This window comes from Streptomyces aculeolatus, from assembly GCF_020400605.1.
GTDB lineage: Bacteria > Actinomycetota > Actinomycetes > Streptomycetales > Streptomycetaceae > Streptomyces > Streptomyces aculeolatus.
In genome coordinates this window covers 169,926-226,888 of record NZ_JAINRD010000012.1, presented here as the reverse complement: position 1 = coordinate 226,888, position 56,963 = coordinate 169,926, and the positions used below count along the sequence as shown (strand labels likewise).

The window sequence follows — 56,963 nt, the reverse complement described above, 5'->3', positions numbered from 1 at the left end:
AAGGGCTGTTCCGTAACCCGCGGCGGGCTCACGACGCCTGGCACGGCACCTTGCCGCGTTGTCGGGATCGACCGAATACGGCCCGGTATGCGGTCGACCCTCCGCCCTGCGATGCACCGCACCAGACGCCGCTCGCTGATCCACCGCGGGTGACGGGACAGCCCTTAGGCGCCTGACGTCCGCCGGGCGGGTCAGCCGGCGGCCGGCGGGGCCGGTGCGGCCGGCCCACCGGGCGCCACGTGCACCTTCGGGCCCGGGCCCGCGCCTTCGGGGCGCTCGCCCGACAGGACTGCCGCCACCCCGTCCAGGCCGATCGTCGCCGCGATCAGCGGGCGCGGGTCGACCGCCCCCTCCGCGTACGCGCTGATCGTCGCCGCCAGACCGGGCGACGCGCTCAGGATGCCCCTGGCCGTGGCGTCCTTGAGCGCCAGCGCGCGGGTGTCCAGCAGGCTCGGGGTGCCCGCGAGGCCGATGAAGACCACCCGGCCGCCCGGCTCCACCCACTCCACCGCCCGGGCCGGGAGCGACTCCGCGTTGGAGGCGTCGATCACGGCCTCGTACGGGAGCCGCGGCAGCGACTCCGCCGTCCAGCAGCGGTCGAAGCCCAGGGACGCCGCGAACTCCAGGGTCTCGGGGTCGCGGCCCAGGAGGTGGACCTCCGCGCCCGCCCGACGCGCGAACATCGCGGCCAGCAGGCCGATCGTGCCCGGGCCCGTGACCAGCACCCGGTCGCCCGGTGCGAGCCCCGCCGCGCGCACCGCGCGCAGCGCGTTGCCGCCCGGCTCCACCAGGGCGCCCAGCGCGTCGTCGACCGTGTCGGGCAGGGCGTGCAACGACCACGCCGGGACGGCCAGTCGCGCCGCCAGCGCGCCGGCGCGGCCCAGGATGCCCACCTCCTGGCGGTCCTCGCACAGGTGCTGCCGCCCGCCCCGGCAGCGGCGGCAGGCGCGGCAGCCCAGCATCGTGTCACCCGTCACCCGGCGCCCCGCCCAGCCGGGGTCCACGCCCGCGCCGACCGCCGTGACCCGGCCCGACCACTCGTGCCCGGGGCGTACGGGGAACCGCGAGCGGCCGTCGCGGAGGTACTGCAACTCGCCCGAGTACAGCTCCACGTCCGTCCCGCACACCCCCACGCGCGCGACGTCCACGACCACCTCGCCCGGCCCCGCCGCCGGCGGCTCGACGTCCTCGACCCCGGCCCGGCCGGCGCCGTGCAGCACGAACGCCCTCAACGCCGGCCCTCAGTGCGACTCACGGCTCACCTCGGCGCCCGACGCACCCACCAGGAAGTCCAGGTCCGCCCCGGTGTCCGCGCCCAGCACGTGGTCCACGTACAGCCGCTCCCAGCCGCGGCGCGGCGCCGCGTAGCCCGCGACCGTCGCCTCGCTGGGCGTACGGGCCGCCAGCTCCGCGTCGGGGACCTCCAGCGTGAGGCTGCGGCCCTCGACGTCGAGGGCGATGACGTCCCCGGTGCGGACGAGCGCCAGCGGGCCGCCCGCCGCCGCCTCCGGCGCGACGTGCAGCACCACCGTCCCGTACGCCGTGCCGCTCATCCGGCCGTCGCAGACCCGCACCATGTCGCGCACGCCCCGCTCCAGCAGCTTGCGCGGCAGCGGCATGTTCGACACCTCCGGCATGCCGGGGTAGCCGCGCGGGCCGCAGCCGCGCAGGACGAGCACCGAGTCGGCGTCGACGTCCAGGTCCGGGTCGTCGATACGGGCGTGGAAGTCCTCGATGCTGTCGAAGACCACCGCCCGCCCGCGGTGCCGCAGCAACTCCGGCGAGGCGGCGGCGGGTTTGATGAGGGCGCCGGCCGGCGCGAGGTTGCCCCGGAGCACGGCGATCCCGGCGGCCGGCCGGAGCGGTGCATCGCGGGTGCGGACGACCTCGGGGTCCCAGATGCGCGCGCCGTCCAGGTGGTCCACGAGCGGGCGGCCGGTGACGGTGAGCGCCGCCGGGTCGAGCAGGTCGCGCACCTCGTTGAGGACGGCCGCCAGGCCGCCCGCGCGGTGCAGGTCGTCCATCAGGAACCGCCCCGCCGGCAGCAGGTCGACCAGCAGCGGCACGTCCGCGCCGACGCGGTCGAAGTCGTCGAGGCCCAGCTCCACGCCGAGGCGGCCGGCGAGGGCGAGGAGGTGCACGACGGCGTTGGTGGAGCCGCCGGTGGCGGCGAGCGCGACGATCGCGTTGCGGAACGAGGCGGCGGTGATGATCCGCGACGGGGTACGCCCCTCGCGTACCAGCTCGACCGCGAGCCTCCCCGACTCGTGCGCCGCCTCCAGCAGCCGGCTGTCGGGCGCGGGCGTGCCGGCCAGGCCCGGCAGGACCATGCCCAGCGCCTCGGCGAGCACGGCCATCGTGGAGGCCGTGCCCATGGTGTTGCAGTGTCCGCGGCTGCGGATCATGGACGACTCGGAGCGGGTGAAGTCCTCCTCGGACAGCTCGCCCGCGCGCACCTCCTCGCTCAGCCGCCACACGTCCGTGCCGCAGCCCAGCGGCTTGCCGCGGAACGTGCCGGTGAGCATCGGGCCGCCGGGGACGACGAGCGCGGGCAGGTCGACCGAGGCGGCGGCCATGAGCAGCGCGGGGATCGTCTTGTCGCAGCCGCCGAGGAGGACCAGGCCGTCGACCGGGTTGGCACGGAACATCTCCTCCGCCGCCATCGCCGCCATGTTGCGCCACAGCATCGCCGTGGGGCGCACCTGGGTCTCGCCGAGCGAGACCACCGGCAGCTCCAGCGGCACGCCGCCGGCCTCGTGTACGCCGTCGCGCACCGAGCGGGCGACCTCGGTCAGGTGGGAGTTGCAGGGGGTCAGGTCGGAGGCCGTGTTGGCGATCGCGATGTGGGGGCGGCCGGAGAAGGCGTCGTGCGGCAGGCCGCGGCGCATCCACGCGCGGTGGATGTACGCGTTCCGGTCCGTGCCCCCGTACCACTGGGCGCTTCGCAGCTCGGCAGCCATACACCGTCCTTCGAGTCGCAGGGGCGAACACCCGCACAGTAAACGGTTGCTCGCACGCTGCCTACCCGTCGGCGCCCGCCCGGCCTATTATCCCAACATGTCTTGGGAAAACGACTCGCCGCTCGTGCCGCTGCGTGCGCTGGCCAACCCGCTGCGTATCCGCATCGTTTCGCTGCTCACCGGCGCCCCGATGTCGGCGACGGAGGTGGCGGAGGAACTGGGCATCGCGCACGGCTCGGCGAGTTACCACCTGCGGCGGCTGGCGGAGGCAGGCTTCCTGCGCCGGGCCGGTGACGCGCCCGGGGCGGAGTCCGGCGGCGCGGCCCGGCGCGGACAGCCGCCCAAGCGGTACGAGTACGACCCGGACAGCGCGCTGCGCCTGGACCGCTCCGGCGACTCGGACCTGCTGCTGGAGGCGCTCTTCAGTGACCTGCGGCGCCGTGCCGCCGCCGCGGGCCGGCAGGTCACGAGCGCCGACGCGGAGGTCTGGCTGCCGCGCGAGACCTGGGCGGAGGTCTGCGCGCTGACCGACCGCGCCGTGCGGCTCGTCCACGACAAGGCGGGCCCGCCGCGGACCGGCGACGGCGTCCACGTCAGCTTCACCGCGATGCTGCTCGAACTCGGCGGCGCCCCGGACGGCGCCGCCGAGGGTGACCCCGGCCGCGCACCCCAGGGCGAGACCGGCCGCCCACGCGGCGCCGGGCCCGCCACCGGATCCGGCGGCGAACGCGGCTGATTCCCGCCCCCGTACGCACGTTTCGCAACCCCGGCCCACAGGAGTGCCCATGAACCCGTCCGTGCACGCCTCGCCCGCCTCTCCCGACATCCCCGCCGCCGACCTGGACGCGTACGCCGCCCTCGTCCTCGACGTCGCCGCCCCCGTCGCCGCCGACGACCTGGTGGCCGTCAACGCCGAGATCGAGCACGCCCCGCTGGCCCGCGCGCTCGCCGAGGGCGCGTACGCGCGCGGCGCCCGCTACGTCGACATCTGGTACTTCGACCCGCACGCCAAGCGCTCCCGCGTCCGCCACGCCGACGCCGCCACGCTCGGCGAAACACCCGACTGGCTCGACGCGCGCAACGCCGAACTCGGCCGCCGCCACGGCGTGCTGGTCAACATCCGCGGCGAGGCCGAGCCCGGCCTGCTCGACGACACCGACCCGGCCAGGGCCGGGCTCGACCGCATGCCCAACCTCCCCTCCCGTTACCGCCTCCAGCAGGCCGACCTCGTCCGCTGGACCGTCATCGGCTACCCCACCCGCTCCTGGGCGCGCCACGTCTTCGGCGAGGAGGACGTGGCCCGGCTGTGGGGGCACCTCAGGCACTTCCTGCGGCTCGACCGGCCCGACCCGGCCGCCGCCTGGCGGGAGCGGCTGGCCGAGCTGAAGGCGCGGGCGGCCCGGCTCGACGGGCTCGGCCTGGACGCCGTCCACTTCGAGGGCCCCGGCACCGACCTGACCATCGGGATGATCCCGGGCGGCTGCTGGGACGCGGTCGGCTTCGACAGCGCCGACGGCCGCCGGTTCGTCGCCAACCTGCCGTCCGAGGAGGTGTACACGACCCCCGACCACCGCCGGGTCGAGGGCACCGTGCGGGCCACCCGCCCGCTCGCACTCGCCGGCACGGTCGTCACCGGCCTGGAGCTGACCTTCGCCGGCGGGCGCGTCGCCGAGGTGCGGGCGAGCAGCGGCGCGGACGTCGTACGGGCCCACCAGGCGGCCGACCGCGGCGGGGCCCAGCTCGGCGAAGTGGCCCTGGTGGACGGGACGTCGCCGATCGGCAGGTCGGGGGTGACGTTCATGGAGACCCTGCTCGACGAGAACGCCACCTGCCACCTGGCCTGGGGCGCGGGCCTGCCGCAGACCGTGCCCGGCGCCGCGGGGCTGAGCGCCGGGGAGCGCGACGCGCTGGGCATGAGCGTCTCCGCCGTGCACACCGACTTCATGGTCGGCGGGCCGGAGGTCACGGTCACCGGCATCACCCGCGACGGCCGCCGGGTGGTGGTGTTGCGCAACGACGAGTGGCAGCTCTGAGGGCGCAAGGGCGCAAGGGCGCGCCGCCGTCACTCCGGCGCGAACACCCCCAGGGCGTCGTACGCGATCCACGACCCGCTCGTCTTGCGCAGCGTCAGCACGTTCTCGCCGGCCCTGAAGAGGTCCGCCGCCAGCGGCAGTTCGTACGACGACGGCTTCAGTACGCTGCCGGAGCGGGCCGCGTCGCCCTCCAGCGAACCGCGCGTCGCGCCGCCGCGGAACGCCAGCGTCCGCACCGCGCGGCCGTTGACCGCCAGCTCCGCGGTGCCGGCGGCGGTGGCGTGCGAGTCGATCAGCCACAGCGCGAAGCCGAGGTCCCGCTCCGGCGCGGCGGCCAGGTCGAAGCGGAGCGTGAACGTGTGCTCCCTGCGGCCGGCCCAAGCGTCGCCCGGGCCCGGGTGCAGATAGCACCAGTCGCGGGCGGGGTCGGAGGCGCCGTGGCGGAAGTCGACGTCCTCGGGGAAGGCCGCCGGGTACTGCGCGCTCAGGTTCGGCGACAGCGCGAACTCCAGCCCCCGGTGGTCGAACTCGCCGACCCGCGCGACCGGGCGGCCCGCGGCGAGCGACCGCTCGCTCGTCGCCGCCGCGGCGCGCGCGGGCCGGGTGCGGGCGCCGGAGTCGACGACGGCGACGACGGTGTAGCGGCGGGTCACCGCCTCGGGGCCGACGCGGTGGGTGTGGTGCGGGAAGAGCGTGCGGGCCAGGAGGGTGTCGCCGGCGGCGGTCAGCTCGTACACCTCGTAGTGGTCGACGAGTTGTGTGCCGCGGGTCCGGTACGGGCGCCACGTCAGCTCGACCGCGCCGAGCCCGCCGGCGGCGGCGAGCCCGGAGACGGAGCCGGGCGCGGGGCCGGAACCAGGACGCCCGGCGGCGGTGTGCGCGGTGGGTGTGGTCATGTCAGCTCACCTTCTCCATGCCGGGGCGGCCGTGTGCCACCCGGAAGCGGTCGAGCGCGAACCCGGCCGCCCCGTTGTCGGCCCGTACGTACGGCACCGCCCGGTACCCGGCGGTGACCGCGGCCGCGTCCGCGTGCCCGAGGACGTAGCCGCGGCGGCCGTCGTAGAACCGCATCCAGGGGTGCTGCATCCAGTCCTTCGTGTAGGTGTCCGTGGGCGCGCCGTCGCCGTCCGAGGCGATGGACGTACCGAGGAACTCGCTGCCCACGACGCGCGATCCGGGGTCGGCGAAGTCCGCGAGGAGGTCGCCGGCGATGGAGCGGTGGCAGTCGCCGGTGAAGACGACGGACGGCGCCACGCCCGGCTCGCCGAGGACGTCGAGGAGGCGCTGCCGCGCGGCCGGGTAGCCGTCCCACTGGTCCACGCGGTTCTCCGTCACCCGGACCAGGCCGACCTGCTGGAGCAGCAGGTTCCAGCGGGCACCGGAGGTGCGCAGCCCGTGGTACAGCCAGCGCTCCTGCTCCCGGCCGAGCATGGTGCGGCCGGGCGCGTGCTGCTCGGCGGCGTCGGCCGGCTTGGGGTCGCGGTACTGGCGGGCGTCCAGGACGTGCAGGGCCGCCGGGCCGTAGCGCAGCCGGCGGTGCAGCCGGGCGTCGGGGCCGTGGCCGAGGGCGAGCGCGGGCAGCGGGCAGTTCTCGTAGTACGCGCGGTACGCGACCGCCCGGCGGAGCAGGAAGTCCTCCTCGCTCAGGCCGTAGTACGACGTCTCGTCGGAGTAGTCGTTCTGCACCTCGTGGTCGTCCGGGGTGAGGATCCACGGCGCCGCCGCGTGCACGGCCTGGAGGTCGGGGTCCGACTTGAACAGCGCGTAGCGCAGCCGGTAGTCGGCGAGGGTGCTGGTCTCGGTCTCGTGGCGGGCGCCGGGCAGCGGGGCGCCGCGCCACATGTTGGCGGCGGTGATCCCGTACTCGTAGATGTAGTCCCCGAGGAAGAACACCACGTCCGGGTCCTGGGCGGCCATGTCGCGGTACGCGGAGAAGTGGCCGTGGTACCACGCCTGGCAGGAGGCGGTGGCGAAGGTGAACGAGCCGCGCGCGGAACGGGGGTCGGGCGCCGTGCGGAAGCGGCCCACGGGGCTGGTGCGGCCGTGGGTGCGGAAGCGGTAGAAGTACTGCCGGCCCGGGCGCAGCCCGCGGACCTGCGGGTGGACGGAGTGCCCCAGCTCCGGCAGCGCGACCGCGGAGCCGCTGCGCACCACCCGGCGGAAGCGCTCGTCCTCGGCGACCTGCCAGCCCACGTCGTAGCCCGCGCGCGGCATGCCGCCGTGGCCGTCGGCGGCGAGCGGGTCCGGCGCCAGCCGGGTCCACAGCACGGCGCCGTCCGCCGCCGGTTCACCGCTGGCGACGCCCAGGCGGTACGGGTCCTCGCGCAGCCGCGGCGCGCCGCCCGCGGCCTCGGCCCGCCCGGCGAGCCCGGCCCCGGCCAGCAGCGCGCCGACGCCGACACCCGCGGCCTGCAGGAACGAGCGCCGGCGCGGGGAATGGGGTGGTGAAGTCACCTGTGCCTCCCGGACGTTGTGCAGATCCGGAAGGATGTTCGCCGGGCGGGGTGGCCGGGGCGCGACGCGCAGGTGAAGGGCCGCGGGACGGCGGAGAGACGATCAACGGGGCGGCGCTGGCCCGCCCGTGGGCGTACGGGCCGTCAGCCGTACTGCGCGACGCGCCGCTCGGCGGCGTCGAGGTACTCGTTCAGCACCTGCCGGGAACGGGAGAGCGTCGTGATGTGCGCGTCGAGCCCCTCCAGCCGGTCGCGGAACTTGTCCAGCAGCTCGGGGCAGGGGTAGAAGTCGGGCCCCGTGCCGGTGGCGCAGGGCAGCAGCCAGGCGATGTCCTGGGTCGACAGGCCGGCGTCGAGCAGGCGCCGGATCTGGGTGACGGTGAGCACGGCGTCGTCCGTGTACTCCCGGTATCCGTTGCCGGAGCGCTCGGGCTCCAGCAGGCCCTGGGCCTCGTAGTAGCGCAGCTGGTGCGCGTTGACGCCGGTGCGCCGGCTCAGCTCGCCGATCCGCATGTGCGCCTCCTCGGCCCTCGGGACTTGACCTTCATACCGGTATGAACGTTGACCATTCTTCCATGACGACCGACAAGCACCCCGAGAACGCCTCCGAGCCCGCATCGGCCCCCGTCGCCGTACTCGGCCTCGGCCTGATGGGCCACGCCCTGGCCGCCGCCCTGCTGCGCGCCGGGCACCCCACCACCGTCTGGAACCGCACCCCCGGCAAGGCCGACGACCTCGTCGCCGAGGGCGCCGTACGGGCCGGCACCCCCGCCGAGGCGGTCGCCGCCGCCCCGCTCGTGATGGCCTGCGTCACCGACTACGACGCGCTGCACGCCTTCCTCGACCCCGTCGAGGAAGCCGCCCTCCGCGGCCGGACCCTCGTCAACCTCACCACCGGCACCTCGGCGCAGGCCCGCGACACCGCCGCGTGGGCCGCCGGGCGCGGCCTCACCTACCTCGACGGCGGCATCATGGCCGTACCCCCGGACATCGGCACCGCGGCGGCGACCATCGCCGTCAGCGGCCCGCGCGCGGATTTCGACCGCCACGCGCCCGCGCTGCGCGCCCTGGGCGGCGACGTCCTGCACCTCGGCGCCGACCAGGGGCGCACGGCGCTCTACGAGATGGCGGTGGTCGGCCTGATGTGGAGCATGCTCAACGGCTGGCTGCACGGGGCCGCGCTGCTCGGCACCGCCGGGGTGTCCGCGGCGGAGTACACCGAGATCGCGTCGAAGGGCATCCCCGCCGTCGCCGGCTGGCTCCCGGGCTACGCGAAGCAGATCGACGCCGGCGCCTTCCCGCCGGACGACGCCACCCTGGACATCCACCGGGTCTCGATGGCACACCTCGTTCAGGAGAGCGAATCCCTCGGCGTGAACGCGGAGTTTCCGGCGCTGATCAAGGCGTTCGCCGACCGGGCCGCGGCGGCCGGGCACGGCGGCGAGGGGTATCCGGTGATGATCGAGGAGTTCCGCCGCCCGGCGGCGAAGCCGCAGTGACACCCCCGGAATACCACCCACGGACCAGGACTTGGCAACGGTTATGACCACGACCTCGTACGACCCGCGCGCGCTGCTCGCGGAGAGCCGCCTCGGCGTGCTGGCCACGCTCAAGAAGGACGGCCGCCCGCAGCTCTCGCCCGTCATGCCCTTCTACGACCGGGACGCGGGCGTCCTCCACGTCTCGATGACCGAAGGCCGCGCGAAGACCGCGAACCTGCGCCGCGACGCCCGCGCCGCGCTGGAGGTCACCGCCCGCGACGGCCGCTCCTGGGCCACCGCGGAGGGCACCGCGACCCTCGTCGGGCCCGGCACCGACCCGCACGGGCCGGAGGTCGAGGCGCTGGTGGACTACTACCGCGCGGCGGCGGGGGAGCACCCCGACTGGGACGAGTACCGCGCGGTGATGGTCTCCGACCGCCGGGTGCTGATGACCATGACCGTCGACCACGTCTACGGCGAGCGGCTCGGCTGACGCCCGCACGCACACCGGGGTGACGGGCGGCCGCCCGTCACCCCGTCCGCGTCCCCGTCCCCGCCCCGGGCCGCCGTCCGGGAGCGTCATCCCCGCGGCTGACGGGGCGCGGCCGCGTACTCGCTTCTCAGTACGCGGAAGTGCCGTACGGGCGACGACGACGGCGCGGGGTCCCCGCGGAAACGCTGGAGGGGTCCTTCGAGACCCCAGAAGCGGAGACCCCTTCCCATGGCGACCTTCCTGTACCGGCTCGGCCGGTTCGCCTTCCGCCGGCGCCTGCCCGTGGCGCTGCTGTGGGCGGCCGTCCTCGCCGCCGCCTTCCTCGGCGCGACGAGCGCCGGAGACCCGCCCGACGACTCCTCCTCGATGCCCGGGATCGAGGCCCAGAGCGCGTACGACCTCATCGACGAGCGCTTCCCCGGCGCCGCGGCCGACGGGGCTGACGCCCGCGTCGTGTTCGTCGCGCCGGAGGGCGGGAAGATCACCGCGGGCCCGGCGCGCGCGGCGGTCGACGCCTTCGTCGCGGACGCGGCCGGTGCGCCGCAGGTCGCCGCGGCGGAGAACCCCTTCGACGGGCAGGGCGTCAGCGACGACGGGACGACCGCGTACGCCACCGTCACCTACGCGGTCGCGGAGGACGACGTCAGCTCCGCCGCCCGGGCGGCGCTGACGGACGCGATCGAGGAGGCGCGGGACGCGGGGCTGACCGTCGAGGCGGGCGGCAGCGCGCTGGAGTCGTCGGTCTCCGCGGGCATCGGCGAGGTCGTCGGCATCGCCGTGGCCGCGGTGGTGCTGCTGATCACCTTCGGCTCGCTGGCCGCCGCCGGGCTGCCGCTGATCACCGCGGTCGTCGGGATCGGCGTCAGCATGTTCGCGATCACGGCCCTGGGCAGCGCGCTCGGACTCTCCTCGACGGTCGGCGAGTTGGCCATGATGCTCGGGATCGCGGTCGGCATCGACTACTCGCTCTTCGTCGTCTCCCGCTACCGCGAGGAGCGGGCCGCCGGCCACGAGCCGCGTGAGGCGGCGGGCCGCGCGGCGGGCACGGCGGGGTCCGCGGTGGTGTTCGCGGGGTTGACGGTGGTCATCGCGCTGGCCGGCCTGTCCGTGGTCGGGGTGCCGATGCTGACGAAGATGGGGCTGGGCGCGGCGGGGGCGGTGCTCGTGGGGGTGCTGGTCGCGCTGACGCTGGTGCCGGCGCTGCTGGGCTGGTGGCCGGACGCGGTGCTGGCCCGCCGCGCGCGGAAGCCCGGACGGCGCGGGTCGTGGCGCGTCCGGGGGAGGGGCGGCGCGGGGCGTACGGACCCTTCGGGCCGTACGGCCGCGCCGGAGGCCGCGCGGACCTCGGACGGTCCGGATGCGCGGCACGGTACGGGCCCGGATCCCGCGTCCCCGTCGGCCGCGCTCGGCGTCCGCTGGGCCCGCTTCGTCCTGCGCCGCCCCGTCCCGGTGCTCCTCGCCACCGTCGCCGGCCTCGGCCTCCTCGCCGTACCCGCCGCCGACCTGCGCCTCGGCATGCCCGGCGACGAGGCCAAGCCCACCTCCACCACCGAGCGCCGCGCCTACGACGCCCTCGCCGCGGGCTTCGGCCCCGGCTTCAACGGCCCCCTCACCGTCGTCGTCGACGCCCGCGGCGCCACCGACCCGCGGGCCGCCGTCGCGGAGGTCTCCGCGGCGCTCGACGCCACCGACGGCGTCGTCTCCGTCTCCCCGCCGCGCTTCGACGAGGCCGGCGGGACGGCGGTGCTCACCGCCACCCCCGCCACCGCGCCCACCAGCGAACGCACCAAGGACCTCGTCCACGACATCCGCGGGCAGCGCCCCGCGACCGAGGCCGCCACCGGTGCGACGTACGAGGTCACCGGCGCCACCGCGCTCAACATCGACGTCGGGCAGAAGCTCCAGGACGCCCTGGTGCCGTATCTGGCGACCATCATCGGCCTGGCGTTCCTGCTGCTCCTGCTGGTCTTCCGCTCCGTGCTCGTGCCGCTGAAGGCCGCGCTCGGGTTCCTGCTGTCGGTGCTCGCCGCGCTCGGCGCCGTCGTCACCGTCTTCCAGCAGGGCCGTCTGGCGGGGCTGTTCGGCATCGAGCAGACCGGGCCCATCATGAGCATGATGCCGATCTTCCTGGTGGGCATCGTCTTCGGCCTGGCCATGGACTACCAGGTCTTCCTCGTCTCCCGGATGCGCGAGGCGTACGTGCACGGGGAGGACGCCCGGGACGCCGTCGTCAGCGGCTTCCGGCACAGTGCCCGGGTGGTCGCGGTAGCCGCGGTGATCATGATGGCGGTCTTCGCCGGGTTCATGACCGGCGGCGAGCAGGTCATCCGGATGATCGGCTTCGGGCTCGCCGTCGCCGTCCTCTTCGACGCCGTCGTCGTCCGCATGGCGTTCGTGCCCGCCGTGCTGGCCCTCCTCGGCAGGCGTGCCTGGTGGCTGCCCCGCTGGCTGGACCGCCTGCTGCCGCGCGTGGACGTGGAGGGCGAGGCGCTGGGCCGCGGGACGCCCGGCCCCCGGCCGGCCCCGGACGGCGGGGCGGGCCGCGACCTGACGCGCGTCTGACGCGCCGGGCCGTAGGGTCGGCTGCCCGCACCGCGTGTGCGGCGGCCGGCCCCGGGCGCGTACGACCACGAGCCGGTCCACCCGAGGGGAGAACACGGTGTTCCCCACCTGGTCGCGGTTCACCGACCGCCACCCCCGCCTCGTCGAGGCGGCCCTGCTGCTGCTTGTGACGGCCGTCACCAGCAGGCAGCACGCCGGCGCCGCCCACGGCTGGGCCGCCGGGCAGCCGCTGGTGGCCGCCGCCCTCGTCCCGCTGCTGTGGCGCCGCCGCCACCCGGGGCCGGTCGTCGTCGCCACGGCCGTGTGCGGGGCCGCGTCCGCGGGCCTGGGCTACCCGCTCTCGCTGCCGCTGCTCGCGCCGACGGTCCTCGCCCTGTACGAGCTGGCCGTACGCGCTCCGCAGCGGACCGTCTACGCCCACTACACCCTCGTCCTCGCCCTCGTCGTCCCCGTCGCGCTGCTCGCCGAGAACGAGGGGCAGGACTGGGCCGAGGAGTCCGTCGGGCCCGTCTTCTGGCTGCTGCTGCCGGTGCTCGCGGGCATCGCCGTCCAGGCGCGGCGCGCCTACCTCGACGCCGTCCACCTGCGCGCCGAGCACGCCGAGCGCACCCGCGAGGAGGAGGCGCGCCGCCGGGTCGCCGAGGAGCGCGTACGCATCGCGCGCGAGCTGCACGACGTCGTCGCCCACCACATGGCGCTGGCGCACGCCCAGGCCGGCACCGCCGCCCGGCTGGTACGGACCCGGCCGGGGCAGGCCGAGGAGATCCTCGGCGAACTGACCGGCACGACGTCGGCGGCGCTGCGCGAACTCCAGGCCACGGTCGGCCTGCTGCGCCAGCCCGGCGACCCGGACGACCCCGGCACCGCGACCGGAGGCGGCGGACCGGGCGGAACGGTCGGCTCCGGGGAGCCGCTGGAGCCGGCGCCGGGGCTGGGCAGACTGCCGGAGCTGGTCGCCGCGTTCGCCTCCGCGGGGCTGCCCGTCACCGTCGCCGCCGAGGGTGCGGAGCGGCCGCTGCCGCCGGGGCTCGACCTCACCGCGTACCGGATCGTGCAGGAGGCGCTCACCAACGTCGCGAAGCACGCCGGCGCGGGCGCGGCGCGGGTGCGGCTCGCGTACGCCCACGACCGGCTGACCGTCAGCGTCAGCGACGACGGCGGCGCCGGCCGGCCGCCCCCGCCGCCGGGCGGCGGGTTCGGGCTCATCGGCATGCGCGAGCGCGCCCGCACGGCGGGCGGCAGCCTGCGCGCGGGCCCGCGGCCGGACGGCGGCTTCACCGTGACCGCGGAACTGCCCCTGCCCGTACGGCCGGAGCCCCCGGTTCCGCGGCAGCCCGGTCAGCAACCCGAAGAGAACCCCGAGCAGGACCCCGAGACCTCCGGAGAGCCCCGATGACCGTCCGCGTGCTGCTCGCCGACGACCAGGCCCTGCTGCGGGCGACGTTCCGGATACTCCTCGACTCGTACGCCGACCTGGAGGTCGTCGCGGAGGCCGCCGACGGCGGCGAGGCCGTCGAACTCGCCCGCGCCCACCGCCCCGACGTCGTCGTCATGGACATCCGCATGCCCGGCACCGACGGCCTCGCCGCGACCGAGGCGATCTGCGCCGACCCGGAGCTGGCGGACGTGCGCGTGCTCGTCCTCACCACGTTCCAGACCGACGAGCACGTGGCCCGCGCGCTGCGGGTCGGCGCGGGCGGCTTCCTGGGCAAGGACGCCTCCGCGGACGAACTCGTCGACGCCGTCCGCACCGTCGCCGCCGGCGACGCGCTGCTGTCGCCGGCCGCCACCCGCGCGCTCATCGCCCGCTTCCTCGCCACCCCCGAGCCGGGCGCCGCCCGGGCCGTACCGGAGGACCTGGCGGTGCTCACCGCCCGGGAGCGCGAGGTGACGGCGCTGGTCGCGCAGGGGAAGTCCAACGCCGAGATCGCCGCGGAGCTGGTCGTCAGCCCGCTGACCGTACGCACCCACGTACAGCGCGCGAAGACGAAGCTCGCCGCCCGTGACCGCGCCCAACTCGTCGTCCTCGCCTACCAGTCGGGACTGGTACGGGCCCGGGAGTGAGCCCCGCGCCGCGGCCCGCCCGGGCGGGAAGCGGAAGCGGCCCGGGGAGGGGGCTCCCCGGGCCGCGACGGCATTTCGGACACTGTGCGGGTGCCCGGGCAAAGAGATCGCGATGCGGCGATCTCACGCACCACCGCCCCGGCGCGGCCGCCAGTCGAGCGCGGGCGCGTGGTTCAGGATCTCGTTCTCCAAGTGCTGCAGCGCGGGCCGGGGATCGATGCCCAGCTCCTCCGCGAGCCTGCGCTGGTTGGTGCGCAGCACCGCGAGGGCGTCGGCCTGCCGCCCGGCCCGGTACAGCGCCAGGCTGAGCAGCTCGCAGCCGTATTCACGCAGCGGATGCGCCTGCGTGAACGCCTCCAGTTCGGCCACCGCCATCTCGTGGGCGCCCACCGCCAGCAGCGCGGCGCACCGCCCCTCGATGACCGACAGCCGAAGCTCCTCCAGCCGGGCGACCTCGGGCCGTACGTACGTGGTGTCGGCCACCTCCGCGTACGCCTGGCCCCGCCACAGCATGAGACCGGCTTCTAATTCACGCAGCGCCTCCTGGGGCTTGCCTCTGTCCAGGGCCTCCCAGCCGGCGCCGGCGCGCTCGCTGAACCGGTGCACGTCGACCTCGACGACGTGGTTGTCCAGCAGGTAGCCGCGGCCGTAGGTGCGGAGCACGGTCGCGGAGGTGCGCGGGGCGCGGTTGGGTTCGAGGACACGGCGCAGGTTGGCCACGTACGCCTGCAGTGACGTGATCGCCGAGGGCGGCGGGTTGCCGTTCCACAGCTCCTCGACGATGACGTCGACCGCCACCGGCTGGCCCACCTTGCTGACCAGCAGGGCGAGCAGGGCACGCTGCTTGGGGGCGCCCAGGTCCAGCAGTCGGCCGCCGACGACGGCCTCGATGGGACCCAGGGCCCGGAACTCCGCCATGGGCCGGGGCGGGGCCGGCGTCATGGACGGCTGTGCGGGGCTCCAGCGGATCGGGCGCGACGGAGTCGGGGGCGCGGTCGGCGGCGCCTCCGGACGGGCCGGCCCGCTGGGCGTTCCGACGACGAGGGGGGACGGAGTGGTTTCGAGTTCGCGATCGAGTTCCTTGGCGAAATACACCTTCAATATCTCGTTGGCGCGGCGGAGTTCCTGCACCTCGCGCTCCAGCTCCGCGATGCGCCGCGCATCTCCGGTACCGGTTCCCATCCGCTGCCCGCCCTCGGAGTGGGACTGGCAGCTTCCACCCGATCCAGCGCCGATAACCATCGTGTCGACGTTGGTTCTGTCGTTCGTCATCTCTGAACTCCCAACATCTCACCGCCTTTTCCGGGGCGCCTGACCAGGGCCGGGTGTCGGCCTGGCCCGGCTGCCGGCCGTACAGCCAAGCATGATCCGGTCACCGTACGTTCCGTGCGGTGTACGCGAGTGGTGCTGCGTGGCGCTCTGGGGATCACTCCCACGCCGCGGCATGACTGCGGCCCGTCCGTGAGGCAGCCCCATGGGTGTGGGCTGCCGGGTCAGAGGACGGGCCGCGGAGACGACGTGCGCCGCGTGCGGGAGCGTAGGCGCCGCAATGATTTGCTGCCGAAAAGCAGCAATCTCAACTGGAGTTTCGTCACATTCGACTTTTGCCGGATTTGGCGGCCATCGATTCTCGACCTGGCCGTCGGGCCAGTGGCCGGGTTCCGGACCTGCGTCGATCGTTAGCATTTCTGCTGCCCCCGTGTTTGTTGTCCAGTCCCCCGAGACTGGCCGGGGGTCAGCGTAGCCGTGAACGCTAATCCAGTCAAGGCCCGGCAATGCGGGCCCCGGCTTTACGCGGCCGATACACAACGCAATGGATCTCCGGCTGCCGAACACCGAGAGCAACGATCGATCTGGGGGCTTCGACGCTTTTCTCCCCGGCTATTCGATCTCAACATCGCAATGGGGGGTTGTCAACACCGTTCCTGTGGTGGCGGCGCCCCCTTGATCCCGTATCGGCCTGTTCCCGCACGTCGAAGGTCTGATCGATTACTCCACTGGGGCGGAGGGGCAAGGTCCTGCCATCCTCGGCGAGATAGCAGGAAGTTGCTAGACGGCAGTGCTGCTGGGACGTTTTTTCAAGATCGACCCGGGCTCCTCTCCCGTCGTCGTGGAGGGGATGGATGCCCAGGTAGGCGGGGCTGTGGAGGGCGGGGGAGCGTGGAGCTTCCGGTTCCGTTTCGGGCCGGCCACGGGTGTGGCCGCAGACCTCGTGCCGGCGCCGCCGGAGCCTTTCGCGCGGGTAGCAGAGCGTGACGGCGGCGCCGGTCCGAGGGTCGCGCGGGAGCTGCCGGAGGAGGGCGGGAGGGGGGTAAGTTCGGCATAGTCAGGAATGAAATTTCATTCCGCTCGCCGGGGCCCGAACGTATACCGCTCCCGGGCTGGTCAACGACCGGTCCGGATGCGGACGCTCACCTTTCCCGTACGGGATTCAAAAAATTATCGCGACCAAACAATCCGGTGTTCTCCGAGGGGTCACCGAAGTCGCGGAGCGGCCTCGTTGCGGGACGCTTCGCCAGACGTTCTCCTGCCGTTTCCTATTGGCGGGTGCGGTGAATCGAATCTTCCGCACCGGCAGGGCAGGGTGGCCGGTTCTTTGCAATGAGAGCGGGAGTAGAATCGGTCCGGAGGGTGTGGGGAGCCGCGGGTCTGGGGATACCGCGAAGTGGGCGGTGACCGGCGAACCACCGGTGGCGGCGCGGGCCTTGGGGAGGGACCGCGAACCGGAGGCGTATCCGGGAGCCGTACCGCGAGGGGGGCAGTTTGTCTATTTTTTCCCTTCCCGGGTCGAAGCAAGCAAGAGGCCTCATATACATGACAGTTGGCGGCCCCGAAATGTGACAGACGATCATGAACTTTTTTCCGGGAGCCCCCACGTGGCCCGCACGTGCCTGATCCGGCAGCCGGGTCACATTCCCCCGGCGGCCTCTGTCATGAGCGTGAAAGACGCACGTCCGTCACACGCGACGAGGAGAAGATCGTGGCAACACAGAGCGCGGATGCGGCCGCCGGGCCGGGGGCGGGAGCGACCGGGACGGCGGAGCCGGACCCCAGGCGGTGGCTCGTCCTCGTCGTCATCTGCCTTGCGCAGCTCATGGTGGTCCTCGATGTGACGATCATGAATCTCGCCCTGCCGTCGGCGCAGGAGGACCTGGGGTTCTCGCTCGCCAACCGGCAGTGGATCGTGACCGCGTACGCGCTGGCGTTCGGCAGCCTGCTGCTCTTCTGCGGGCGGCTGGTCCTCCTCTTCGGCCTCAAGCGGAGCTTCCTCGTGGGCCTCGTCGGCTTCGCCGGGTCCTCCGCCGTGGGCGGCGCCGCGACCGGCTTCGAGATGCTGGTCGCCGCCCGCGTGGGCCAGGGCGTCTTCGCCGCGCTGCTCGCGCCGGCCACCCTCACGCTGCTGATCACGACCTTCACCGACCCCAAGGAGAAGGGCAAGGCGTTCGGCGCGTACGGGGCGGTCGCGGCCAGCGGCGCGGGCCTCGGCCTGATCATCGGCGGGGCCCTCACCTCGGGTCTCTCCTGGCGCTGGTGCATGTTCGTGAACCTGCTCTTCGCCGGCGTCGCGCTGCTGGGCGCGGGGCTGCCGTTCGGCCGCGACGAGAAGGCCGCCGCCGGCCCGCGCACCAAGCTCGACATCCCCGGCGTCGTCCTGGTGTCGGGCGCGATGTTCTGCGTCGTCTACGGCTTCTCCAACGCCGCGAACGAGGCCTGGAGCACCCCGGAGACCTGGGGCTTCCTCGTCGCCGGAGGGGCGCTCCTGCTCGCCTTCGCGGCCCGGCAGGCGCGTGCGGCGCACCCGCTGCTGCCGCCGCGCGTCGTCCTCCACCGCAACCGCGGCGGCGCGTACCTGCTGATGCTGTTCGTCGGCGCAGGCATGTTCGGCTTCTTTCTGTTCCTCATCTACTACATGCAGACCACGCTGGACTACTCGGCGCTCGTCTCGGGCGTCGCCCTGCTGCCGATGGTCGTGCTCACCGCCGTGGCCGTGAACATCGGCAACATCAAGATCATGCCGAGGTACGGCCCGAGGCCGCTGGTCGTCGCGGGCCTGCTGCTCAACGCCGCCGGCCTGGCCTGGCTGACCACCGTGGACGTCGACTCCCGCTACGTCACCACGCTCCTCGGCCCGATCCTCGTCATGGGCTTCGGTATGGGCCTGGTCTTCGGCGCGGCGCTGCAGACCGGCACCACCGGCGTCCGGCCGCAGGACGCCGGCATCGCCTCGGCGAGCATCCAGGTCGGCCAGCAGCTCGGCGGCTCCGTGGGCACCGCGCTGCTCAACACCCTCGCGGCGAGCGCCCTCACCGACTACCTGACCGAGCACGCCCAGGGGCAGCCGACCGAGGAACTGCTCCGGCTGGCCGCGGTCGAGAGCTACGTCACCGTGTTCTGGTGGTGCAGCGGCCTCTTCGCGGTGGGCGCGGTCGTCTGCGGGCTGCTGATCCGCTCCGGCCCCCTGCCGCCCGCGCCGGCCGCCGGTGCGAAGAGCGCGGACCCGGCCGACCCGGCACCCGCCTGACCGCGACCGCCAAGTGGACGCCAACTCGCCGGTGTGCGGTGGCCAAGCGGAGTGCCGGATGCTGGTCCCCGAAGCAGACCGCCGTGCCGCATCCGGGCCGCGTCCAGGCCGTATCCGCCGCACGAACTCCACGCACAACCCGTGAACCGCGCCGCCGGCACCCGGCGACGCGCGCGTGCCACCGAGGAGATGCCCATGAGCGTCCGCATGTTCCGTGCCACGATCAAGGAAGACAAGGTCGAGACCGCGGAGAAGGCCGCGCAGGAGCTGTTCGCGGCGATCGAGGAAGCCGGGCCCGAGGGCGTGCGCTACTCCTGGTGCAAGCTCACGGACGGGCGGACCCTCGTCATCGTCGTGGACCTGGAGGACGACGAGAAGAACCCCCTCCTGACGATGCCCGCCTTCCAGAAGACGATGAACGGACTGAAGAACGAGTGGATCACCGCGCCGCTGTCGGTCGAACCGATGACGGCCCTCGCCTCGTACCGCCTCTTCCACTGAGGCGGCCGCCGGCCACGTCGAAGGGCCGGGCAGGCCGCGGTGCTGCGCGCCCTGCCCGGCTGCTCGTGCGCCCGGTCCTCCGGTGGCGGCCTACCCCGGGTAGTTCCCGTAGCGCCGCTCCCGCTGCCGCAGGTCCCTGAGCGCGGTGTCGAAGTCCGCCCGCTTCATGTCGGGGAACAGGACCGGGGAGAAGTGCAGTTCCGCGTACGGGGACATCAGCGGGAAGAAGGACGACATCCGGATCGCACCGCCGGTGCGGATGAGGTAGTCGACCTGCTGCGGCACGTACGCGTTCTCGGCCAGGATCTTCCCGGTCAGCTTCGGGATCTTGCCGTTGAGCCTGTTGAAAAGCTGGACCACTTCCTCGGACAGCGACATGCCCATGATGTAGTGCAGCGTGAAGCCGGAATCCTTGTCGGACTCGTCCCGCAGCTCCTCCAGCCTGGTGAGGTACTTCTTGGGCACCAGGTCGAGTGATCCGGTGAAACTGAAGTTGCAGGTGCGGTGGGTGCGTTCGGCCACGTCGTCGAACGCTTCCAGGAACGTCTTCACCGCGGACTCGGGGCGGTCGAAGTTCGCGGCCGAGGAGGTCGTGACGTACAGGGTCGTGATGTCGTCTTCCCTGGCCCAGTCGGTGAACTCGACGAGCTTGTCCGCCATGGCCCGGTAGCCGTCGTCGAGAGAGACGCCGTTGGTTTTGGACCAGCGCCGCATTCCGTCCGGCAGTAACATCAAGTTGGTCACAGTCATCTCCTTTGGTCGTGTGACCGGGCAATTTCGAAGTTCGTGCGCACCCTTGACCGCGGTACGGCCGGATCGGCGATGTCCGCGGCGGAGCCGGGCGGTTACACAGGGTGGCCGTTCGCGGGGGCGGCGCCGCCGGGGCGGCGCCGCTGCCGGGCCCCCGCGGGCGCCCTACCGCTGGGCTAGGCCGGCGGCCTGCGGCAGGCGTTCGGCGGCGTTCGAGGCCACCACGAGCACGCCGGCCAGCCAGGGCGCGTAGTCGTCGGGGTGCGCCGCCAGGTCCGCGCGCAGCTCCTGCGGTGCGACCCAGCGGACGTCGGCCACCTCGGCCGGGTCCGGGTCCAGTTGCACGTCCACCGGTACCCGGCCGACCACGACGTGGTCGTACTCGTGCTCGATCCGGCCGGTCTCCGGGTCCTCCGCCCGGTAGAGGTACACGCCGGCCTCCGCCAGCTCCACTCCGCGCAGCCCGATCTCCTCGACCAGCCGCTCGGCGGCGGCGTCGAACAGGGCCTGCCCCGGCGCCGGGTGGCCGCAGGTCGCGTTGGCCCAGCGCAGCGCGAACCGGGTCTTCACCTTGGCCCGCTGCTGGAGCATGACGCGGCCCTCTTCGTCCAGCAGCATCACCGAGTACGCCCGGTGCAGCCGGCCGGGCGCGGTGTGCGCCTCGGCGACCATGAGGGAGCCGAGGGCGGTGCCGCCCGCGTCGACGAGCTCCACCAACTGCGATTCCCGACTGGTCATGACGGTCTCCTGCCTCTTGTGGTGAACGGTTGCGGCGGCGCGACCGCCGCCGAATCCCCGGCGCGGAAGGGTCTATTCGACGGCCCCGCAAAATCGGCTCGGGCCGCTCTCCGCACGTGTCCGGAGTGCCGATTCGGGCGGGCCGTACGATCCCGCTGCCGCCTTGGCGCACCGTGCCGCGGTGGGGCGGTCATCCCCGGTGCATCCGGTCCAGGGCGGTTGCGGCATCGTCGGGTGGGAAATAGGCGGGGCGGTTCTGTTTACCGCGTCGCCGTTGATGCGTACGGGCATGTGGCCGGGTGCCGGCAATGCCGTTTGCCGATGGTCCTGCGCTTTCGAACGGGTTCTTCATCCGACCTCTTTTCGGGTTCGCGGGAGGCGGGCGAGTCCGGTCCGCCGCATGGTCGGCGGGGTGCGGGCGGGGGAGTCCGCGCGGACGGTCCCGGCGCGGAGCGGGCCCCGGGGGGCCGGGTGGCCGGTGGCCGCCGGAGCGCCTCCGACGTGGGAGTTCAGCCGGTGTGCCGCGGCGGCGAGGCGTCGGCCCCGGCACGGTGGCAAGCGGGATCCCCCGGCATCCGCCATTCCCGGCTTTATCGCCGGGCCCGCTTTCTGAATATCACTGCATGACGGAACTCTGCCTGATTCCTGCCTCGTTAACATTTCCCCCCAGTGAGCGTTCGTGTCTCGCCGGCGGGTTCGCGATCCGGACGGATGGGAGGATCGCGAACCCGCCGTGCGAAAAACATTCTGCAACACGAGTGGCCCTCGTCAAGGGGAGGCCGGCGCACTTAGCTACTTGTTGTCAGTCCGACGGCCGTGATCCCCGCCGCGCATCGCCGGTACTGCGCGGCGGGCGGGCTCTCGTCCCGGCTATATCCTCGGGTACTGAATATCCCGCGGAACGGCGTTCCGGGCACATAATCCGGCGGCCGTACCGACGGCTTTTACACGGCCGGAATGCACGCCGATTCGGCGGTTCACCCTGCCGCCCTTCCGGTGAGCCCGCGCTCCACGGCCGCGATGATCTGCGGCCGCAGCTCCTCCGGCCGGATGATCGCGTCCACGGAACCCACCCGCTGCGCCCGCTGGATCGAGTGCACGCCGTCGAACTCCGCGGCCACCTCGCCCAGTTTCTCCGCGCGCACCGTCGCCCACGTGCTCTCCAGCAGGTCGGCGAGCCGCGCCCGCTCGCCGCCCGAGGCGGCGGCGATGCGGGCCTCCAGGTCCGCCACCCGCGCGTCGGCCGCCGTCCGGGAGTCGACGTCGGCGGCGAAGACCACCGCCGCGGCCGGCGCACCGCCGAGGACCGAGGCGTACGAACCGTCCACCGCCAGCACGGTCATGCCTGGGTTCAGCGCCTTGGAGAACACCACGAAAGCGCCGCCGTGGTAGCGCGAGATGACGCAGAACACGATCGGCCCGCGGAAGTTGACGATCGCGCGGCCGATCTCGGCCCCGTACTCCAGCTGCAGCTCGCGCATCGACTCCGGCGAGCCGTCGAACCCGGACAGGTTCGCCAGCACCACCAGCGGCCGGTTCCCGCTCGCCGCGTTCACCGCCCGGGCGACCTTCTTCGACGAGCGCGGGAAGAGCGTGCCCGCCGTGTACGCGTCCGGGCCGTCGGTGGGCGGGAAGCCGCGCCGCTGCACCGACCGCGACTCGATGCCCACCAGGCACACCGGGCGCCCGCCCAGGTGCACGTCCTGCACCACCGCGGTCTCCGCGTCGGCCATGTCGGCCCAGCGCTCCAGTACCGCGTGGTCCTGGTCGGCGAGCGCGCGCATCACCGTGCGGATGTCGAACGGCTTCTTGCGGTCCGGGTTCGTCGCCGCGGAGAAGATGTCCCCGACCGTGGTGAACTCGCTGCCCTCGGCGACGTGCGGGAAGTCGCTGACGTCCCGGTCGACCGGGTCCGCGGTGCCGGCCTTGCGGGGGCCGGACTCGCCGGGCAGCACGTAGCTGTGGTCGTAGTACGACAGCAGCACGTCCCGCGCCGCCTTCAGGTCCGGCGCCCAGTACTGCGCCTGCCCGTTGGGGCCCATCACGCGGTCGTAGCCGCCGATGCCGAAGTTGTCCTCGGCCGAGACGCCGCCGGAGAAGTCCAGCGACCGCTTGCCGGTCAGCACCATCGCCGAGTCCGGGGTCATGACGAGTACGCCGCGGGTGTGCATGAGCATCGTGGCCTCGGCGTTCCAGTACGGCTGCGCGCCGACGTTGACGCCCGCGACGACGACGTTGATCTCGCCGCCGTCCTGGGTGAAGTGGACGATGCGGCGCAGCGCCCGCGCGATCCAGTCCATGTTCTCGGTGCCCGAGTCCATCGAGATCCGGGCGCCCGCGGACAGCGCGTACCACTCCAGGGGCACCCGCATCCGCTCCGCCAGGTCCAGTGCCGCGACCACCCGCGCGCACTCCGCCTCGGAGAGCGCGCCCAGCGACTTCACCGGGTCGCCGAGGAGCACGACGCGGGTGACGCCCTCCGGGTAGCGCTCGGTGGGAGTGGTCGCCACGCCGGCCACGATGCCGGCCTTGTTGAGGCCCTTCGGCCGCTGTACGGGGGCCAGCGCGCCGGAGTCGTCGAGGTCGTGCTCGGTGAACGAGCCGCCGGCGCCGGCGATCAGGTCGAACAGCTCGTACGGGTAGACCGTGCCGCGGCGCCGCAGCCGCAGCACCTTCTGGCCGTAGTCGTCGAGCGGCTGGATCAGGTCGGTCGGCGGGTCGGTGACGCTCAGCCGGACGCCCCCGGCGCCGTCGTACGACACCTGCACCGCGGCCGGCACCAGCCCGCCGCGCCCGTCGGGCCGGCTGCCGAGGAACAGCACCTCCTCCACGCCCAGGCCCCGGGTCGTCGGCAGGATGCGCCGCGCCACCGCGTTCAGCTCGGTGAGCGTGAGGCCCGCGCTGGGGGTGCGGACGTTGACGAAGATGCGGTTGGTGTCCTGGCGCTTGCTCGCCGGCCGCCGGATCTGCTCCTTGCGGATCGCGTCCAGGCAGGCGCCGAGCGCCGCCTCGACCTCGGGCAGCGCGAGGATGCGGTCCTCGTCGTCCCGCAGCGGCGTCAGGTCGCGGACCTGCGCCATCGCGACCAGCCGCTCGTCGGCCGGGTTGCTCGGCGCGACGCACCGCAGCAGGTAGACGTCCTCGTTCGCGGACGGCAGCCGGGTGAGGTCGAAGTTCCGCAGCCGCCGCAGCAGCAGCCGCTGGCCGATGAGCGGGTGCATGCCGCGCATCAGCTTGTCCTCGGCGGGACCGGCGGGCGACGGCAGGAACGTGAAGTGGTGGGGCGCCGCGCCGTCGCGCCCGGCGACGGTCGTGGTGATCCGGTGCAGGCCGGCGGGGAGCGGGCCGGACAGCGCCGCGCGCAGCTCCGCGGCCATCTCGTCGGGCTCGGGGCGCGGGCCGGTCCTGGTGAGGTAGAACTCGGCGACGACGGCCGTCGGGTCCGGCTCCGCGGCGGCCACCTCCGCCATCGTCGCGGCGGCCCCGGCCAGGTCGCCGAAGTCGGCGACCGTCACCAGCAGCAGGTGCGGGACGCCGTCGAGTTCGTAGCGGCCGGAGACGAACGGCCGCCCCGCGACGGTCTTGCTGTGCACGTCGGTCAGCCGGTGGTCGCGGTAGGCGCGCCGGATGAGGACCTCCAGCAGCGGGTCCGTCTCGTCGCCCTGCCGGTCGATGCGCTCGCCCAGCAGCTGGATGAGCGACTCGGGGCTCGCGACCATGTCGGCGATCCGGGTGCCGCGGTCGGCGGCGTCCGGGTTGGCGTCGAGGTAGCGCAGGTGCTGGCGTACGCGGTGGTAGACGTTGGTGCGGGTGCGGTGCTGCCGCGGCTGCGCGTACCAGCGGAACACCAGGCTCCGCGCCAGGCCCCCGACGAGCGGGAAGCGCAGCTGCGTCGCGCGGATCAGGTGCTCCAGAGCCTGGCTCACCACCTGGCGCAGCCCGGCGGGCGGCGGGTCCTCGGTGAGCCACTGCTGCAGCAGCGCGGTGACCATCGCGACGTCGGCGGCGGCGTCCTGCCGGGCCAGGAAGATCCGGAAGACCGCTTCCTCCAGCGCGGGCGTACGGTCAAGACCGTCGATGCCGTAGTGGCCCAGCGCGCGGGTCAGCCGGCCCTGGAACGTCTCGGAGAGCCCGGCGCGTTCGGCGTCGAGGCTCTGCAGGTACGTGTGGAAGAACTCGCGCGGGCTGCGCACCCAGGTCTCGGCGGCGTGCTCCTCGTGCTCCGGCTTGTTGCGGCTCAGCTCGGAGATGTCGGCGAAGACCTCCAGCAGCCCCGCCTCCGCCGCCAGCGGACGCTCCGGCAGCCCGGCGCGCACCATGAGGTAGGCGCCGAGGGCGTCCGCGGGCCCGGCCGGGTCGGCGTCGAAGCCGAGGAGCCTGCCGCGCAGGTCCGCGAGGCCGCGGTCGGCGCGCTGCTCCGCGGTCAGCCCGGCGGGCTCGGCGGGCAGGTCCAGGTCGACCCCGGCGGTCACGGGCGCGGCGCCCACGTCGTCCAGCGGCTCCAGGCGCAGCAGCGGCGCACCGGTCTCGACCTGGCTGCCGACGGAGACGAGCGACTCCTTGAGCGTGGCCCGGAACGGCGCGCGCAGCACCGTCTCCATCTTCATGCTCTCCAGGACCAGCACCGGGGCGCCTTCCGCGACCTCGTCGCCGGCGCCGAGCGGCGTGGCGACCACGAGCGCGGGGGCGGGGGAGCGGACCACGCCGCCCTCGTCGCGGCTGACCCGGTGCGTCACGCCGTCGACCTCGACGAGGTGGACCGGCCCGTGCGAGCCGGTGACCAGCCGGAAGCGGTGGCCGTTGAGCCGGATCTGGCCGGTGTGCGCGTCGAACCGCTCCAGCACGGCGTCGACGGTCCGCACCTCGCCGTCGTCGATCCGGGAGCGGAAGCCGACGCGGTAGCGGCCGGGTCCCGTCTCGGCCACGGCGAGCCGGTAGCCCGCGCCGCGCAGCGCCAGGTCGACCGGGCGGCCGCCCTCGTGGTGCACCTGCGGACGGCCGCCGCGGGCGGTGCCCAGCAGCCGCTGCAACTCGGCCCGCTTCTCGTCCTCGTACGCCTCGATCGCCGCGGCGGCCAGCGCGACGCCCGAGTGCCGCGGCGAGGCCAGCCCGCCCGCGGCCCGTACCCGGTCGATCCAGCCGGTGTCGGCCCGGGCGCCGACGACCTCGGGCTCGTCCAGCAGGTCGAGGATGAAGCTCTTGTTGGTGGTGCCGCCGTCGATCAGCACGGTGGTCTCGCGCATTGCGTGCCGCAGCCGGGACAGCGCCTCGTCGCGGTCCCGCCCGTACGCGATGACCTTGGCGATCATCGAGTCGAAGTCGGCCGGGATGGAGTCGCCCTGGCTGACGCCCGTGTCGACGCGGATGCCCGGTCCCGTGGGCAGGTCGAGCAGGGCGATACGGCCCGGGGCGGGCGCGAAGTCGCGGTCGGGGTCCTCGGCGTTGAGCCGGGCCTCCACGGCGTGCCCCAGCTCGGCCGGCCGGGTGCCGGTGAGCCGGCCGCCGGCGGCCACGTGGAGCTGCGCCTTGACCAGGTCCATGCCGGTGGTGGCCTCGGTGACCGGATGTTCCACCTGCAGCCGGGTGTTGACCTCCAGGAAGGCGAACATGCCGTCCTTCGGCTGGTAGAGGAACTCCACGGTGGCCGCGCCGCGATAGCCCACGGCGAGCGCGAGCCGCTCGGCCGACTCCTTCAGCTGCTCCACCTGGTCGGCCGCCAGCACCGGCGAGGAGGACTCCTCGATGATCTTCTGGTTGCGGCGCTGCACGGAGCAGTCCCGTACGCCCAGCGCCCACACCCCGCCCTGGCCGTCGGCGATCACCTGCACCTCGACGTGCCGGGCGTTGACGAGCAGCCGCTCCAGGAACAACGCGCCGTTGCCGAAGGCGCGTTCCGCCTCCTGGCTGGTCCGCTGGAACGCCTCGACCAGCTGGTCCGGCTCGTGCACGGCCCGTACGCCCCGGCCGCCGCCGCCCGCGGTCGCCTTGAGCATCAGCGGATAGCCGATCCGCTCGGCCTCCAGCAGCGCCGTGTCCAGGTCCGCGACCGGGCCCCTGCTCCACGGCGCGACGGGGACGCCGACCTCCTCGGCGAGGAGCTTGGCGCTGATCTTGTCGCCCAGCTGGCGCATCGCCTCGGCGTCGGGGCCGATGAACGCCACCCCGAGCTTCGCGCACAGCTCGGCGAAGGCCGGGTCCTCGGCGACGAAGCCCCAGCCCACCCACGCGGCGTCCGCGCCCGTCTCGACCAGGGCGCGCTCCAGCACGGCCAGGTCGAGGTACGGGCGGTCCGCGGCCCTGCCCAGGTCGTAGGCGAGGTCTGCCGCGCGTACGAACGTGGCCGTGGCGTCGGCGTCGGTGTACAGCGCCACGGTCTCGATCCGTGGCGCACCCGACTCGTTGAGCTCACCGACGGCCTGGATCAGCCGCATGGCGGCCTCTCCACGATTGATGATCGCAACACGGCTGAACACCGGTCAGACCTCCCAGATTTCACATGCCGGTCGGCGGAGGCGGCGGCGGCTGTTCCGCGCGGCGCGCCCGTTGCGTATCGGGTCGGTGCCGGATCCGGCACCGCGTCCCGGGTGGTTCAGGACTGTGAAAGCCACCACCCCTACCAGCGTCGTTACTCCCGACAGATCCGCACAGCGTGCCGTCCCGAGCCCACGCCCCTCCAGCATCGGGCAGCCCGCTTGGCCGTCACACACCAACGACTTGGCGCCCACTTGGCGATTCGGCGGCTGCAATTCCACCGGCGGGATATTCGCCCCGACGGGTCGATGACCTGGGGCTTACCGGTCGGCGCGGCTCCGGCCGCGATCAATTCCCGGGCAATGCACGGGACTTCGCGAATAAACGTGCCGGCAATCGTGAATTGCGCCACGGCGGCGCATTGTCCGTCCACCTGTACGGGCCGGCCCTCCGGCCCGTACGGACAGGGCCTAGAGAGCGAGGACGATGTCGACGTCCGAGAGATCGGCCTGCACGCTGATCGAGGTGATCCGGCCGTCGTCCTTGCCGACGGTGAAGCGGAACGAGAGGAACGGCTTGTCGTCCTTCACCCACACCAGGCCGGCGTCCCCGTCGACGACCGCGGGCAGCGGCGCCCAGGCGTGGCCGGCGAAGAGGCGGGTGACGGCGTCGGCGCCGCGCAGCTCGGCGTCCATGCCCAGCTGGGCGGCGGTCGCGTCGGAGCGCAGCACGATGTCCGGGTCGAGCATCTCCAGCAGCGCTTCGAAGTTGCCCCGGCGGGACGCGGCTAGGAAGGCGTTGGCCAGGTCGGACCTGCCCTTCTTGAGGGCCAGCCCGTTCTCGTCGTAGACACCGATGGCCCTGGTCCTGGCGAGCGGTGCGCCCTGCTGCACGCGGCGGCGGGCGCGGCTGGCCAACTGGCGGGCCGCGGCGGGGGAGCGGTCGACGATGGCGGCTATCTGGTCGAAGGGGACGGCGAACATGTCGTGCAGCACGAACGCGAGCCGCTCGGCGGGCGTGAGGGTGTCGAGGACCACCAGCAGCGCGACGCCGACCGAGTCGGCGAGGACCGCCTCCTCCTCGGGGTCGGTCGCCGCGCTCTCGCCGCCCTGCGGCTCGGCGGCCTCGGTCGTGTCCACCAGGTCCTCGGGTCGTGACTTGCGCGACTGCAGCATGTTCAGGGACACCCGGGCGACGATGGTCGTCAGCCAGCCGCTGAGGTTCTCCACCTCGTCGGTGCGCGAACGGCTCAGCCGGATCCAGGCTTCCTGGACGGCGTCCTCGGCTTCGGCGACGGAGCCGAGCATCCGGTACGAGAGCGCGCGCAAACGGGGGCGATCACTCTCGAACCGCTCGGCCAGCCAGTCGTGATCACTCATCTGGTCAAGTCCTCTCACCGGCGCCTGCCATGTCGGTAACCGGCGGGATTTCGCCGATGTGACGAGCCGGTAACCGCCACCCGGCCCGATGCCGTGTCACCTCGCCGCCTCCCGCCCGTGCTTGTCGCGGCTGAAAAGTGACAACAGCCGGCAACGAGCCTACTCCGTAGGGCGACGACGGTGACCTGCACCTCCGCTCCCGCAGTCGGCGGGGGGTGCACCCGCGCGGCGCTGAGGAGGGCGAACGTGCCCGGTCGCGCCCCGCGTCCACCCGCGGACCTGCGTCCGCCCGCCGCGCCGCGCGTCCGGCGGCGGCTGCGCGGGCGCGCGGACGCGGCCCGGCGGCACGGGTCAACCGGCGTTCCAGAGGCGCAGCTTCTCCGGGTTGAGCACGGCCCAGATGCGCGTGATCCGGCCACCGTCGACATCGAACGCCAGTACCGCGACGGTGGCCCCGTCGCGCCGGCTGATCAGCCCCGGCTCGCCGTTGACCGCGCGTTCGAGGATCGTCAGCGGGCCCCGCGCGGCCAGGTCCGCACAGGCCGTGGCGATCTCCCGGCCGCCGGTGACCGGGTGGGCCACCGCGGGGGCCAGCCCGCCGCCGTCCGTGGTGACGGTGGCGTCCGGGTCGAGCAGCCCGATCAGGGCGTCGATGTCCTTGGCCTCCCACACCTGCTTGAACTCCCGGACGAGGCCCGCCTTACGGTCCGGCGGCATCGCGCCGGCCCCGGGCGGGCGGACCCGGCGCCGCGCGGCGGAGGCCAGTTGCCGGCAGGCGCCGGGCGAGCGGCCGACGACCTCGGCCACCTCGGCGAAGGAGTACCGGAACACGTCGTGCAGCACGAAGGCCACCCGCTCGGCCGGGGTCATCGACTCCAGCACGACCAGGAACGCCATGCTCACCGACTCGTCCAGGGTGATCCGGTCGGCCGGGTCCGTGTGGCTGCCGCCGGCGCGGACGGCGAGCCCGCCGGCGTGCTCCGGGAGCGGCTCGGGGATCCACTGCCCGACGTACGTCTCGCGGCGCACCCGCGCCGAGTTCAGCAGGTTCAGGCAGATGCGGCTGGTCACCGTCGTCAGCCAGGCACCCGGGGACCCGACGGCGTCCCGCTCGGCCCGTGCCATCGCGTACCAGCGGGCGTAGGCCTCCTGCACCGCGTCCTCGGCGTCGGAGAGCGAACCCAGCAGCCGGTACGCCAGGTTGACCATCCGGCGCCGCTCGCCCACGAGCACGACCAGGCTCGGCTCCGCGGACTCCGCTCCCGCGTCGGCGGTCATCGCCCCACCAGCCCCCTTCGACGGCCGCGCGCCCGGCCCGGTCGGAATCAGAAGCCGATCGCTTCGCGGAGCAGCAGGACCGTGCCGCGGCCCGGGAAGTAGTGCGGGCTCAGGGAGTGCAGGACGAGCAGGCGGTTCAGGGAGCTGCCCGTGCCGTACGCCTTCATGGCGCGCTCGTCCTCCAGCCGCAGGCAGTGCGTCTCCACGCGCCGCAGCGCCGTCTCCAGATCGGGCACCACCTTCTGCGCCCCGACGACCCAGATGGCGTGCCCGGCCCCGCCCGAGTAGCCCGTGAGCTGGCTTCCGCTGGCCGACGCGATCACCAGGGAGCCGGTGTCCGTGACCGCGTGCACGCTGCCCAGGATGACGTCGGGGCTGGCGAGGGCCCGCCGGATCTCGTCCCGCCGGGTGGTGCGGTCCATGGCCAGACTGCGCGCCCTGACGGAGTCGTACCGCCCGCTGTCGTCGATGTCCTCGCTGATCCCGGAGAGCCGCAGCGTCTCGCTGGCCCCGGTGAACACCGTGGCGCCCGCGGGGACCAGCTCGCCCACGCGGGCCCGCGCGGCCGCGGCGCCGCCGAGGACCTCGGCCTCGAAGCCGTTGTCCGTCAGCGCGGCGGCCACCTTCTCCAGGCGCTCCGCGGGAGCCGGTTCGGTGAACGGCGGTGCCGGGGTCGTCATGGTCTCTCCTGTGTCGGTCGGCATGGCGGATCCGGACGGCTTCGCCGTCCCCATCCCTACGACAAGACACCCCGCCGGAACGTCTGGCGGAGGTGCCGATTTCGTGGAGCGGCGGACGAGCGCTCCCGCGTTACATGAACAATGCCTCGTGCCACCGCTCCACAACTCCGAGTATGGGCACCGGCCTTGGGCCGGACTGTGCCGCGAGTTGGTGGCGGCTTGGCGGTCCCCCGGGGTTCCGCCCGGTGGCCTTCCACCCGGTACGGCGCGTGGCCACCGCCCGTGCCGCGGGGGCGCCTTACGGGTGTGACCTGCACCCCCGCATGATCGGCGGTGTTGGTAAACAGGTTGCCAAGTCGACACCAAGCCGAACCCAAGCGAAACCGGCAAAGATACCGCTTGCACACCGTGCCTTCAGAGGCGGTGCGCACGGCCGGATCCGCGGTGGCGCCGAGGGGGCGCGACGGCGAACTCCGGCGGAACTTCTACCTACAGAAGGTGGATACCAGGCATGTCGACTCCTTGCAAGACGGCGGTGAGCGGATCGGCCGTCACCGTGGGAGAGGCCCTGGAATCCGCCGCGCAGGCGCACGTGCGCGGCCTCCGGCCCGGTGCGGCCGGGAAGATCGCCGGCTTCGGCCCCGGCATCACCGCCGAGATGTCGGTGGGCAGCCGGGCCGGCGAACGACGAGGGCCCGACGCCCGCCCCGGCCCTCCGACCTCCGGGCGGCGCGTCGCGGATGCTCCCCCGGAGTCCGCCTCCACCGGATCGCGAGCGGTACTTCGAGAAGGTCTGGGAGATTTTTCTCCAGTGGCCCGACCGTGGACCCCGGGGCCGTACGCCGGCTCCGGGACCGCTGACACGTCAGCCGGACCACGCTGCTCAGCCGCGGACGACCGGTCTCCGGCACCACGGAGAGGGCACGATGAACAGCATTCCCCTGGTCCACGCGAGAGCGGGGGCGGCATCCGCCGCACCCGCCGGCAGAAGGGCCGCCGAGTGGGAAGCGGCGTACCGGTCAGCCCGGCGCCGCCCGCACGACGCGGCGGCGAGCAGATGACGTTCCAGCCCGCGCACCCGTCCGCCACAGTGATCTTCGCCAGGTAAAGGGGCGAGCCGGCCGTGGCACGGGGGAGCGGGACAGGTTTCGGCGGAGGGAATGCAGTGAGCCCTGATGGCAGTCAGGCGGTCGTCGCGACGATGACGCGAGCGGCGGTCGCCTCCGGCACCTCCTGTGAAGCGACGCCATGAATGCCGACGCCGTAGTCGCGGCCAAGGAACTGGAAGAGATGTGGGGCCCGGAGGGCCTCTTAACCGGCGGGACGACCAGTCCTGCCGGGTACATCGGGGCCACGCCCACCTCGCTGATCGGCCGCACCCGCGACCTCGACCGGCTGGCCACCGTGCTGTCCGCGCCCGACGCCGGTCTGGTGACCGTCACGGGCCCGGCCGGGGTGGGCAAGAGCCGGCTCGTCATGGAGTACTTCCGCCGCTTCGGGCCAGGACCCGGCGGCACCGTCGAGGTGTTCGACTTCGGCCGGATCACGGACCCCGCCGTCGGCGCGCTGATGCTGCGCCGGCTCAAGGAGCAGTTGTACGAGGATCCCGCCGCCGTCTGCTCGGCCCTGGAGCGCCTCGGACCGGGGCCGCACACCTTGCTGTTCGACCACTACGAGGACGTTGCGGATGAACTGGCGCCACTGCTCACGGAGTTCCGGCGGAGCTACCCGGAGGTGCGGATCGTCACGGTCGGCACCGCCCGCCTCGGGCTGTACGGCGAGCGGGTCGTACGGCTCCGGCCGCTCCCGACCGGGCACGGCGTCGAGGCCGATCTCGCGGCCGTCGCACGGATTCCGGCCGTGGAGCTGTTCGTACAGAGCGCGCGGGCGGTACGGCCAGAGTTCAAGCTGACGGCGGAGAACGTCCGGTACGTGCTGGCTCTCTGCCGGCTCGCCGGCGGGCTGCCGTTCGCCATCGAGCTGGCGGCCGAGCAGGTCAAGCTGGCGGAGCCCGACCTGATCCTGGAGCGCTTCGAGCGCGGCGCCGGCGATCTGCGGCGCATCGACCTGCACCCGTACTCGCGGCACTCCAGCATCTCCGGCATGGTCTCGTGGGTGTTCGCCCGGCTGCCCGCCGACGAGCGGCTGCTGCTGAACCAGCTGGCCGTCTTCGAGGGCCCGTTCACCACCCGTGCCGCGGCCGGCGTGCTCGCCGGCTTCGACGCCGCCGGCTACCGGACCATGGAACGGCTCATCGACGCGAGCGCGATCGTCCCCGACGAGCGGCCCGACGGCGAGCTGAGCCTGAGCATCCCCGGCCCCCTGCGGCACGCCGCCGCCCGCTCCCTCGCCCTGCTGCCCGTGCACGAGACGCTGCGCAAGGCCCACGGCGAGTACTTCCGCGCGCTCGCCGCCCCGCGCCCCGCGCCCCTGCCGGAGCCCGGCGCCCCGGCCCCCGGACCGCGCCCCGCGACCGGCCCGGAGACCCGGGCGGACCTGCTCGCGGCGTTCGGCTACTGGCGGGAGGCCGGCGACGGCCCGTCCATGGCGGTGCTCGCCGGCGCGCTGCGCGAGCAGTCCACCGGCACGGCCCAGATGCGGCAGTGCCTGCGGCTGGCCGAGGAGGCGCTGCGGGCCGGCGTCGAGGACGCGCGGCAGCACGCCCGCACCCTGGAGGCCGCCGGCGGGCTCGCGATGCGGCTCGGCTCCGGCGCCGCCCGCGGCTACCTCGCCCAGGCCCGCGACGCCTACCGGGCCGTGCACGACGACGCCGGGGTGGTGCGCTGCCTCGGGCTGCTCGGCGACGAGGCGTACGCCGGCGGGGACCTGGAGCGCGCCCGCCGCCGGTTCGAGGAGGGGCTGGCCGTCATCGCCTCGCCCAGTCGCGCCGGGGCCGCGGGCGACACCGCGGCCGGCTCCGGCCGCTACCTCACCCGCCGGCTCGCCGTGGTGCTCCGCGAGGCGGGCAACCTCACCCGCGCCGACGAACTGGCCCGTACCGCCCTGGCGGCGGAGCTGGGCCGCGAGGACTTCGGCGCCGCGGTGGCCGCCCGCTACGTGCTGGCCTCCGTCCGGCTGCTGGAACAGGACTCGGCCGAGGCCCGCACCCTGTTCGCGGACGCCGCGGAGCAGCTCGGCGGGCTGCCGGACGCGGTGGAGCGGCCCGAGTGCCTGGAGATGCTGGCGATCACGCTGTACAAGTGGCGCCGCATCACCGACTGGCGGCTGCTCACGGCGACGCTGGGACTGGCCAACCGGCTGCGCCGGCGCCTCGGCCTGGCCCGCCCCCGGCCGCTGACCGAGCTGACCACGGCGATCCTCGCCACCGCCAGCCAGGAGCTGAGCGCCGACGACTACATGTGGGCGTGGCGCTCCGGCGCCGAACTGACCTGGGAGGCCGCGCTGCGGCTGATGCCCGCTGAGGACGCGCGGCCGGTCGCCGGGGCCGAGGTGCCCACCGACGTGGCCGACATCCTCACCAAGCGGGAGCTGGAGGTCGCGCTGCTCGTCTCGGAGGGGCTGACGAACCGCGTCATCGCCCGCCGGCTCGGCATCGCCGAGTGGACGGTCGTGAACCACCTGCGCAAGGTGATGCGCAAGCTCGGCTGCCAGTCCCGCGTCCAGGTGACCCGCCGGCTCGCCACCGGCTGAGCCGGCGGGCGGCGGAAGGCGGGCCCGCACCCCGCCTTCCGCCCGCCCCGGCCCGCTCCGGCCCGCCGCCCGCCGCCCTTCCCCGCTTCTCGCCGAACGCCCGCCGTGCACGGGGTGTTACGTGATCCGTACACATCCGTGCTGACACCGTGTGCACCGGCCCCGTACGATCCGCTACCGGGGGACGGGCAGAGCTGCGTCACGTCAGGGGTGGGGGAGGCTCGTGCGACGAGGGCCCGCGGGATACGCCGGATCCGTGCTGCTCGCCGCCGTGCTGGCCACCGCGGGCTGCACGGGCGGCGGTGGAGGGCCGGAAGGCGGCCCGCCGCGCGCCCCCGGTGCGCAGAGCGGGCAGAGCCCGGCGCCGACCTCCGCGCTCGACGCCGACCCGGCGAAGGCGCCGCGGGACCCCGCCGCCGCCCGGACGCTGATCGACGACGTCATCGCCGACCCCGGGCTCTTCGGCCCCGAGGCGGTCGCGGCCACGCCGTACGAGAGCGACCCCGGCCTCTTCTCGGTCCTCGGCGACGACTGCGTCTGGCGGCAGGAGCCGCTGCCCGGCGACGTACTCGCCACGCTCTCACGGCACTTCGAGGTCCCGCCCGCGGCCGGGAAGGGCACCGCCCGGCTCGTCGCCGTGGTGACCGTGCACCGCACCGCGGCGCAGGCCGACTGGGAGAACGCCGGGATGCTGGAGGAGATGCTCCGCTGCCCCGAGCAGCAGCTCGGCGGCGGCGAACGGCTCACCGACCTGATCTCCTCCGCCTCCTACTACGGCGACTCCGAGAACCGCTACGCCGACGACGTGCTGCGCGAGAGCGGCGACCACCGCGGCGCGGGCACGGCGCCGGCCCCGTACGCCTGGATGCAGATGCGGCTCGGCCAGGTCACCGTCTCGGTCTCGGTCCGCGCGGGCCGCGGGTACGACGCGGCGGAGGCCCAGGACCTCGGGCGGGATGCGGGCGTGCGGATGCTCCGGCGGGTGGCGGACGCGCTCGGGCGCGACGGGACCGGCGGCAAGAGCGGGCAGGATGCCGGGCCTTCGGGGGACGAGGGCGCGCCGGGCAACGGCGCGGCAGGCAACGGCACGGAGGAGAACAGCACGGAGGGGAACGGCCGGTGACCGAGCAGCTCACGCCCGCGGATCCGGCACGGATCGGCGGCCACCGCCTCCTCGCCCGGCTCGGCACCGGCGGCATGGGCGTCGTCTACCTCGGCCGCGCGGACACCGGCGAGCTGGCGGCCGTCAAGGTGATCCGCCCGGAGTACGCCGCGGAGCCCGACTTCCGCGCCCGGTTCCGCCGCGAGGCCGCCGCCGCCCGGCGGGTCCGCAGCCCGTGGGTGGTGCCCGTCACCGGCGCCGACCCGGAGGCCGAAGCCCCGTGGCTGGCCACGGCGTTCGTGCCGGGCCCCGCGCTCGCCGAGGCCGTGGCGCGCTGCGGCCCGCTGCCGGAGCGCGGCACACGGATACTCGGCAAGATCCTCGCGCGGGCGCTCGCCGCGGTGCACGCGGCCGGGCTCGTCCACCGCGACGTCAAGCCCGGGAACGTGCTGCTCGCCGTGGACGGCCCGCGGCTCATCGACTTCGGCATCGCACGCTCCCCGGAGGAGACCGCGCTCACCTCGCCCGACGCCGTCGTCGGCACCCCCGGGTTCCTCGCGCCCGAGCAGGCGCAGGGGCGGGAGACCGGCCCGGCGGCGGACGTGTTCGCGCTGGGCTGCGTGCTGGCGTACGCGGCCACCGGACGCCCGCCGTTCGGCACCGGCGCCGTGGACGCGCTGCTGTACCGCACGGTGCACGACGAGCCCGACCTGTCCGGTGCCCCCGACGGCGTACGGGACGTGGTGGCCCGCTGCCTGGCCAAGGACCCCGCCGACCGCCCCACCGCCACCGGGCTCGACGCGGTGCTGGTCGAGGACGCGCCCGAGGGCACCGCGGAGTGGCTGCCCGACGACGTCGTACGGCTGATCGCCGACCGCTCCGCCGCGATGCTGGCGCTGCCGGACGCCGAAGCCACGGTGGCCGGGGCGGCCGAAGCGGCGCCCGCGGCCGGCCGCCGCCGCTTCCTCGCCCTCGGCGCCGGCGGCGCCGCGCTGGTCGCGGCGGGCGGGGGCGCGGCGCTGTGGGCAGGCCTGCGGGACGAAGGGGGTTCCGGCTCCGCCGCGCGGCGCTGGACCCTCGGCGTCCAGGCCGACCTGAGCGGGCCGCAGCGGGCCGCCGGGCGGGCGCAGGAGCGCGGAGTGCGGCTGGCCGTCGAGCAGTTCAACGCCCGCGAACGCCGGCCCTTCGAGCTGGCCGTCGCCGTTGCCGACGACCGCGGCGACCCCGCCGAGGCCGAGCGCGCCGCGCGCCGGCTCGCCGCCGACCGCGACCTGCTGGCCGTCGTCGGCTCCACCGGCGACAAGACCACCGGCGCGGCCCTCGGCGCGTACGACGCGCGGCGCGTCCCGCAGCTCACGGTCTCCTCGGCGCAGGGCGCGTACGGCACCGCCTCCCGCCGCTCGCTCCTGCAGACCGTGCCGACGTACGGCACCACCAGCCTGCCCGCCGCGCTGTTCCTCCAGGCCGAGGGCGTGCGCCGGGTGGGCATGGTGATCGACCGGGCCGCGGGCGAGTTCGCGTGGGAGGAGGGCCATCTCGCGTACAAGACGCTGGGCCTGGTCGAACTGGAGGTGCACCCGCGGGTGGTGCCGCGGAGCGCGGACTCGCCCGCCGCGGTCCTCGCGGACGTGCTGGACCGGCGGCCCGACGCCGTCTACTACGCGGGCTCCCCGCGGCGCGCCGCGGACCTCGCGCACAAGCTGCTCGCGCGGGACTTCACGGGCGTACGGATCCTCGGCTACCCCGCCGCGGGGCCGGAGTTCACGGCGCGGGCGGGCCCGGCGGCGGAGGGCTGGGAGGTCTTCGCGCCGTACATCGACCCGGAGGCGGAGCGGGTCGCCGGGTTCGCGGCGGCCTTCCGCAAGCGCTACGGGCACGCCCCCGGGCGCTGGGCCGCCGAGGCGTACGACGTGGCGGGCATGGTGCTCGACCGGCTCACCGAGGCGGTCCTGGGCGGGCGCCGGCCCGAGCGGGGGAGGCTCTTCGAGCTGCTGACCGGGAGCACGTACCGCGGGATGGTCAGGGAGTACGCGTTCCAGGACGGCTACCTCCAGGGCGTCGAGGCGTTCCACTACCGCGTCCGGCACGGCCGCTTCGCCTACGCCGGCCCCGCCGACGTGGGCGCGTGAGGGGACCCCGGCCGTGCGCGCGCTGACCGCCGACGACCCCGGGACCGTCGGCGGCCACCGGCTGCTGGCCCGGCTCGGCGCCGGCGGCATGGGCGTCGTCTACCTGGCCAGGACGGCGGGCGGCACGCTGGTCGCGCTGAAGGTGATCCGCGCGGAGCACGCCGCCGACCCCGGCTTCCGCGCCCGCTTCCGCCGCGAGGTGACGGCTGCGGGCCGGCTGCGGGGCCGCTGGCTGGTGCCGGTCGTCGCCGCGGACGCCGAGGCCCGGGAGCCGTGGCTGGCCACGGAGTTCGTGCCGGGTCCGACGCTGACGGAGACGGTGGACGGGTACGGGCCGTGGCCGCAGCGCTCGGTCCTGCTGCTCGGCGCGTACCTGGCCGGGACCCTCGCGGACGTCCACGGCGCCGGGCTCGTGCACCGGGACGTCAAACCCGGCAACGTCCTGCTGGCGCTCGACGGCCCCCGGCTCATCGACTTCGGCATCGCCCGCGCGCCCGGGGCCACGGCGCTGACCGGCAGCGGCGCGGTGATCGGCACCCCGGGCTACCTCGCGCCGGAACAGGCGCGCACCGGCTCGGACGACGTGGGCCCGGCCGCGGACGTCTTCGCCCTCGGCTGCGTCCTGGCCTACGCGGCCTCGGCGCGGCGCCCCTTCGGCACGGGCAACCCGGCGGCGGTGGTCTACCGCACGGTCCACGAGGCCCCGGACCTGTCCGGGGTACCGGAGGGGGCGCTGCGGGGGTGGGTGGAGCGGTGCCTGCGCAAGCCGCCGGAGGAGCGCCCGACGGCGGAGGATCTGGCGGCGGCCCTGAGCACGGAGGCCCGGGAGGGGGGCGGTGCCCACGGTGCGGCGGACAGCGAGCCTGCGGCCGCCGAGGGCGGCGCGAGCGCCGGGCGCGGACCCGGAGACCGCCCCGGGGCGGGGCACCCGGTGCCGGACCAGGGCGAGGAGCCGCCCGGGCCGGCCGGTCCGGAGGCGGGCGGGGGGCCTGGAGCCGCCGGGCGGGACGCGGGATACCCCGCCGACACCGTGGTGGATCCCGCCGGTTGGCTGCCCGGGGCCGTGGTCCGGGTGGTGGCCGAGCGGTCCGCGCGGGCGCTCGACATCCCCGCCCCCGTCCGCGGCACCCCCGCCGACGGGGGCCCGCCGCCCGGGGCCACCAGCCGGCGGCGGTTCCTGGCCGCCGGGTCCGCGGTCGCGGGTATCGCCGGGGCCGGGCTCCTCGCGTACGGGCTCGGCCGCGGCGGCACCTCGGACGCGGCGGAGCCGGTACGCACCCTCGGGCTGCACGCCGACCTCAGCGGCCCCGGCAAGGACACCGGCCGCGCCCACGAGCGCGCCGCGCGGCTGGCCGTCGACCGGCACAACGCCCGCGAGAACACCGGCTTCCGCCTCGCCCTGGACGTCGCCGACGACGGCGGCACCCGGGACGGCGCCCTGCGCGTCGCCCGGCGGTTCGTGGACGACGCCGCCGTACGGGCCGTCCTCGGGCCCACCACCGCCGCCGGTGCCCGCGCCGCCGCGGGCGTCTACCGCACCGCCCGGCTCGGCGCCGTGCTCGTCGGCGTCGACGGCACCGGCGTCCCGCGGCCCGACGCGGACACGCTCGCCGTCACCCGGGCCCCCGAGGAGCTGCTGCCCGCGGCGTTCCTCCGCTACCTGACCGACGTCCGCCCCGTGGTGCGCACCGCCGTCGTCCGCGACGAGGGCGACGCGGCCTGGCAGTTCGCCCGGGCCCTGGCCGACAACCCGCCGGGCGGCGGCACCGTCACCGTCCACGACACGAAGCGCGGCATCGACGCCGCCGTCGGCTCCGCGCTCGGCGAGCGCGCCGGGGCGGTCCTCTACGCCGGCGGGTCCCCGGACCGCGCCGCCCGGTGCGCCCGCGCCCTGACCGCCGCGGACTTCACCGGTGTCCGCGGAGGCACCTGGCAGACGCTGGGGCCCGCTTTCCTCGCGGCGGCCGGTGCCACCGCGGCCGAAGGCTGGCTGTGCGCCGCCCCGTTCACCGACCCCGCCGCGGCGCCGGACTTCGCCGCCGCCTACCGGGCCGCGTACGACGCGCCGCCGCCGCGCTGGGCGCCCGAGGCGTACGACGCGGTGGGTCTGGTCGCGGCGGCGATCGCCCGGCTGGCGAAGACCGCGGGCGGCGGCACCGCCGACCGCGGGGCCCTCGCGGAGGAGCTGGTCCGGGAGGCGTACCGCGGCGTGGCCAAGGACCTGCGCTTCGCACAGGACGCCACGCACCGACTGGAGCTGCCCGGATCCCTCTTCCTCTACCGGGCCCGCGACGGCGCGTTCGCCTTCCTCGGCCCGTACGACGAGGTGCGGCGGGCCTGAAACGCCCGCCGCACCCGCGGCGTCCGCCGCCCCCGGCGACCCCCGCCGCCCCCGGGGCCCTCCGTCTTCCGGGGTCCTACGGCTTCCGGCCCACCGCCGCGTACTGGGACACCTCCGCGTCCAGCGCCGCCGCCTCGGCGTCGGTCAGCGGGTCCCCGTCCGGCTTCCAGCGGTGCGGCGCGACCAGGCCGGGAGTGACCAGCTCCAGTCCCGCGAAGAAAGGCTCTATCGACCCCTTCGCGCGGGTGGTCAGCGGGATGCCCTGCCCGTGGTAGATCTCCTGTACGTACCCGATGTGTTCGGGGTCGAAGTCGGCCGTGCCGTGGGACAGGGCCAGGAAGCTGCCCGGGGCCAGCGGCTTGAGCAGCGTCTCCATGATCTCGTGGGGGGTGTCGCGGTCCGGGATGAAGTGGAAGAGCGCGTTGCAGGAGAGCGCGATCGGCCGGTCGAGGTCCAGGGTGCCCCGTAACTCGGCGGCCTCCAGGATCGTGTGCGGCGCGGTGACGTCCGCGTGCAGGTAGGAGGTGCGGCCCTGCGGCGTGCTCGTCATGAGGGCTTCGGCGTAGCGCAGCACGAGCGGGTCGTTGTCGGTGTAGACGACCCGCGCGGCCGGGTTGGCGTCCTGCGCGACCTGGTGGAGGTTCGGTTCCGTGGGTATGCCGGTGCCGATGTCGAGGAACTGGTCGATACCTGCCTCGGCGGCCAGCCAGTGCGTCGCGCGCCGCATGAACGCGCGGTTGACGCGGGCGGCGGTACGGGCCTGGGGCCAGACGGAGAGCACCTGCCGCGCGGCGGTGTGGTCCACCTCGTAGTTGTCGTGCCCGCCCAGGATGTAGTCGTAGATGCGGGCGGGGTGTGCCCGGGTCTGGTCGACGTGGGGGGTGGCGGGGGTCTCGTCGGTCACCTGGTCAGTCCGTTTCGGTCGTGCCGGCGCCCGGCGGTGGGGGCGGCGGCGTACGGGACGCGCGTGGGGGCGGCGGCCGGGGACCCGCTCAGGAGAGCAGGAAGTCCGCGTCCCCGTTCTTGATGCCCGCGATGAACGCCCGCATCTCCTCGGCGGTGTAGATCAGCGCCGGGCCGTCGTCGGCGGTGGACTGGCGCAGCGCCACGCGGCCGTCGGCGAGTCGTTTCGCCTCGACGCAGGCGTCGCCGTTGGGGCCGCTCCACGGCTTGTCCCAGCCGTCCGGGCCCAGCTCGCGCGCGGGCATGCCGTTGTACACCTGCCCTCCGGCCGCCGCGCCGGTGTGCTGGGCGTCGTTCGCACCGTGCGTGTGCGTCATCTTCATACTTCCTTCCGGATGTTGGTGATGATGTCCTCGGTCCGATGTGCCGGCGGCGCCTGGGTGGATATCCGGTTGAGGGCCTCCAGGCACTGGGAGACCAGCGCGGTGTCCTCCACGTAGGCGGGGCCGGTCAGGCTCTCGCTGTAGCCGAAGTCGCCCAGCTCCGGGGCCGGGAAGCGCAGCAGGTGCAGCGGCCCGTACATGGCCGGGTGCGGACCGGTGTCGAACGGGAGCACCTGGAGGGTGACGTTCGGCATCCGGGCGGCCTCCACCAGCCGGTCGAGCTGCGCGCGCATCGTCCGCGGTCCGCCCACGGTGCGGCGCAGGGCCCCCTCGTCGACGATGGCCCACAGCCGCAGCGGCTTCGGCTCGCGTATGAGCAGTTGTTGTCGCTGCATGCGCAGGGTGACGCGGCGCTCGCGCTCCTCGGGGGCGAGCGGCAGGGTGCCCGCGGCCATCAGGGCGCAGGCGTAGTCCTCGGTCTGCAGCAGCCCGGGCACGCAGTGGGGTTCGTACGCGCGGACGAGGCTGGCGGCCGACTCCAGGCTCACGTACAGGCCGAACTGCTCCGGCAGCACGTCGCGGAACCGGTGCCACCACCCGGGCTTGTTGGCCTCCTCGGCGAGGGCGAGGAAGGACTCGATGTCCGGCTCCGGCAGCCCGTAGGTGCGCAGCAGCTTCTCCACGGAGGCGTACTTGAGGCCGACTTCGGCCTTCTCCATGCGCCGGACGCTGGTCGCGTTGACACGCAGCGCCCTGGCGGCCTGTTCGGGCGTGAACCCGGCGCTCTCGCGCAGGTTCTGCAGGCGGCGGCCCAGCACGATCTGGCCGGCCGTGGGGGCCGACTGGCCGGATATGGCCGCCGTGCCCGCCTCGGCGCCTGCTCGCGCCATGGGTTCGCACCTCCCGGGGCAACTCGGGGCGTCGTTCGTTGAGTTTGCCGGTGCGCAGTGTGCCACGCCCGTGGGATCGCTCGCAGCGCTATGCATTCCCGAATGTGCAGACTGCAAAACGACGCTTGCGATCCGTGACCGGCGCACGCATAGTTGGCCTGTGACGCCGTTCACACGGCAGCCGCCTTCCCACCTGCGAAGCTCCGGGGCGGTCGGTGCCGTGACCCCCCTCGACGGACGTACGGAAGGCACCCGGCCCATGGCCCCCTCATCCCACAGCGCGCTCGGCACCACGGCGGACTTCGACGCCGCGGCGCACGGCGAGAGCTTCGAACTCGTGGCGCGGGCCGCCGCGGCGGCCGAGGCGCGCGCGCACGTCAGGCGGCTGCTCGGCCGCTGGCGGTTATGCGACGACGTGTGCGCCACGGCGCAGTTGGTGATCTCCGAGCTGGTGACCAACGCCGTGCTGCACGCGAGCGGCGGCAGGATCGTCTGCCGGCTGGCGTTGCGCGCGCCGGGCGTGCGGCTGGAGGTACGGGACCAGGGCGGGTCGTACGCGGTCCCGATCCGCACGGTCGCCGGGCCGGAGGACGAGTGCGGGCGCGGGCTGGGGCTGGTGGCGGCGCTGAGCGAGGCGTGGGGGGCGGAGCCGTCGGGGCCGGGGTTCGCGGTGTGGGCGACGATCGGGGTGCCGCGGCCGCCCGCGCGGGGTTGACCCCCCGCCGCTACTCCTCCGCCGGCAGCAGCGGGTTCCCGTTCACCGCGACGAAGTCGCGGGCCGCCGCGGCGAAGGCGCGGATGCGGTTGGTCTCCCCGGCGGTGCGCCAGATCAGCCGCCACTCGTACGGCAGCCCGTCGGTCATCGGCACGTACACGACGTCGGGGCGCGCGTCGTACAGGCTCGCGTGCTTGGGCACGGGGAAGACGCCGCGGCCGGCGCCGATGAGCGCGAGCATCTCCTGGATCGTCGAGAAGCCGTCGCCGCGCTCGATGGGCCGGCCCGCGGGGGTCGCCACCGGGACGGTGAGCGCGTCGAGTTCGTCGGTGAGCCCGCGGGGGCGCAGCACCTTGTCGCGCGCCAGGTCCTCCAGCGAGACCGCGTCGCGGCGCGCGAAGGGGTGCCGGGCGGAGACGGCCAGCACCGCGGGCTCGCTGAACAGCACCGGGCCCGAGGACAGGTCCGGGGCGAAGTCCGGGATCGCGAGCAGCAGGACGTCCACGGCGTCGCCGCCGAGCAGCCCGGCCACGTCGGCGTAGCTCGTCTCAATCAGCTCCACCCGGCAGTCGGGGTGCCGGATGCGGAACTCCTCGGAGACCTCCAGCACGAACCGCGCGACGGCCGTGCCCAGGAACCCGACCCGCAGCACCCCCTCCACGCCGCGCCCCGCGGCCACGGCGCGCGCGAAGCCGTCGAGGAGCTGCCGGTAGGCGGGCTGCACGTCCTCGTAGAGGCGGCTGCCGATGGGCGTCAGCGCCACCCGCCGGCTGGACCGGTCGAACAGCGGTGCCCCGACGGCGCGCTCCAGCTTCTTCACCGACTTGCTCACCATCGCGACCGACACGTGCAGCCGCTCGGCGGTGCGGCCGAAATGCAGCTCCTCGGCCAGGGCGAGGAACGTCTCGATCTCGCGCCGCTCCACGGCGCCCCCTTCCGGCTGCGGTCACTGTCACCCCTGGTCAGAGGGGTGATACGGGGATCGTTAACCCCCGGTAAACGATACTTGCCCGGTTGCTCGTTGTTGTCGATTCCTTTTCGGCGGAGGGTCGTGGTGTGGCGGAAAACGAACCGCCGCCACCGCTTACCGCATCCGGGGAGGACTCCATGAACCGCCACGACCTGACCCTCGTACTGGGCGGCACCGGGAAGACCGGCAGCCGGCTCGTCCAGCTGCTGACCGGCCGCGACCTGCCGGTCCGCATCGGCTCGCGCTCCGGCGGCGTCCCGTTCGACTGGGAGGACCGCGCGACCTGGGGGCCCGCACTCGACGGCGTCCGGTCGGTCTACATCTCGTACTACCCGGACCTCGCCGTCCCCGGTGCGCCGGAGACCGTCGGCGCGTTCGCCGAGCTTGCGGTGGCGAAGGGCGCGCGGCGCCTGGTGCTGCTGTCGGGGCGCGGCGAGGAGGAGGCCGTGGCGACGGAGAAGGCGGTGGCGGCGACGGGCGCGGACCTGACCGTGCTGCGGGCCGCGTGGTTCGCGCAGAACTTCAGCGAGAGCTACCTGCTCGACCCGGTCCTGGGCGGCGAGGTGGCGCTGCCCGCCCGCGACGTCCGCGAGCCCTTCGTGGACGCCGGGGACCTCGCCGAGGCCGCGGCGGCCGTCCTCACGGAGGACGGGCACGTGGGCCGCACCTACGAGCTGACCGGCCCCCGGCTGCTCACCTTCGCCGAGGCCGTCGCCGCGATCGCCGCGGCGGCCGGGCGTGAGGTGCGTTACGTCCCGGTCCCGCTGGCCGGCTTCACGGCGGGACTGGCGGCGGAAGGGGTCCCGCAGGGGGTCACCGACCTGCTGACGTACCTCTTCACGAGCGTCCTCGACGGCCGCAACGAGTACGTCGACGACGGCGTCCGGCAGATCCTCGGCCGCCCCGCCCGCGACTTCGCCGACTACGCCCGCGACACCGCCGCCACGGGCGTGTGGAACCCCAAGGACGCCTCATGAAACACCTGCAGACAGGCGCCCTGCTCGCCTCCGTCCTCGGCACCGGACTCATGGCCGGCCTCTTCGCGGCCTTCGCGTACGCGGTCATGCCGGGCCTGGGCCGGTCCTCGGACCGCACCCTCGTCGACGCGATGCAGGGCATCAACAAAGCCATCATCAACCCCGTGTTCATGCTCCCGTTCATGGGCTCGATCCCGCTGCTGGGCCTGGCCGTCGTGCTGGCCTGGCGCGGCCAGGGCCGCGAGGCGCTGCCGTGGCTGATCGCGGCGCTGGTGCTGTACGTCGTCGCGTTCGGCGTCACCGTCGCCGGGAACGTCCCGCTCAACGACCAGCTCGACCAGGCCGGCGACCCGGACCGGATCAAGGACCTGGCCGCGGTCCGGGCGGACTTCGAGGACAAGTGGGTGGCGTGGAACGTCGTACGGGCGGTGCTGCACACGGTCGCGTTCGGCCTGGCGGCGTACGCGCTGATCGTGTACGGGGCGCACCGGCTCGCCGACGACGCCGACGCGTCGCGGGGCTCGCGGCCGGCGCCGGTCACGCAGGGCGCGGCGCAGGGCGCGGCGGGGTGGCAGCAGCCGCAGGCGCCCGTGGGCCCGGGCCCGCGGTGGCAGCCGCAGCCGCCCCAGGGAGCGCCGCAGGCGCAGCCGGGGCCGCGGTGGGAGTACCGGGCGGCACCCGCGACGTCCCCGCCGGTCGCGCGCCGCTGACGTGACGGCCCCGCGGCCCGCCGCCCCCGGAACGGGGGCGGCGGGCGGCGCCGTTCCGCATGCACCGCGTGCGGGCGGTGCCGGGTCGTGTCCGCCTAGCCAGGCGGTGGTAACCGCCGCCGGAGTCGACGAGCAGCGGGTCAAGGACGTGACAGGTCTGCAAGTTCCGCAGCTCAGGACGGCGTATGTGCTTGCGCGGGACGATTATCCGGCGCTCGGACCGATGGAGCGGTGGGTGCGGCGCGGTACGGGCCTGGAAGCCCAGCGCTTCACTGTGGCAAGCGCGTAGTCACGGTCGGCTGCGGGCAGGTCGTCGAAGCTGACGTTGTGGCTGGCGTGGGGGCCCAGAGGGTGCGGGCGTCACGCCCGCCGGGGTGGAATGGTTCGGCGGCGAAGGGGTCCTGGGCGCCGTTGACGAAGAGCAGGCGGGTGCCGTGCCTGCGGACCCAGTGGTCGATGTCGGGCATGGCCGTGGCGTCGAAGGGCAGGGGGATGCCACGGGGGACGAAGCTGCGCGGACGCATGGCATCCGGGTAGCGTGCCAGGTCGGACAGGTGGTGGGTGGGTGCCTCCCAGTAGCCGAGCTGGGTGCCGAGTTGGTAGAAGTACGGGATGTAGTGCGTTGCCACGGCGTCCGCGTAGACGGGCAGTTGAGCGGTGTCGTGCAGCCAGGTGTAGATCGCGTTCGTGGAGGCGGCGGGCGTGGGGATGGCGGCGGGTGTCTTCGCGCCGTCGTACTGCCAGAACATGAACGGAGCGCGCAGGACGGCGATCTCGAGGGCCTTCTCGGCGCTGCCGATGATGTGGAACGAGTCGCCGGTGGAAGCGGCCCATTCCTCGTAGCGTGCGACCAGTTCCGTACGGCGCAGCAGGGCTTCGCGCTGGACCTGCTCCAGGGCGGCGCGGGTCTCGGCGGTGCCGACGTGGGCGAGGAAGTGCACGTAGGCGGAGTCGTCGCGGTCGTCGACGTTGTTCGGAGCGGAGTAGGCCACGGTGCCGTCGACGTCGTGCGGGTGGAAGCGGCGGTGGTAGACACTCGCCATGCCGCCTTTGCTGCCGCCGGTGGAGATCCACGCAGCGGGGTAGAGCCTGCGGAAGAGACGGACGACGCGGTGGTGGTCGTCGGCAGCCTGACGGATGGTCAGGTGGGCGTAGTCGGCAGTCGGTGGGCGTGAGACACCGAAGTAGCGGTGTTCGACCTGAAGCTGGTTTCCGCTGAGTACGGTGGCGGGTTCGGTACGGCGAGTCGTGAGCACTGCCCCGTACCCGGTGGTGTACAGGACCATCGGACGGTCGGTGGCGGTGTGCAGCAGGGTGAGCCGCTGCTCGAAGGCGCCGGCCGTACGGTCGGAGTGGTCGACCGGCTGGCGCAGTCCCAGGACGAAGAAGCGGTCTCCCGGCTCGGCGCCCGGTAGTTCCTCGATCACGCGCAGCCCGGGAAGCGCCCGAAGAGCGTCCGCAATGCCGTCGCCCTTCAGCCTGCGGCTTCGCCGGCGGCCCTCCGCTGCCGCGTACGTCGGTGCGGTGGCGGCCGTGGCGGCCAGGCCCGCCGCCCCCGTGGCCAGCAACAGATGCCGTCTCGTCCAGGCACGCATGGTGATCAGCCTCCCGTACGTTGGCCGGTCTGTCCGCATGACGCCGACCGCATGTCCAGTACAGCCGCCTCGCGCCTTCCGAAGCTCCCCCCAGCGGGGGAGCTTCTCCCCCGCATAGGGGAGATACCCCGGCCAGACTTCGCTGTCTGGGCCTGGCGGGACCCCCGGTTCGAGGCTGTCGCTCAGCAAACCGGGATGCGGTGCGAGCCAGGCCGGCCCGGGGCCGCCGCGTCTCCACCATTCGCTCTGGGTGGTGCCGGGCTCGGCGCGGAGGAGTTCGCCAAGGACGGACAGCGGACACAAGTACTAGCAGGATTTCGCGGTTTGGCCCGGGGGACGGCCTGGCGTAGTCGGTGCCAGCGTGACCAGTTCACCGCATGGAGATGCGGGAGACAGGCTCGGGTGTGAGAGCTGCCAGGCGCCTCTGGCCCGCACCCGCGACGCCGGCTTTCCCGCCCCGTACGGGAGTCCGCCCGTCCGCCGGTCGCGGCCGGTCACTGTTCGTGGTGACAAGGCGTCAATCGCCGGGTGATACTCGAAGAGGTCGAGTGCACGCCAGGGGAGGCCCAGTGAGTCGCGAGCTGCACACGTTCGACGCAGCTCTGGAGCGAGTCACACACGACATCACGCGCATCGGCAACCTCCTGCGGGACACCGACCGCTACCTGCGCGGCAGATACTCCGCGACCTCCTCCGCCGGCGGGTGGCGGCAGTTCCTCCAGGAGGACGGCGCGCCGAGCGCCGCCGGCACGTCGTGCAGCGTCACGGCTCTGGTGGCCATGGGGGTCGCCCGTACCGACACGCAGCTCAAAGGCGCCACCGAGTTCCTGATGGCCGACGCCTGCGCCGACGGGGGCTGGTCGAAGCCCAGGCACTCGGGTCAGTTCAGCCTCACGCTGACGACCTGCATGTCCCTCCTCGCCCTGGCCGACATGGAGGTCCCGGCCGGGCATCCCGCCTTCTCCGGCGGCCTCGCCTGGCTGACGAACGCGCAGAACCCCGACGGCGGCTGGGGCGGCATCGCCCGGGACGGCCTGAGCGACACGACCTCCACGGCCTACGCCATCCGGGTGCTGACGGCCGACGCCGAGGTCGAGTCCCGGGCCCGCGCGCAGATCGACGCGGGGGTGGACTGGCTGACACGCGGCCGGAGCGACACCGGCGGCTGGGGCGTCCGCGGCGACGAGCCGCCGAGCCTCGCCCACACGAGCCACGCCGTGGAAGCCCTGCTGGCGGCGGGCAGGCCGCGCGAGTCGTTACGGAGCGCGCGGGAGTGGATGGTCCGCGAACTCGGTACGAGCCCCCTGATGCCCTGGGTCGAGCACTACAACTTCCCCGACGACTACGGCGAGAGCGTCGCTGCGACCATGCGCTCGGAACGGCTCAGGTGGACCCATCTCCCCGCGGAGCGGTCCCTCATCGCGCTCATGAAGCTGGGCCACGACCCGCGCCACGAGATCGTCGGACCGCTGGTCGAGGACATCGTCCGCCGCCACCAGGGCGCCTACTGGCAGGTCCAGTCGATGCCCGGCACGGCGCCGTCCTGGGCCGTGGTGGAGGCCGTGCGGGCACTGGACGTCTACCGGAAGGCGCTGGAGACGACCGGTTACACGTCGGTGTTCCGGGAGATCGCCGACGTCCTCGTCGAGCGGATGAGCGCGACGGACTCCGAGAACGTGACGCTGCGGGCCGACGTGGCGGTACTCGAAGAGCGGGTGGCGGCGCTCGAGACCGCCCGGGAGACCCGGTCCCGGATCGCCCTCGCGCTCCGGCGGGTCAGGGCGTTCTGCACGTCCCCCGCCACGCTCGCCACCCTCGTGATCGCCACCACCGCCGCCCTCGTCGTCCTCTACCTCCAGGTGTGGAGCCCGGAGGCGGAGGAGGGCGACAGGATGATCGGTGTCTCCACGATCATCGTCCCCGCCCTGGCGCTGCTGGAGATGGTGCGCAGGAGGGGGGCTCCGTAGTGCAGCGCAGTTCGTACCGGGAGGAGTCCGACCCGAGGCTCCGCGTCTACCCCTCGGCAGAAGCGGACCGGCTGAAGCGCAGGCTGGTCGAGGAGTCCCCCGCCCCGCACGCGGCGGTGACACTCCTCCAGCAGATCGGGAGCGTGCTGTTCGCCGCGCTCGCGAAGGAGTTCGCCCCGTCGGGCAGGAGCCTCACCCCGATCCTGGTGCTGCGCGGCGGGCTGGTTCTCTGGCAGCCCTGGGCGCGGCACTTCGGGCCCGGCCGGACCGGGCTGATGGCGCCCGCGCGGGCGAGTCACGACGCCGTGCCGGCGATCTCCTACGCGTCGGTCCCGGTCGGCTCGCCCCCGCAGCGCGGGTACGCGCTGGTGGACACGCTCATCGCCTCGGGCAGGACGGTGCAGGCGTGCGCCGCCGCCCTGGCCGAGCGGCTGGGGGACGACGCCGGCGAGATCGAGATCGTCGCGCCGTTCGTCGCGGACCGCGGCCGGGAATTCCTGCTGTCGGCGATTCCGGCCGCACGCATTCACTGCATCTGGCACGACGAACAGGTGACTTCCGACGGCCGGATGGTCGGCCCCGGATTCGACGTGGGGGAATACGCCATGGGAAACACCGGTCCCTCGTTGCTGTGGACGTGAGTGATGGGGCGCGCCATTTCGTACTTCCCCGCCCGGCGGCGCGGACTCATGAGATGGGAGAGTCTCAAAGCACCCGCCACGGCCGAGCTGATCCGCCGCCATCTGCCCGGCGGCGGGGCCACGGCGCTGGACGTCGGGTGCGGCTCCTCGGCGGTCGCCGCGGAACTGGCGGACGATTTCGCGCTCGTCGTCGGAACGGACCTGGCCGCCGCCGCGATCGAGCTGTCGGGGAGACGCAGGCGGGCCGACGGGAGGCTCGACGGCCACCCCACGGTCCTGGCGGACGCCGAGCGACTCCCGTTCGCCGACGCCGCGTTCGACGTCGTGTACAGCTACGGCACGCTGCACCACACCCGCCTGGCGGCGTCGCTGACCGAGGTGTCACGGGTGCTCGCGGACGGCGGCGTGGCCGTGCTCGTCGACTTCTGCCGGGAATCCCCGGGCCGCCGCAGCGTGCCGCGGCACATCGTCGATGCGCTCACCGCGCTGCCCGGCTACGCCAGGAGATCCGACCTTCGCACCGCTGTTTCGATCACGCTCCACCGGCTGGGCCCGACCTGGCTGCGGCATGTCAGGCGGGACCGCTTCCTGTCGGAGCGGGAATTCACCGAGCAGTACGAAAGGGCTTTGCCAGGTGCAGTATTCTACACAAGCCGCGGCCGCGTCGTCGCAGTCTGGAAGAAGGTCGGGAATGTCCACCGATAGAGCAGGAATCCAGTGAATCCGGAGACCGGTTCGCCCGGGATCGAGCGGCCACGGGTGGTGGTCGGTTCACGCAACGCCGCGAAACTGTCTGCCGTTCAGGACGCGTTCACGCTCTCCTTCGGAGACGTCTCGGTCGAGGGAATCGACGTCGACGGCACGAAGGACCAGCCGACGACTGATCAGGAAACCCTGGAGGGCGCTGAGTTCCGCGCCCGCGCCGCCCGCGCGGCGCGGGCCGACGCGACGTTCTGGGTCGGCATCGAGGGCGGTGTCGAAGAGGTCGCCGGGCGCCTCATGGTCAATGCCTGGGTCGTGATCTCCGACGCCACCGGAACGGGCCGGAGCCGCAGCGCCACCTTCGAACTGCCGGAATCGGTGGCCACCACCGTCCATTCCGGAGCCACTCTCGGCGGCGTCACGTCCCGCGTCGTCGACCAGGGCGACTGGCGGGAGCTGGGCATCCTGTCCCACCTGTCCAACGGCCTGATGACACGCGGCTCCTTCTACATGCAGCCGGTGACCCTCGCCCTGCTGCGCTTCCTGCCGCCCGCCGCCGAGGCACCGGCCGAGCTGAGGTACGAGAAGGGGCGGCATGCCTGACGCGGGCGTGCTGGTGGTCGGCGACGCCATGCTCGACGTCGTCGCCGTCTCCGAGACCGTCGCGGAGATCAGCGTCGCGGCGCTCGACTACGCGGACGCCGCCATCGGGATGCGGGCGGGGGGCACGGGCGTGAACCTGGCCCTCGAAGCCGCCAGGACGGGCTGCACGCCCGTGCACCTCGTGTGCAGCCTCGGCCACGACACCGCGGACCGCTCGGCAGACCTGGCCGCCCGGACCGTGCTCGGGGAACTCGAACGCGCCGGCATCGCCGTGACCGTCAACCCCGCCGCCGGCAGGCCGACGGGGACCGCCGTCATCGGCTACGTCGCCGACGGCAGCCGCATCATGTTCGGCGCCCCCGGAGCCAACGAGGAGCCCTGGTCGGACGGGACGGCCGCCCGCGCCCGCGGCGCCCTCGCATCGGTCCGGGTGCTGCTCGTCTCGGGCTGGATGCTCTTCAGGCCGTCGACCCGCGACGACGTGCGGCGGCTCGTACGCGACGCCGCGCGCCTCGGCGTGCCGGTCGTCCTCGACGTCGTCCCGCACGCGGTCCACAAGGCGGTCTCACCGGAGGAGTTCGCCCGGCTCGCCGCGGACGTCGACTACGTGTCGGGCAGCATGCACACCCTCGCCGGACTCCTCCCGCGCCGCCCGGCCCACGACCACCCCAAGCCGGTCGTCGAAGCCCTGCTCGAAAGCTTCGCCGGCGCCCTGACGTACGACGACACGGGCGCGTTCCACCTCGCGGACCGTTCGGGGCTCAGCCGCTCGGGGGACATCCCCCGCCCGGACCGGACCGCGTCCCTGCGCGGAGCAACGGACCGCTTCCTCGTCTCGGCCCTGGGGGACTGGGTGCCCGGGCTCTGACCGCCCCCCGGCGACGAGCGCCGTGGTGGCCACCGCCTCCGTCGTGCCAGACGCCGCGCCGCAGACGCGAGATCGAAGACAGACCCTACGGGCCGGGAGGCCCGGCGGTGCCGGCGGCGGCGATGCGGGCCGCGATGCGGTCGACGTCGGCGCGTTCCGCGGGCGGCAGTGGGCGGATCCGGGCCGCCTCGGCGAGGAGCCGGGCCGCGTCGTCGGCGTCGCCCGCCAGCGCCGCGGCGCCGGCCAGCCCCTCGGTCGCCAGCGCCACGGCCCGCGGGTCCGCCGCGGCGCGGGCCAGCGCGAGGCTCTCGGTGTGGCGGGCGCGGGCCCGGGCCCCGTCGCCGCGCTGCTCGGCGACGAAGCCGAGTTCGGCGAGGACGTAGGCGAGACCCGAGCGGTAGCCGTCGGCGCGGTGGGCGTCCTCGGCGGCGCGGAGATGCTCCTCGGCGGCGTCGAGCCGGCCCTGTCTGCGGGCGGAGGTCCCGAGGCCGACGCGGGCGTGGACGACGCCGTGGTGGAAGCCCCGCTCGCCGGCGACGTGCAGGGCCCGCTCGTAGTGGGCGTCGGCGCGGGCGTACTCCCCGGCGAGCGCGGCGAGCCGGCCGAGCTGGGAGAACTCCTCCACCACGACGGGCCACAGCTCCAGCGCCTCCGCGGCGGCGAGCCCCTCCCGGTGCAGCCGGCCGGCGCGCTCGTAGTCGCCGCCGACCTCCGCGAGCACGCCGAGCAGCCGCAGCGCGTGCGCCTGCCCCCAGCGGTCGCCGGCCTCCCGGAAGAGCGCCAGCGCGTCGCCGCCCTCGCGGCGGGCCCGGTCCGGATCGCCGAGGCGCAGCGACTCCCAGCCGAGCACGCCGAGCGCGGCGGCGGTCCCCCAGCGGTCCCCGAGCCGCCGGAAGTCGGTGAGCGCGCGGTCCACCTCCCGTACGGCGGCGGGCAGGTCCCCGCCGTCGGCACGGGCGAAGCCGAGCAGCCACCGCTGCCGCGGCGTGCCCGCAGGAGGCACCGCGCCGGGAGACCCGCCGCCGGGCATGCGCTCCCACGCTTCGAGCGCGGCCCGCCAGACGAGGGCCCCGGTGCGGCCGTCGGCGCCCGCGGGCGTGCGGTCGGCCGGCGCCGGGCGGTCCTGGCCGGGTCCGTGCCCGCGGACGCGCGCGTCGCCGGACCCCGCGGGTGCGGGGGCCGGCTCCGCCGCCGGCCGCGTCGCGCCCGCCGTACTCGGGCTCCCCGACGGCGGCCCGACCTCCCCGCCGGGGCCGCCGGGCGGCTCCGCCGCCCGGAGCGCGTCGCCGAAGGCGCGGTGGGCCTCCCGGTACCTGCCCCGCAGGAACCAGTACCAGCCCAGCGCCCCGCACAGGCGCAGCGCCGCCTCGCCCTCGCCGCGCTCCAGGCAACCCGCCAGCGCCGCCCGCAGGTTCGGCGTCTCCGCGTCCAGGCGGCGCAGCCACTCCTGCTGTCCCGGGCCGCGCAGGCGGTCGTCCGCCTGCTCCGCGAGGTGCGTGAAGTGCCGGGCGTGCCGGACCGCGTACGCGCCCGACTCGGCCGCCTCCGCCAGCCGCTCCCGGGCGTACGCCGCCACGCTCTCCAGCAGTCCGAACCGGCCCGCCGCCCCGTCCACCGCGATCAGCGAGCGGTCCGCCAGCGCCGCCACCGTCCCCGCCACGTCCCCGCGCGCCACCCCCGGCCCCGCGGCGACCTCCTCCGCCGTCGCCAGGTCGAACCCGCCCGCGCACACCGACAGCCGCCGCAGCACCGCCCGTTCGCCGTCGTCCAGCAGCTCCCAGCTCCAGTCGAACGCCGCCCGCAGCGTGCGCGCGCCCGCGCCGAGGAGGCGGAACCGGTCGTCGAGCCGGGCGGCGACCTCGCGCAGGCCGAGCGTGCGCACGCGCGCCGCCGCCAGCTCGATCGCCAGCGGCAGCCCGTCCAGGCGCCGGCAGACCGCGGCGATCTCCGCGTCGCTCCCGGCGAACCCGGGTACGGCGTCCGCGACCCGCTCGCGGAAGAGCCGCACCGCCGCCGCCTCCGGCAGCGGCGCGACGGGCCACTGCCGTTCGCCGGGCACGGCCAGCGGCTCGCGCCCGGTGGCCAGGATCCGCAGCCCCGGCGCGGCGCCCAGCAGCGCCACCACCAGCCGGGCCGCCGGTACGGCGAGGTGCTCGACGGTGTCGAGGACGAGCAGCAGCCGCCGGGTGCCGAGCGCGCGGCCCAGGTCGCCCCGTACGCCGAGGGCCGCCGCGATCCGCTCCGCGAGGACGGCGGACTCCCGCCGGGCCCCGGCGGCGTCGACACCGGCCAGCTCCACCACCCGCGCGCCGTCCGCCGCGGCGGCGACCTCCAGCGCCAGCCGCGTCTTGCCGACCCCGGCGGGGCCGGTGAGCGTGACGAGCCGGTGCGTGCGGAGCAGCGCCCGGACCTCGGCGACGGCGTCGTCCCGCCCGACGAGGGCGGTCAGCCCGGCGTACGGCACGGGACCGGCGTACGGCACGGAGTCGGTGGACGGCACCGGCCCGGCGTGCGGGGCACGCCCCCGCCCCGGCGCCAGCGCCGGGTCCTGCCGCAGGACCGCCTCGTGGACCGCCGCAAGCTCCCGACCCGGGTCCACCCCCAACTCCTCCGCCAGCCGGTCCCTGATCTCCCGGTACGCCGCCAGCGCCTCCGCCTGCCGGCCGTCGAGGTACAGCCCGCGGATCCGTACCGCGTGCAGCCGTTCGCGCAGCGGATGCGCCGCCAGCATCGCCGACAACTCCTCCGCCAGCGCCCCGTGCGCGCCCCGCCCGACGTGCTCCTCCGCCAGCCCTTCGAACGCCGTGACCCGCCGCTCCTCCAGCCGCTCCGCCGCCGCCCGCGCGAACGGCGCCTCCGCGAAGCCCGCGAACGCCGGCCCCCGCCACAGCGCCAGCGCCTCCGCGTGCCGCCCCGCCGCCGCCAGCTCCGTGAACCGCGCCGCGTCCACCTGCTCCGGCTCCGCCCGCAGCCGGTAGCCGTGCGGGGCCCGCTCCACCAGCGCCCGGCCGCCCGGCTCCGCCTGCTCCAGCGCGCGGCGCAGCTGGGCGACCTTCGACTGGAGCGCCCCCGTGGCCCCCGCGGGCGGTGTGCCCTCCCACAGGTCCTCGATCAGCGTCCGCGCCGGCACGGCCCGGCCGTGGTGCACCAGCAGGTCCGCCAGCAGCGCGCGCACCTTGGCGCCCGGCACGGCGACGTCCCGCCCCGTGTCGGTCCGGACGGCGAGCGGTCCCAGCACACCGAAGCGCATCCGGTGATCGTAAGCGGACGGTCAGTGGACCGTCAGCGCGGCTCCGTAGCGTCGGCGCCGTACCGGGGAGCGCACACCGCGCCCCCCAGACGACCGAGGAGAGACACCATGTCCGAGTCCATCGTGGTCTTCCCGCAGCCCGACGCCGACCCGAAGGGCACCCGCACGGTCTTCGAGGCCGGCGGGCGGCGGCTGACGCTGCTCGCCGTGCCGGACGAGGCGGAGGCGGCGCCGGTGATCGCCGAGCTGGTGGCGGAGGGGGCCGGACTGGTCGAGCTGTGCGGCGGGTTCGGCCCCGTGGGGGCGGCGAAGGTGATCGCCGAGGTCGGGGACCGGGTACCGGTCGGGGCGATCGGCTACGGCAGCGAGTCACTGGCCGCCATCTCCCGCTACCACCTGACGTTCCTGGCGGGGCAGGACCAGTCGGAGCTGTTCCTGCTCCTGCTGCCGGGCGCGGACCCGGCCCGGGACCGGCTGGTCGCCGAGCGCGCGGGCGGGTTCTCCTTCCGCGCGGTGGCGGTGCCGGACCTGGCCGCGGCGGAGCGGGAGGCCCGGGAGGTACGGGGGACGAAGGTGGGCCTGATCGAGATCTTCGGCGGCTTCGGCGCCGACGCCGCGGCCCGCATCCACGAGGCCGGCGGCGGCATCCCGGTGGGGTCGGTGACGTACGGCATCGAGTCGATGGACGCCGCCGCGGCCTTCCGCGCCGCCTGACCCCGGAGGTCCCGGCCCCGGGGCGCTCCCGGGGCCACCGGCCGTACGGCCGCCTCCGCGCGCTTCCACGCGCCCCGCACGCTCCTACGCGCCCCGCCGGCTACGCGCGCCCGCCCGCCGTGCCCGGCAGCCCCAGCAGGTCCTCGGTGCTCCCCGCCTCGGCCGGCAGCGCGTCGAGTGCCTCGGCGATCGTCCGCTCCTCGAAGCGGAAGTGCGACTCCATGATCGCGCCCAGCCCCTCCAACTCGCCCCGCACGCGTGCCGCGGCCCGCTCGTCCGGCTCCGCGGGCACGTCGTCGAGGACCCGCTCCAGGCTCTGCAGGAGGCCGCTGATCATGGCGTGGTCCTCCGCCATCTTCCCGATCAGCGGCCGCAGTTCGGGGTGGCGCGCGGTGAGCGCGGGGAACGCGCCGCGGTCCTCGCCCGTGTGGTGCGCGGTCAGCGCGGTGCAGAAGGCGAGGCAGTGGGCCTTGAGGTCGCGCGGCCGGGGACCGCCGGCCAGGTAGTCGTCGGTTTCCGTACGGAGCCGGGCCAGGTCGGTGCGCAGGCCGCGGTGGATGGCGAGGAGTTCCGCGCCGAGGGCGGCGAGCCGCGCACGGGATTCGGGGGACATGGGGCCATCCGATCACGGCGTACGGGGACGCCGGACCCGGGGCCGGGTACCAGCGGCCGGCCAAGCGACCGTCAAGCGTCGGCCAAATCCGCGGCATGACCCGCCCCGGGCGGCTCACCAGCGCATACGCTGCACAGCACGGTCCTGTCCCTGCCACGGGCGGCGTGGCAGGGACAGGAGCGGGGCCGGCGGCCCGCCGCCCGGCTCAGGGCGTGCGGCCGATGAACGCCAGCAGGCGGGTCTGCACGTCGGCGCTCTCCGGGACCTCGACGCGCGGGCCGTAGTGGCCGCTGCCGCGCAGCACCTCGTCCATCGGCAGCATCCCCGCCAGCAGGGCGGCGCACTTGGCCGGATCCAGCCGCTCGTCCTGGCCGGTCGCCCGGGCCAGATCCCAGGTGTGCATGAACACGTCGCCGGTGTAGAAGCGGTCGATGGCCTGTGCCAGCGGCAGGTCGCCGGTCTCCGGGTGCGACAGGGTCCTGCCCGCCGTGGCCGGGTCGTCCAGGACGGCCTGCACGGCGTCGTTGTGCACCTGCCACGCCCCCACCGGGTCCTCGTCCACCGGCGGGCCCTTCGGCAGCTCGATGCCGGCGCCCGCCTTCAGGAAGCCGGGGAACCACTCGACGAGGTGCCGGACGACGTCCCGCGCGACCCACCCCTCGCACGGCGCCGGGTCGTCCCACCGGTCCGCGGCGACGCCGCGGACGCGGGCCGTGAACTCGCCGGCGACCCGGCGGTGTTCGGCGGCGGCCCGGGTGCCGTCGAGCAGTTCGTCCAGCCGTTCGTAGCCCTCGCGGATGCCGGTCTCGGCGCCGCCGGCGATCATGCCGTCGCGGGATTCGAGCGAGTCCAGCAGCGAGGTGGTGGTCAGCCG

Annotated in this window: 42 protein-coding genes (1 of these 42 only partly in view); 22 read left to right on the top strand and 20 right to left on the bottom strand. The window is 74.5% G+C overall.

The features are described 5' to 3' along the window. Window positions 1-191 precede the first annotated feature (191 nt). Together LG396_RS21315 and LG396_RS21310 are read right to left on the bottom strand one after the other, a co-directional pair. On the bottom strand, window positions 192-1,232 hold the full coding sequence (locus LG396_RS21315) for a zinc-dependent alcohol dehydrogenase (RefSeq protein ID WP_225795964.1): 1,041 nt from the start codon (window positions 1,230-1,232) through the stop codon (window positions 192-194). A gap of 9 nt (window positions 1,233-1,241) precedes the next feature. Next, the gene (locus LG396_RS21310; protein WP_225795963.1) at window positions 1,242-2,960 is read right to left on the bottom strand and encodes an IlvD/Edd family dehydratase; all 1,719 of its coding nucleotides are present in this window, start codon (window positions 2,958-2,960) and stop codon (window positions 1,242-1,244) included. A gap of 97 nt (window positions 2,961-3,057) precedes the next feature. Here LG396_RS21310 and LG396_RS21305 point away from each other — a divergent pair, with 97 nt between their 5' ends. Together LG396_RS21305 and LG396_RS21300 are read left to right on the top strand one after the other, a co-directional pair. Then, window positions 3,058-3,696, top strand: coding sequence for an ArsR/SmtB family transcription factor (locus LG396_RS21305; RefSeq protein WP_225795962.1), 639 nt, complete (start codon window positions 3,058-3,060; stop codon window positions 3,694-3,696). 49 nt (window positions 3,697-3,745) lie between these two features. After that, on the top strand, window positions 3,746-4,993 hold the full coding sequence (locus tag LG396_RS21300) for an aminopeptidase (RefSeq protein ID WP_225795961.1): 1,248 nt from the start codon (window positions 3,746-3,748) through the stop codon (window positions 4,991-4,993). Between the two features lie 29 nt (window positions 4,994-5,022). Here LG396_RS21300 and LG396_RS21295 read toward each other — a convergent pair whose 3' ends face one another. From LG396_RS21295 to LG396_RS21285, 3 genes are all read right to left on the bottom strand, one after another. Then, the gene (locus LG396_RS21295) at window positions 5,023-5,889 is read right to left on the bottom strand and encodes a polysaccharide lyase family protein (protein ID WP_225795960.1); all 867 of its coding nucleotides are present in this window, start codon (window positions 5,887-5,889) and stop codon (window positions 5,023-5,025) included. A gap of 1 nt (window position 5,890) precedes the next feature. Continuing rightward, window positions 5,891-7,447 carry an alkaline phosphatase D family protein gene (locus LG396_RS21290; RefSeq protein WP_037751826.1) on the bottom strand — a complete coding sequence of 519 codons (1,557 nt, stop codon included), beginning with the start codon at window positions 7,445-7,447 and terminating at the stop codon, window positions 5,891-5,893. Between the two features lie 143 nt (window positions 7,448-7,590). Then, a complete protein-coding gene (locus LG396_RS21285) occupies window positions 7,591-7,959 on the bottom strand; it encodes a MerR family transcriptional regulator (RefSeq protein ID WP_018835161.1) in 369 nt (122 codons plus the stop codon). A 62-nt stretch (window positions 7,960-8,021) separates the two neighbouring features. Between LG396_RS21285 and LG396_RS21280 the strand changes: the two genes are divergently transcribed. The 5 genes from LG396_RS21280 to LG396_RS21260 all read left to right on the top strand — a co-directional run bounded on the left by LG396_RS21280 (window position 8,022) and on the right by LG396_RS21260 (window position 14,046). Then, window positions 8,022-8,945, top strand: a complete 924-nt coding sequence (locus LG396_RS21280; RefSeq protein ID WP_225795959.1) for an NAD(P)-dependent oxidoreductase — start codon at window positions 8,022-8,024, stop codon at window positions 8,943-8,945. Window positions 8,946-8,988: 43 nt separating this feature from the next. Then, window positions 8,989-9,420 (top strand): PPOX class F420-dependent oxidoreductase, encoded by a 432-nt coding sequence (locus LG396_RS21275; protein ID WP_027742238.1) that lies wholly within the window; start codon window positions 8,989-8,991, stop codon window positions 9,418-9,420. A 228-nt stretch (window positions 9,421-9,648) separates the two neighbouring features. Next, the gene (locus LG396_RS21270; protein ID WP_225795958.1) at window positions 9,649-11,982 is read left to right on the top strand and encodes an MMPL family transporter; all 2,334 of its coding nucleotides are present in this window, start codon (window positions 9,649-9,651) and stop codon (window positions 11,980-11,982) included. 97 nt (window positions 11,983-12,079) lie between these two features. Beyond that, window positions 12,080-13,378, top strand: a complete 1,299-nt coding sequence (locus tag LG396_RS21265) for a sensor histidine kinase (protein ID WP_225795957.1) — start codon at window positions 12,080-12,082, stop codon at window positions 13,376-13,378. Further along, on the top strand, window positions 13,375-14,046 hold the full coding sequence (locus tag LG396_RS21260; RefSeq protein WP_037751818.1) for a response regulator transcription factor: 672 nt from the start codon (window positions 13,375-13,377) through the stop codon (window positions 14,044-14,046). Before LG396_RS21265 ends, LG396_RS21260 begins: the two co-directional genes overlap by 4 nt. A 123-nt stretch (window positions 14,047-14,169) precedes the next feature. On the opposite strand, the gene LG396_RS21255 is transcribed toward LG396_RS21260, so the two are convergent. Further along, a complete protein-coding gene (locus LG396_RS21255) occupies window positions 14,170-15,228 on the bottom strand; it encodes an AfsR/SARP family transcriptional regulator (RefSeq protein WP_018835167.1) in 1,059 nt (352 codons plus the stop codon). Between the two features lie 1,798 nt (window positions 15,229-17,026). Between LG396_RS21255 and LG396_RS21250 the strand changes: the two genes are divergently transcribed. Both LG396_RS21250 and LG396_RS21245 read left to right on the top strand, forming a co-directional pair. Further along, window positions 17,027-18,568, top strand: a complete 1,542-nt coding sequence (locus LG396_RS21250) for an MFS transporter (RefSeq protein WP_225795955.1) — start codon at window positions 17,027-17,029, stop codon at window positions 18,566-18,568. Between the two features lie 195 nt (window positions 18,569-18,763). Next, window positions 18,764-19,069, top strand: coding sequence for a hypothetical protein (locus LG396_RS21245; RefSeq protein ID WP_225795954.1), 306 nt, complete (start codon window positions 18,764-18,766; stop codon window positions 19,067-19,069). Window positions 19,070-19,159: 90 nt separating this feature from the next. Here the strand turns inward: LG396_RS21245 and LG396_RS21240 are convergent, their stop codons facing one another. From LG396_RS21240 to LG396_RS21215, 6 genes are all read right to left on the bottom strand, one after another. Next, entirely contained in the window at window positions 19,160-19,819 is a 660-nt protein-coding gene (locus tag LG396_RS21240) for an undecaprenyl diphosphate synthase family protein (protein ID WP_225795953.1), read from the bottom strand. A gap of 165 nt (window positions 19,820-19,984) precedes the next feature. Continuing rightward, window positions 19,985-20,557 (bottom strand): isopentenyl-diphosphate Delta-isomerase, encoded by a 573-nt coding sequence (gene idi, locus LG396_RS21235; RefSeq protein ID WP_026276119.1) that lies wholly within the window; start codon window positions 20,555-20,557, stop codon window positions 19,985-19,987. A 977-nt stretch (window positions 20,558-21,534) separates the two neighbouring features. Then, window positions 21,535-27,030, bottom strand: a complete 5,496-nt coding sequence (locus LG396_RS39770; RefSeq protein WP_225795952.1) for an ATP-binding protein — start codon at window positions 27,028-27,030, stop codon at window positions 21,535-21,537. Window positions 27,031-27,498: 468 nt separating this feature from the next. Then, window positions 27,499-28,407, bottom strand: coding sequence for a sigma-70 family RNA polymerase sigma factor (locus LG396_RS21225; RefSeq protein WP_225795951.1), 909 nt, complete (start codon window positions 28,405-28,407; stop codon window positions 27,499-27,501). Window positions 28,408-28,758: 351 nt separating this feature from the next. Then, a complete protein-coding gene (gene sigJ / locus LG396_RS21220; RefSeq protein ID WP_037751794.1) occupies window positions 28,759-29,685 on the bottom strand; it encodes an RNA polymerase sigma factor SigJ in 927 nt (308 codons plus the stop codon). Between the two features lie 47 nt (window positions 29,686-29,732). After that, window positions 29,733-30,365 (bottom strand): LUD domain-containing protein, encoded by a 633-nt coding sequence (locus tag LG396_RS21215; RefSeq protein WP_225795950.1) that lies wholly within the window; start codon window positions 30,363-30,365, stop codon window positions 29,733-29,735. Window positions 30,366-31,613: 1,248 nt separating this feature from the next. Between LG396_RS21215 and LG396_RS21210 the strand changes: the two genes are divergently transcribed. The 4 genes from LG396_RS21210 to LG396_RS21195 all read left to right on the top strand — a co-directional run bounded on the left by LG396_RS21210 (window position 31,614) and on the right by LG396_RS21195 (window position 39,588). Then, window positions 31,614-34,016: a LuxR C-terminal-related transcriptional regulator gene (locus LG396_RS21210; RefSeq protein WP_225795949.1), complete on the top strand. Its 2,403-nt coding sequence runs from the start codon at window positions 31,614-31,616 to the stop codon at window positions 34,014-34,016. Between the two features lie 223 nt (window positions 34,017-34,239). Then, the gene (locus tag LG396_RS21205; protein ID WP_225795948.1) at window positions 34,240-35,139 is read left to right on the top strand and encodes a hypothetical protein; all 900 of its coding nucleotides are present in this window, start codon (window positions 34,240-34,242) and stop codon (window positions 35,137-35,139) included. Then, window positions 35,136-37,247: a bifunctional serine/threonine-protein kinase/ABC transporter substrate-binding protein gene (locus LG396_RS21200; protein ID WP_225795947.1), complete on the top strand. Its 2,112-nt coding sequence runs from the start codon at window positions 35,136-35,138 to the stop codon at window positions 37,245-37,247. Before LG396_RS21205 ends, LG396_RS21200 begins: the two co-directional genes overlap by 4 nt. A gap of 13 nt (window positions 37,248-37,260) precedes the next feature. Continuing rightward, window positions 37,261-39,588: a bifunctional serine/threonine-protein kinase/ABC transporter substrate-binding protein gene (locus tag LG396_RS21195; protein ID WP_225795946.1), complete on the top strand. Its 2,328-nt coding sequence runs from the start codon at window positions 37,261-37,263 to the stop codon at window positions 39,586-39,588. 76 nt (window positions 39,589-39,664) lie between these two features. Here the strand turns inward: LG396_RS21195 and LG396_RS21190 are convergent, their stop codons facing one another. The 3 genes from LG396_RS21190 to LG396_RS21180 form a co-directional block, all read right to left on the bottom strand. Continuing rightward, a complete protein-coding gene (locus tag LG396_RS21190; RefSeq protein WP_225795945.1) occupies window positions 39,665-40,492 on the bottom strand; it encodes an SAM-dependent methyltransferase in 828 nt (275 codons plus the stop codon). A gap of 88 nt (window positions 40,493-40,580) precedes the next feature. Next, on the bottom strand, window positions 40,581-40,874 hold the full coding sequence (locus tag LG396_RS21185; protein WP_225795944.1) for a DUF397 domain-containing protein: 294 nt from the start codon (window positions 40,872-40,874) through the stop codon (window positions 40,581-40,583). After that, complete coding sequence (locus LG396_RS21180; RefSeq protein WP_100298874.1) at window positions 40,871-41,764, bottom strand: Sco1979 family transcriptional regulator; 894 nt, start codon at window positions 41,762-41,764, stop codon at window positions 40,871-40,873. Before LG396_RS21180 ends, LG396_RS21185 begins: the two co-directional genes overlap by 4 nt. A gap of 259 nt (window positions 41,765-42,023) precedes the next feature. Between LG396_RS21180 and LG396_RS21175 the strand changes: the two genes are divergently transcribed. After that, window positions 42,024-42,479 carry an ATP-binding protein gene (locus LG396_RS21175; protein WP_037751774.1) on the top strand — a complete coding sequence of 152 codons (456 nt, stop codon included), beginning with the start codon at window positions 42,024-42,026 and terminating at the stop codon, window positions 42,477-42,479. Window positions 42,480-42,489: 10 nt separating this feature from the next. Here LG396_RS21175 and LG396_RS21170 read toward each other — a convergent pair whose 3' ends face one another. Next, window positions 42,490-43,404: a LysR family transcriptional regulator gene (locus tag LG396_RS21170; protein ID WP_037751771.1), complete on the bottom strand. Its 915-nt coding sequence runs from the start codon at window positions 43,402-43,404 to the stop codon at window positions 42,490-42,492. A gap of 182 nt (window positions 43,405-43,586) precedes the next feature. Here LG396_RS21170 and LG396_RS21165 point away from each other — a divergent pair, with 182 nt between their 5' ends. Both LG396_RS21165 and LG396_RS21160 read left to right on the top strand, forming a co-directional pair. Beyond that, entirely contained in the window at window positions 43,587-44,426 is an 840-nt protein-coding gene (locus LG396_RS21165; RefSeq protein ID WP_225795943.1) for a Rossmann-fold NAD(P)-binding domain-containing protein, read from the top strand. Beyond that, complete coding sequence (locus LG396_RS21160; protein WP_225795942.1) at window positions 44,423-45,136, top strand: anthrone oxygenase family protein; 714 nt, start codon at window positions 44,423-44,425, stop codon at window positions 45,134-45,136. The genes LG396_RS21165 and LG396_RS21160 overlap by 4 nt, the downstream gene beginning before the upstream one ends. Window positions 45,137-45,405: 269 nt before the next feature. On the opposite strand, the gene LG396_RS21155 is transcribed toward LG396_RS21160, so the two are convergent. Beyond that, window positions 45,406-46,731: a S28 family serine protease gene (locus tag LG396_RS21155; protein WP_225795941.1), complete on the bottom strand. Its 1,326-nt coding sequence runs from the start codon at window positions 46,729-46,731 to the stop codon at window positions 45,406-45,408. Window positions 46,732-47,300: 569 nt separating this feature from the next. Here LG396_RS21155 and LG396_RS21150 point away from each other — a divergent pair. The 5 genes from LG396_RS21150 to LG396_RS21130 are packed head-to-tail and all read left to right on the top strand — an operon-like array spanning window position 47,301 to window position 51,512. Next, a complete protein-coding gene (locus LG396_RS21150; RefSeq protein ID WP_225795940.1) occupies window positions 47,301-48,698 on the top strand; it encodes a prenyltransferase/squalene oxidase repeat-containing protein in 1,398 nt (465 codons plus the stop codon). Then, window positions 48,698-49,339, top strand: a complete 642-nt coding sequence (locus LG396_RS21145; RefSeq protein ID WP_225795939.1) for a phosphoribosyltransferase — start codon at window positions 48,698-48,700, stop codon at window positions 49,337-49,339. Before LG396_RS21150 ends, LG396_RS21145 begins: the two co-directional genes overlap by 1 nt. 48 nt (window positions 49,340-49,387) lie before the next feature. Next, complete coding sequence (locus LG396_RS21140; RefSeq protein WP_225795938.1) at window positions 49,388-50,044, top strand: class I SAM-dependent methyltransferase; 657 nt, start codon at window positions 49,388-49,390, stop codon at window positions 50,042-50,044. A 12-nt stretch (window positions 50,045-50,056) separates the two neighbouring features. After that, window positions 50,057-50,644, top strand: coding sequence for a DUF84 family protein (locus LG396_RS21135; protein WP_037751751.1), 588 nt, complete (start codon window positions 50,057-50,059; stop codon window positions 50,642-50,644). Beyond that, window positions 50,637-51,512: a carbohydrate kinase family protein gene (locus LG396_RS21130; protein ID WP_225795937.1), complete on the top strand. Its 876-nt coding sequence runs from the start codon at window positions 50,637-50,639 to the stop codon at window positions 51,510-51,512. The genes LG396_RS21135 and LG396_RS21130 overlap by 8 nt, the downstream gene beginning before the upstream one ends. Window positions 51,513-51,597: 85 nt before the next feature. Here LG396_RS21130 and LG396_RS21125 read toward each other — a convergent pair whose 3' ends face one another. Next, the gene (locus tag LG396_RS21125; RefSeq protein ID WP_225795936.1) at window positions 51,598-54,762 is read right to left on the bottom strand and encodes an AfsR/SARP family transcriptional regulator; all 3,165 of its coding nucleotides are present in this window, start codon (window positions 54,760-54,762) and stop codon (window positions 51,598-51,600) included. 108 nt (window positions 54,763-54,870) lie between these two features. Between LG396_RS21125 and LG396_RS21120 the strand changes: the two genes are divergently transcribed. Then, a complete protein-coding gene (locus tag LG396_RS21120) occupies window positions 54,871-55,476 on the top strand; it encodes a DUF6506 family protein (protein ID WP_225795935.1) in 606 nt (201 codons plus the stop codon). Between the two features lie 100 nt (window positions 55,477-55,576). Here LG396_RS21120 and LG396_RS21115 read toward each other — a convergent pair whose 3' ends face one another. Together LG396_RS21115 and LG396_RS21110 are read right to left on the bottom strand one after the other, a co-directional pair. Next, window positions 55,577-56,089, bottom strand: coding sequence for a hemerythrin domain-containing protein (locus tag LG396_RS21115; RefSeq protein WP_100298866.1), 513 nt, complete (start codon window positions 56,087-56,089; stop codon window positions 55,577-55,579). 205 nt (window positions 56,090-56,294) lie between these two features. After that, window positions 56,295-56,963: the 3' portion of a TIGR03086 family metal-binding protein gene (locus LG396_RS21110; RefSeq protein ID WP_225795934.1), read on the bottom strand. It continues 372 nt past the right edge of the window; only the last 669 of its 1,041 coding nucleotides appear in the window; its start codon lies beyond the right edge, outside the window; the stop codon is at window positions 56,295-56,297.

Coding starts and splice junctions, on each gene's coding strand:
- LG396_RS21130 (WP_225795937.1), top strand. CDS start 50,637: ATGCCTGACGCGGGCGTGCTGGTGGTCGGCGACGCCATGCTCGACGTC.
- LG396_RS21125 (WP_225795936.1), bottom strand. CDS start 54,762: ATGCGCTTCGGTGTGCTGGGACCGCTCGCCGTCCGGACCGACACGGGG.
- LG396_RS21275 (WP_027742238.1), top strand. CDS start 8,989: ATGACCACGACCTCGTACGACCCGCGCGCGCTGCTCGCGGAGAGCCGC.
- LG396_RS21140 (WP_225795938.1), top strand. CDS start 49,388: ATGAGATGGGAGAGTCTCAAAGCACCCGCCACGGCCGAGCTGATCCGC.
- LG396_RS21310 (WP_225795963.1), bottom strand. CDS start 2,960: ATGGCTGCCGAGCTGCGAAGCGCCCAGTGGTACGGGGGCACGGACCGG.
- LG396_RS21155 (WP_225795941.1), bottom strand. CDS start 46,731: ATGCGTGCCTGGACGAGACGGCATCTGTTGCTGGCCACGGGGGCGGCG.
- LG396_RS21300 (WP_225795961.1), top strand. CDS start 3,746: ATGAACCCGTCCGTGCACGCCTCGCCCGCCTCTCCCGACATCCCCGCC.
- LG396_RS21305 (WP_225795962.1), top strand. CDS start 3,058: ATGTCTTGGGAAAACGACTCGCCGCTCGTGCCGCTGCGTGCGCTGGCC.
- LG396_RS21295 (WP_225795960.1), bottom strand. CDS start 5,889: ATGACCACACCCACCGCGCACACCGCCGCCGGGCGTCCTGGTTCCGGC.
- LG396_RS21260 (WP_037751818.1), top strand. CDS start 13,375: ATGACCGTCCGCGTGCTGCTCGCCGACGACCAGGCCCTGCTGCGGGCG.
- LG396_RS21245 (WP_225795954.1), top strand. CDS start 18,764: ATGAGCGTCCGCATGTTCCGTGCCACGATCAAGGAAGACAAGGTCGAG.
- sigJ (WP_037751794.1), bottom strand. CDS start 29,685: ATGACCGCCGACGCGGGAGCGGAGTCCGCGGAGCCGAGCCTGGTCGTG.
- LG396_RS21240 (WP_225795953.1), bottom strand. CDS start 19,819: ATGACTGTGACCAACTTGATGTTACTGCCGGACGGAATGCGGCGCTGG.
- LG396_RS21285 (WP_018835161.1), bottom strand. CDS start 7,959: ATGCGGATCGGCGAGCTGAGCCGGCGCACCGGCGTCAACGCGCACCAG.
- LG396_RS21115 (WP_100298866.1), bottom strand. CDS start 56,089: ATGTCCCCCGAATCCCGTGCGCGGCTCGCCGCCCTCGGCGCGGAACTC.
- LG396_RS21210 (WP_225795949.1), top strand. CDS start 31,614: ATGAATGCCGACGCCGTAGTCGCGGCCAAGGAACTGGAAGAGATGTGG.
- LG396_RS21255 (WP_018835167.1), bottom strand. CDS start 15,228: ATGGGAACCGGTACCGGAGATGCGCGGCGCATCGCGGAGCTGGAGCGC.
- LG396_RS21180 (WP_100298874.1), bottom strand. CDS start 41,764: ATGGCGCGAGCAGGCGCCGAGGCGGGCACGGCGGCCATATCCGGCCAG.
- LG396_RS21215 (WP_225795950.1), bottom strand. CDS start 30,365: ATGACGACCCCGGCACCGCCGTTCACCGAACCGGCTCCCGCGGAGCGC.
- LG396_RS21160 (WP_225795942.1), top strand. CDS start 44,423: ATGAAACACCTGCAGACAGGCGCCCTGCTCGCCTCCGTCCTCGGCACC.
- LG396_RS21270 (WP_225795958.1), top strand. CDS start 9,649: ATGGCGACCTTCCTGTACCGGCTCGGCCGGTTCGCCTTCCGCCGGCGC.
- LG396_RS21225 (WP_225795951.1), bottom strand. CDS start 28,407: ATGAGTGATCACGACTGGCTGGCCGAGCGGTTCGAGAGTGATCGCCCC.
- LG396_RS21280 (WP_225795959.1), top strand. CDS start 8,022: ATGACGACCGACAAGCACCCCGAGAACGCCTCCGAGCCCGCATCGGCC.
- LG396_RS21175 (WP_037751774.1), top strand. CDS start 42,024: ATGGCCCCCTCATCCCACAGCGCGCTCGGCACCACGGCGGACTTCGAC.
- idi (WP_026276119.1), bottom strand. CDS start 20,557: ATGACCAGTCGGGAATCGCAGTTGGTGGAGCTCGTCGACGCGGGCGGC.
- LG396_RS21185 (WP_225795944.1), bottom strand. CDS start 40,874: ATGAAGATGACGCACACGCACGGTGCGAACGACGCCCAGCACACCGGC.
- LG396_RS21120 (WP_225795935.1), top strand. CDS start 54,871: ATGTCCGAGTCCATCGTGGTCTTCCCGCAGCCCGACGCCGACCCGAAG.
- LG396_RS21165 (WP_225795943.1), top strand. CDS start 43,587: ATGAACCGCCACGACCTGACCCTCGTACTGGGCGGCACCGGGAAGACC.